The following is a 54,561-nucleotide window of genomic DNA, read 5'->3' on the forward strand; positions in this document are numbered from 1 at the left end:
CGCCGTCGAGGCGCTGCGCGCCGCGTTTCGCGACGTGCTGGCGGGCATGTCGGCCGCGGACCTGGACGCCCGGCGCGAGCGTCAGGTGTTCGTGGTGACCGTCCCTCAACTGTGGACGGCGCACCTGCCCGGGGTCGCCAAGCTCGCAGAGCTGCTGAATCGTTTGGTGGCCAAGCGAATGGGCCGCGCCGAGACCGACGATCGGGTGCGCGCCACCGCGGGCGCGGTGCTCGGCGTGCTGCTGTCGGTGTGGCTGGAGTGGGCCGACGACCCGGGCCTGGACGCCGCGTCCACCCTGGACGCTCGGCTGGCGTTGTTCTAGCCCAGCTCCATCAGCGCCTGAAGCGGCCAGTGGTCCGAGGGCGTCAGGCCGCCGTGGGACCAGGTGTTGACGCCGATCGAGGTCACCGAAACGCCCGGGGTCGTGAGGATCCAGTCGATGCGGTCGCCGAGCCGCGGCTCGGGCTCCCAGGCGTGAAAGGTGGCGTACGGCGGGCTCAGGCGGGTCGCGGCGGCGTCCCAGGCGTCGGCCAGCGGCCCGTCGGCCACGAGTGTCTTGTGGACGGTGGCGTCGGGAGGGACATTGAAGTCCCCCGTGACGATCGCGGGCACGTCGAGGTCGGCGACCACCCGCCGCAACAGGTGCGCGGCCTTGTCCTGGGCGGGCACCGAGACGTGGTCGAGGTGGGTGTTGAGGACGACGAACTCCTTGCCGCTGAGGCGATCGGCGAACCGCGCCCACGTCAGCATCCGTGGGATGTCGTTGCCCCAGGTCGCCGAGCCCATCGCGGTCGGGGTGTCCGACAGCCACAGGTGCGCGTAGTCCAGCGGGGTCAATCGCCGGGCGTCGAACACGATCGCCGTGGACTCGTCGCCCCCGCCCCCCAGGCGCGACAGGTGAATCATGTCGTATCCGTCCATCATGGCCTTGAGGTCCCGGGCCTGATGGAACATGGCCTCCTGGGTGGACAACACGGTGGGCCACTCGCGCACCCACAGCCGCCGGACCAACTCCCGGCGATCCGGCCACCCGTGCGGCGCGGCGTCACGGGGGCCCCGCACGTTGAACGACGCCACATGCAGCGCCCCGCCCACGGCCGGGCCGATCAACGCGGCCGAATCGCCGCGCGGGAATTCCTCGCGCACGATAATCGCTCCCATCACCAGACGCCAAAGGAGGAAATCATGGCCGACACCGACGGAAGCGTCAAGATCAGTCCCGTGCGTTGGGTGGCCGAGCAGGCCCGCCTCTACGAGGAGTCGGGGGGCACCCGGGGCACCGACATGAGGGGCTCGCCGTGCCTGCTGCTGGACTACGTGGGCCGACGCAGCGGAGACTGGCACCGCACCGTGCTGATCTACGGGCACGACGGCGACGACTACCTGATCGTGGCGTCCAACGGGGGCGCCACTGACCATCCACTGTGGTACAAGAATCTGCTGGAGCACCCCCGGGTGCGGCTGCGGGTCGGCACCCGGCGCTTCGAGGCCGAGGCCGAGACCCTGTCGCCCGAGGAAAAGCGGCGGGTGTGGCCGCATCTGCTGGAGATCTACCCGCCGTACCAGGACTATCAGGACCGGACCGATCGCGACATCCCGGTTGTAAGGTTGCGCCCATTGACGTGACCCTCAGGAGCCCCCTCATGACCTCGCTATCCGACATCCGGTCCTGGCTTGACGCCAATCTCGCGCAGCGGCTGGAGAAACACCAGGTACCGGGGGCCAACCTCGCGGTTTATCAAGGGGGCCAGGTCATCGAGGCCGCCGCCGGCCTGCTCAGCCTCGACACCGGCGTCGAGGCCACCACCGACGCCGTCTTCCAGATCGGCTCGATCACCAAGGTGCTCACCACGAGCCTGGTGATGCAGCTGGTCGACTCCGGCGCGGTGGACCTCGACGCCCCGGTGCGGCGCTACCTGCCGGAGTTTCGGGTCGCCGACGCCGACGCCAGCGCCGCCATCACGGTGCGGCAGCTGATGACCCACACCTCCGGCTTCGAGGGCGACCTGTTCATCGAGACCACCAAGGAAGACGACGCCGTGGAGCGCTTCGTCGCCGACGTGCTGCCCACCGTGGCCCAGCCGCTGGCCCCCGGCACGTTGTTCTCGTACAACAACGCCGGCTTCGTGGTGCTGGGCCGCATCGTGGAAGTGTTGCGCGGCAAGCCTTACGTCGCCGTGCTGCGCGAGCGCCTCGCCGACCCGCTGGGGATGAGCTCGCTGTGCGTCACCGCCGACGAGGCGATCCTGCACCGGGCCGCCGTCGGCCACGTCAAGTCCGAGGCGGACGGTCAGTGGCATCCGGTGAAGGTCTGGGGTCTGGCCCACTCCAACACCCCGGCCGGGGCCACCCCCAACCTGCCCGCCGGGCAGCTCATCAACCTGGCCCGCCTCCACCTGTCGGGCGGCCTCGCCCCCGACGGCACCCGGCTGCTGTCGGAGGAATCGGTCGCGGCGATGCGGCAACCCCAGGTGGACATCCCGCGCCGCACCCGCCTGGACTCCCGGATCGGCCTGGCCTGGCATCTGTTCGACACCGCCGACGGCGTGATGGTCTCGCACGACGGCGGCACGCTGGGGCAGATCGCGTTCCTGGGCACCTGGCCCGACCGCGACCTCGCGGTGGCGGTGCTGACCAACGGCGGCAACCCCGCCGCCCTGCTCCGGGACGTGGCGGGCCACATCCTGTCCGAGCTGGGGGGCGCGAGTCTTCCGCCCGAACTCGAACTTCCCGAAACCCCCGCGCCCGTTGACAATCCGGAGCGATACGTGGGCCGCTACACCGGGCGGCTGTCCAAGTTCGAGGTCACCGAGGTCGACGGCGGGCTGTCGCTGACCATCGATTTCGGGGATCTGGCCGCCCAGAGCGGGGCGGAACGCTACCTGACCCGCGACCTGGTGCGCGTCGACGGCGAGATCTTCGCCTGCCCCGGCGACGACGGCGCGATCGCGGCCACGTTCGCCTTCATCGGGTCCGACGACTCCGGCCGTGCCCGATTCCTCCACAACCACCGGGCCAACCCCCGGGTGGAGTGATCACGCCTTGGCGGGCGCGCTCTCCTTCTTCTTGGGGGCGCCGGTCGACGTCGACTCGCTCTTCGACTCGCTCTTGGTCTCGGCCTTCTTCTCGTCCGACTTCTTGGGCGTCGAGTTGTTCTTCGACAGCTCCTTGGAGTTGGACGAGCGGGAGTCGTTGCGGTAGAAACCAGAACCCTTGAACACCACGCCGACCGCGCCGAACTGCTTGCGCAGCGCACCGTCGACGCCGCACGACGGGCAGTCGGTGAGCGCCTTGTCGCTGAAGGACTGGCGCGCCTCGAGGTCGTGACCGCACTTGGTGCAGGTGTACTGGTAGGTGGGCACTTCCTTGCCTCCGTTTGACGCTGTTAGCACTCCCGAGATAGGAGTGCTAATGAATTATGCGTCATTTTGGCGTCCGTGACCACCGCGGGTCACATCCGCGTGGTTAACGGCACAAGCGACACGACGCCGGCGCCGGGGGTGCACACCGCCGTGACCGGACGGTCGTGAGCCGCGGCGGGCACCTCCACCGGCCACTCCCCGTCGAACAGCGGCGCGATCACGGGGGTGGCGGCGCTCACCCGGGCCAGCGCCCGGTCGTAGCTGCCGCCACCGCGCCCCAGCCGGGTGCCGTCGGCGGCCACCGCCAGGGCGGGGACCACCACGACGTCGACCGCGGCGATCGCGGCCAGACCCAGCGAGGGCCCGTCCGGTTCGGACAGTCCGCGGGGGGTGCGGGTCGTGGCGCCGGCGAAGGCGGCCCACTCCAGGTCGTCGTCGGCGCGCAGCACCGGCAGCAGCACCCGCAGTCCGATGGCGCGCAGTGCCTCGGGGAGATGTCCGCCGGGCTCGTCCTTCAGCGGGTAATAGGCTGCCACGGTGATCGCGTCGCGACCCGACAAGTGGGCGAGCAGCGCCGCGTGGACGCGCCGCGTCGCGGACTCGACCTCCACTGGGGACATCTGGCGGCGTTCGCGCAGGATGTCCGCGCGCAGCCGCGCCTTCGACTCCCGTTGCCAGCGGCCGGATTGGTCCATCGTGCCTCCGTCATTCGGTCGGTATTTGGTATCGGACGACCGACTACCGGTGCGGATGTCACTGCGCTGTGTAACGCTCGCAGTACGGAGTCGTACAGAAGGAGGTGTCGGGTGCCCCTGCGTGCGCGCTTGACGGCCGCCTTCCTCATCGTCGTCCTCGGTCCCGTGCTGCTGGGCGCCGTCTTCATCGGCTCCGCGGTCTCCACCGTGGCCTCCGGGCGGGCCGCCGACCGGCTGGACTCCGCCGCCGCCGCGGTGCGCTCCACGGTAGCCGCCGGCTGCGATCGGCTCACCTCCACCGCCGACGCCGTGGCCCTGTTGTACGGCAAGTCCGCGCAGCTCGGCTCGGCGGCGCGCCGGGTGGTCGACGCCGACAAGGCTGCCGCCGTCCGCGTCACCGATCACCATGGAACGGTGCTGGCCGAGGCCGGCGACCGCCCGCCCGCCAAGGACGTCTCGGCGCGCTGCGGCAACGCGGACCCCGCCGACCGCGGGGTGGTGGGCGCGCTGGCGGCCCGGGTCACCGTGCGCGATTCCTCGGGCGCCGAGCGCGGCACCGTCGACGTGTGGACGGCCGTCGACTCCTCCTTCGTCGACCGCCTGGCCCGCGCGGCGGGCCGTGTCGACGTCACAGTGGACGACACCCGCAGGGTGCCGCTGTCCTCCTTCCCCCGGGCGAAGCTGGCCACCGAGTCGCTGGCGGCGGCCCGGGGCAGCCAGCCCGCCGAGACCGCGAGCACCGGGCGCTACGTCCGGGAGCTCGCCGCCGACCGCACCTCGCCGATCCCGCTGGTGCTGGCCACCCAGGCGCCCCGGATGTTCAGCCTGTACGCGATGCTGATCGGCATCGTCGTGGTGGCCGCCGCCCTGGCGGTGGGGGCTGCGGCCTGGCTGGCCCGCTCCACGACCCGTCCGCTGGCCGAACTGGCACGCGGTGCCGACGCGGTGGCGAGCGGCGACCTGGGGGCCCGGGTAGCGGTGCACGGCAACGACGAGCTGGCCGGGGTGGCGCGCACCTTCAACCGGATGGCCCGCGAGACCGAGGGCTACGTGTCCGCGCTGACCGCCAGCCGGGATCAGCTGCGCGGGCAGCTGGCGCTGCTCGGCGAGACCCTGTCGAGCACCCTCGACCTCGACCGGATCCTGGAGGTCATCGTGGACACCGCGATGGCCGTGACCAGCGCCCGGGCCGGGGTCATGGTCCTGGTCGACCCCGACGAGCCCGAAGTCCTGTATGGACGCGCCGGGGACGGGCTGCCCGACGGCCTGCCGGTGTCCGAGATCCGGGTACGGCTCGGCGAGGGGCTGTTGGGCCGGGTGGCCGCCGACGGGCAGCCGCGCTGCGGCCGGGTGGGCTCCGGAGGCGAGGCGATCGCCCCGACCACCGACGAGCCCTCGTGCACCACCTACCTGGCGGTGCCGGTGCGCGCCGTCACCGGCCACCCCGTCGAGGACCCGGACCTGGCGCCCAGCCCCGGCGCGCTGCTGGGCGTGCTGGCGATCTACGACCGGCTGGGCGGCGACGACTTCGACGACACCGACGTGTCCACGCTGCGGACCTTCGCGGGCCAGGCGGCCGTGGCGGTCAGCAACGTGCTGTCCCACCGCGAGGCGCAGCGGCTGTCGCTGACCGACCCGCTCACCGGGCTGTGGAACTACCGCTATCTCCAGGTGTCGCTGGCCCGCGAGGTGGAGCGCGCCGGCCGCTTCCACCGCCAGGCCGCCGTGATCGCCATCGACCTGGACCGCTTCAAGACCGTCAACGACACCTTCGGGCACCCCGCCGGGGACGCGGTGCTGGCCGAGCTGTCCGGGCGGCTCACCAGCGTGATCCGCGAGGTCGACCTGGCCTTCCGCTACGGCGGCGAGGAGTTCGTGGTGCTGCTGCCCGAGGCGGACGTCGACGGCGCCTCCCGGGTGGCCGCGCGCCTGGCCGCGGCGGTGCGCGACGCCCCGATGACGATCCCCGCCTCCGCCTCCGGCGAGGAGACCACGGTGGACGTCACGGTTTCGCTTGGGGTGGCGGTGTTCCCGGAGCACGGCGAGGACGGGGCGGCGGTGCTGTCGGCCGCCGACGAGGCGTTGTACGCGGCCAAGGCGGCCGGCCGCGACACCTGGCGGGTGGCGACAACACATAGCGCCATGCCAACTGACTTACAGGTGTTCCTCACATTCGGACCGCTAGGCTCGCAGCATGCACGCAAGCGATAACTCCGCCACCCCCATCAAGGCCGTCATCCCCGCCGCCGGAATCGCCACCCGCTTCCTCCCCGCCACCAAGGCCGTCCCCAAGGAACTGTTCCCCGTCATCGACAAACCGGTGCTGCAACACATCGTGGAGGAGGCCGTGTCGGCCGGCATCCACGACGTGCTTTTGGTTACCGGGCGCGGAAAGACGTCCATGGTCGACCACTTCGACCGCCGCCCCGATCTCGAGCAGCGCCTCATTGACCGCGGCGACACCGAGCGGCTGTCGGCCATCATGGAACCGTCCGATATGGCCGAGATCTACACCTGCCGCCAGGCCGAGCCGCTGGGCCTCGGCCATGCGGTGTCCTATGCGGAGTCCCACGCCGCCGGCGAGCCCTTCGTCGTGATGCTGGCCGACGAATTCACCGATCCGGGTGACCGGCTGCTGTCGCGGATGATCGAGGCCCAGGCCCGCACCGGCGGCATCGTGCTGGCGCTGCTGGAGGTGCCGCGCGAGCAGGTGAACCGGTACGGGGTGGCCGCCATCGAGGGCGACGTCAACGACGCGCTGGTCAAGGTCACCGGCCTGGTCGAGAAGCCCGAGGTGGACGACGCGCCGAGCAACCTGATTCTCATCGGGCGGTACGTCCTTCCATCGGCTATCTTCGATGCAATTCGGTCGACGAAGCCCGGCCGAGGTGGCGAAATACAGCTGACCGACGCGATGGAGCGGTTGCTGGAGGAGGGTATGCCGGTGCACGGCATCGTGTTCCGCGGCGCCCGGTACGACACCGGCGCGCCCGAGGGCTACCTGCGGACCATGATCGAGCTGGCATGGCAGCGTGATGACCTGGGGCCGTTCAAGGAATGGCTCACCGACTTCGTGGCCCGCGGGCCCGAGGGCTAGGTCTGTGAAACGGGGGAGACGAACCTATGGACCGAAGGGACGAGCCGGTGGCCCTGGCGGGATTCCTGTCGGCGGCGCTGGCACGGGTGCGACCGCTGCCCGTCATCGATCTGGACCTGACCCAGGCGAGCGGCTGCGTCCTGGGCGCGGACGTCACCGCGCCCGGCCCGCTACCGTCCTTTGACCACGCCACCGCCGACGGGTACGCGGTGCGGCTGGAGGACGTGGCCGGGGCCACCGCCGAGCGCCCGATGTCGCTGAAGGTGCTGGGGGACGTGTCGGCGGCGAGCTGGCGCCCGGTGCGGCTGGTGCCCGGGGCCTGTTTCGCGGTCGCGGCCGGGGCGTCGCTGCCGTCGGGCACCGACGCGGTGATTCCCCTGGCGTGGACGGACGAGGGGATGGCGGCCGTCCAGGTAGGACAGGTTCCCAAGCGGGGCCACGGCCTGCGGCGCGCGGGGGAGGAGCGCGCGTCCGGGGCCACATTGGCTCACAACGGACAAACGGTGACGCCGCAGCTGATCGCGCTGCTGGCCGCCGCCGGGGTCAGCGACGTGGTCGTGCGGCCCACCCCGCGGGTGGTGGTGATCGCCACCGGCGACGAGCTGATGGACACCGGGCGGGTCTCGCAGCCGGGCCAGCTGGTGGACGTCAACTCCCCGGCGCTCACGGCCGCGGCCTCCGACGCCGGCGCCCACGCCTTCCGGGTGGGCATCTGCGACGATGAGCCCGAGGCCCTGCGCACCGTCCTGGACGACCAGGCGCTGCGCGCCGACCTCATCATCATCACCGGCGGCACCGGTACCGGGCCCGGCGACATGGTGCGCCGCACCTTCGGGCGCGACCGCACCGTGGAGTTCTCCTCGGTGGCGGTGTACCCGGCCACGACGATGGGCTTCGGCACCGTCGGGCCCGAGGAGGTTCCGATCGCCTGCCTGCCCGGCGATCCCGGCTCCGCCATGATCGCCTTCGAGGCGGTGGCGCGGCCGGTCATCCTGCGGCTGGCCGGGGCCGAGCCGGTGTTTCGCCCCAGCGTCAAGGCGAACCTCATCGAGACGGTGTCGTCCCCGGCGAATCTGCGGGAGTTCCGCCCCGCTCACGTGGCCGAACGCCGCGGGGGTGGGTACACGGTGGCGCCGCTTCCCGGAGGCCCGTACACTCTCTCCGGTCTGGCCGAGGCGACCGGACTGATGGTATTGGGGGAGAAGGTCACCTCCGCGCCAGCAGGAACCACAGTGGATGTATTGCTGTTCGATAGGTTTCGGTGATCATGACGCCCGGCTGGCCCGCCACCCTCACCCACGATCGAGTCACCCTGCGCCCTTACCTGCGCACCGACGCCGCCACCTGGAGCGAGGTGCGCGTCGCCAACGAGGGCTGGCTGGCCCATTGGGAGCCGCTGTCGGCCGTGTCGTGGCGACAGGCCAACTCCCCGGCGGGCTTCAAGGCGCTGCTGCGCGACCTGCGCAAGTCCGCCAAGGTGGGCGTCTCGTGGCCGTTCGCCATCTGCTACGACGGCAAGCTGGTGGGCGGCATGACGGTCGGCAACATCGTGCGGCGCGCCCTGTGCTCGGCGCACGTGGGCTACTGGATCGACGAGCGGGTGGCCGGCCTGGGCATCACCCCCACCGCGCTGGCGCTGGTGTGCGATCACGCCTTCACCGCCGGGGCGCTGCACCGCATCGAGGTGAACATCCAGCCCCACAATGGACCGAGCCGCCGGGTGGTGGAGAAGCTGGGTTTCCGCGAGGAGGCCCAGTACAAGTCCTATTTGTACATAAACGGGGAGTGGCGGGATCACGTGGGATACGCCATGACCGTCGAGGACGTCGCCGTCGGCGGTGTACTGGCCCGCTACCTGGCCAGACGCGCCGAGGCCGCGTGACCGCAATGGACCGTTATTGATCGACTCTGGTCATTTCGTCAACTATCCGACAGTTCGACAGCGTACTCTTTGGTAACTGGGTCAAGCCCGCGACAGTCGCGCGGGTGGGGCGGGACGACCGCGAGGAGGGGCGATGCCGACGTCGGTGCTGTTGGCCATTTTGGCCGGTGCCGGACTGCTCGCACTGGCGCCCGCCCTGGTGAGGCGCTACGACGCCGACGAACGCATCGCCGCCGAGCGCGAACAGTCCCAGGCCCGGGTGCTGGAGCGCAAGGCCCGCCACGGAAGCACCCAGCCGGGATCGATGCCGCTCAACCCGCCGCTCGACAATCACTCCGAAGAGGACGATGAGGACGACGAGTCCCTGCTGAACCTGGAGACCCCGCCCGAACCCGAGCCCGAAACCGATGACCCGGGTCGCACGGGCTGGGAGCGCTCGGGCGCGCGTCGCGCCGCATCGGTACGGTGGAGCCCTACCCCGACGGAATCCCAAGGGCAGGAGGAGCACGTGGCCTCGGCGCGGACGGCGTGGTGGCAGCGGCGCTACCGCCGCGTCCTGTACGTGCTGCTCGCGCTCAACCTGGCGGAGCTGGTCGGCGTCGTCGCGATCGGCCCCGGTTTCTGGGTGGGAGTGGCCGTCTCCGCCGCGTTGCTGGTGGCCTTCCTGCGCTTCCTGCGGCAGCGGGTGGTGCGCCAGACGACCGCGCGCCCGGCCATCACGTCCGGCGACAAGCCCGAGGTGTACGTCCCGGCGCAGGCCGAGGGCGACTTCGACGACGCCCCCGCCGATGACGATGACCCGCCGGACGGCTTCGTCCCGGGCTTCGGCCCCGGCGCCGAGGAGGAGCCCACGGAGCCGGAACCCGCGCCGTCGCGCCGCCGTACCGGTGGAATTCGCGGCCGTTCGTATGAGTCCCCGGCGAATTTGTAGATCGCTTTGCGGCTTTTGACGGCCCATCGGGCTTTTCACGGTTAAGCGCCGACTAAGACGCGTTGGCGTCCGCGCCGAACCGGTCTTAGCCTTGGCCCTCGGTTCTGACCGGCGGGCAGAAGGAATTCCATGGCTGACAAGGGCTCCCGGCGCATGCGCGCCCAAAGATCACCCATCTGGGCGAAGGTCGTGGTGGGTTTCGGCGCGCTGCTCATGGTGGCGGCGCTGGCATCCGGCGGCTACGCGAAGTACATGATCGACAACGTCAACGACTCGGTGCCCACCAAGGACCTGGGGATCAAGGACGATCCGGGCGGGGACATCAAGGGCCCGCTCAACTTCCTGCTGATCGGCTCCGACAAGCGCAAGAGCTGGAGCAGCTCGCAGTCCGACACGATCATGGTCCTGCACGTCAACAGGGACCTCAACAAGGCCACGATCGTGTCGATCCCGCGCGACCTGAAGGTGCACATCCGCAAGTGCGCCGGCGGCAACCCCTGCGACTTCAAGATCAACTCCGCGTTCGCCGCCGGCGGCAAGGACACCAAGGCGGCGGTGCAGAACCTGGCGCGGACCATCAAGGACCTGTCGTCCACCGGCGGCACCACCGGGCAGCCCACCAAGGACGACGGCATCGAGTTCAACGGCGTCGCGATGGTGAACTTCAAGGGCTTCTACAAGGTCGCCAAGATGTTCGGGACCATCAAGCTGTGCCTGCCGTTGAAGATGACGCCCGACCACGGTCACGGCAAGACCTTCCCCAAGGGCTGCAACGATTACAGTTACAAGGACGCCCTGCTCATCGTGCGGGAGCGCCACTCCTACTTCCCCGAGGGCCACCCCGACTTCGACCCCTCCTGGGGCCTGGGCGACTACGGACGCCAGCACATGCAGCAGCAGTTCATCAAGCAGCTGTTCGTGCGCGCCGAGGAGGAGGGTTACGTGTCGAACCCCGCCAAGGTGGGGCCGCTGATCAAGACGCTGGGCAGCAACGTCCTGGTCGACCTGGGACACCGCAGCGTCACCGACTTCGCGTTCGCGCTGCGGCACGTCAAGCCGTCGTCCATGAAGACGCTGCGGCTGCCGTCGACCACAGTGGTGGAATACCCCGGCGGCACCAAGACCGACTTCGAGGAGCTCGCCGACGACCAGGCGAAACAGACCACTGAGGATCTGTTCAAGGCGATCCGCGAGGACAATGTGGATGAATGGATCGCCGACAATCCGAAACTGGTGAACAGGGAAGACAAGTAGGTACGTACCATGGTGTGGGAACACGGTTCCCGACCCGAAGTAACCCACACCATGGCAGATCCCTCCGAGCGCTCGAGGCTCGGCACCACGATCGCCACGATCGTGGTGGCCGTAGGTGTCCCGCCCGGCGTGGTGTCGCTGGCGGGATCCTGGCCCCGGGTCCTGGAGGATCCCGGAGTCAGCCTGCTGTTGTGGCTGCCGGTGTCGGGCGCGCTGTACGCCCTGGGGTACTTCGCGCGCCGGGTGGCCACGTCCCTGATGGACGACTGGGCCGACGACACCGCCGGTTGGCTGCGCCGCTCGCTGGCGGCGCCGGGGCAGCGCCGCCGTTACCTGCGCCAGCTGGCGCACGCGGCCAGCGAATTCGATCTGACCGGAGTGGAGTCCCACGGCATCCTCAGCCCCCTGATGGAGGACGTCTATGTGGACGTCCGCCTCGACGAGGGCTGGGCGGCCAAGAAGGGCGACCGGCTCGAGGCGAGGTGGACCCCGGGAAAGCGGGTCCGCTTCGACGAGTTCCTGACCGCGCCGGGCACCAGCCACGGCGAGTACCGGCTCTTCCTGATCACCGGGCAGCCCGGCGCCGGCAAGACCGCGCTGTTGCGCCACACCACCCTGCGGCGCTGCGACCGGCACGACTCCGCCTCCGGCCAGCTGCCGGTGCTGGTGTACCTGCGCGACCACGCGGAGACGCTGCTGGGCGGCGACCCCGAGGCCGGTGACCTGGTGAACGTCGTCGCCGAGACCTCGGCGATGCACGGCGTCGCGCCGGGCTGGCTGCGCGGCCAGCTGGAGCGCGGGAACTGTCTGGTCATGTTGGACGGACTGGACGAGATCGGCGACATCGAGGAGCGGTCCACGGTCGCCGACTGGATCAACGCGCAGCGCCGCCGCTACCCCAACGTCTTCGTGGTGACGTCCCGTCCGCGCGGCTTCGCCGAGACCAATGTGGAGTCCGAGGGGGTCCCGCTCCACATCCTCGCCTTCACCGTCAAGCAGATCAAGGACTACCTGCGCAACTGGTACGACGCGGTGGAGCACCGCGTCGCCCTGACCCGCGCCCAGCGCGGCGGCGCCCCCGCGCGCCCCGACATGGTCGCCGACGACTTTCGGCAGCGGGTGCGCCGCAAGGCCACGGAGCTGTACGAGCAGTTCCAGCGCGATCCCGTCCTGTTCGACCTGGCCTCGCGCCCGCTGCTTTTGGCCATGATCGCCAACGTCCACCGGTTCCGCGACAAGCTGCCTCGGGCGCGCGCCGAGCTGTATCGCGAGATCTGCGACATGCTGTTGAAGCGTTCGTCGATGGTGGACGGCCACACCAGGCTCACCTTCGAGCAGCGCTCCGAGATCATCCGCAAGCTCGCTCTGTACATGATGGAGCGTCGGTCCAGGACGGTGACCCCCGACGTGGCGCGCACCGTGGTGGCCCAGGCCATGAGCCGCTACCCCCACCCGGTGTCGCCGCGCGCCTTCCTCGACGACGACATGGTCTATTGCGGAATGCTGATCGTCAGCCGCAATCGCTACGAGTTCCCCCACGCCACCATCCAGGAGTTCCTGGCCTCGACCGCCCTGCTGGGCGGGCATCCCGACGGGTTCCTCGCCACCGTCATCAACGATCCATGGTGGAGAGAAACCATCAAGTTGTATTGCGCGCGAACCGATGCCACCGCCGTGGTGCGCGCCTACCTGGACGACGGATCGGACGAGGCCAAGTGGATGGCCTTCGAGTGCGCCAAGCACCCGCACCAGCTGGACCAGGCGATCCGCGCCGAACTGGATCGGATGCGGGAGTCGGGCGACGTGCCCGCGCTGGTGAAGATCAACGACAACCTCCACGAGTCCCTTCAGCTGCGCGAGGACCTGATCGCCTGTGCCCGGCCCGTCAACGAGGTGCTGTACCAGGAGTACGCGCTGTGGGCGGCGGTGCAGCGCGGCGAGCAGCCCGCCCCGGAATACCTGCCCCGCCCGCCGTTCCCGTCCCGCTCGGTGCAGGGCATCTGGGCCACCGACGTGCAGCGCTTCGTGACCTGGGTGAACGACAACATCGGCGACGAGCAGCCGTATCGGCTCCCCGCCCTGGCGGAGTTGGCGGACGACGCGGTGTCCAAGGTGGTGGATCTGTCGCGCTTCGCGGTGTGGGCGGCGGGATCGCCGCACCCGGTGTTGTACCGCCACGGCGGCGTCCGCCACGCCTTCGCCATGGGCCGCGCCGACACCCGACGCCAGGCCCGCCGCGACCGCACCGACACCAGCGCCCGCCTGGTGATCGCCCTGGGGATCCTGCGCGGCCTCACCGACATCGACCACTTCGCCGATCGCTTCGGCCACACCGCCTCCTTCGACCAGGGCATGGAGTTCGCCCGCCGCCTGGACAGCGGCGACGACGCCGACCCCATCCTGGGCGACATCCTCGCGCGGGCGCTGGCGGCGTTCAACCAGTGGCCCCACCGCCCCGAGTTCCCCTCGGTGCACGACCTGAGCCAGCTGCTCAAGCTGGTGCCCAACACCAATCTGATGCGCCAGTTGGTGACCGGAGGGGTGTTTCCCGCGAGCCCGAGTGACAGCGACTTCGTGACCATCCGCGCCCATCTGGTGCTGTTGCAGCCGTGGCTGAGCGCCAACCACGGCCACCACCTGGACAACGCCATCGACGATCTCGACGCCTACCTGGGCGACGCGGTCGCCAAGGACGTCACCAGCACCGCGGGCTACCCCGAGGACGTCCTCGACGCCCTGGAGTCGGCCGAGTTCCGCTTCCGCAAGTACCACGACGCCGAGGACCAGCTGTCCGCCGACGCCGCCGAGATGCTCCAACGCACCCGACGGCTGGTGGAGCCGATCCTCGCCCGCGCCGTCCCCTACGACCCGCACGTGGCGCGCGCCGCCCGGGCGTCCACCATGGCCGCGGCGGTGGTCGCGGGTCGCCTGATCGGGATGGACGACGCCGCCATCGCGCTGAGCCGCGCGTATCGGGCGCTGTCGATTGTGAACTCCCGCCGCGAGCGCGAGGTCGCCCCCAACGAGCTGTTGCTCCTCGTGCGCGCCTAGGGGTCGGTGTCGATCCGCCACGCCAGCTCGGGGTTGGTGGCGCGCAGGTCGTCGGCGGCGCGGGCGTAGAGGTACTCGGTCAGGCGGTCATCGGCCTCCTGGCGCTCGGCGGGCGAGGCGAGGGTGCGGGCGTAGCGCCACAGCAGGTCGCGGTAGCGGTACTCGCCTGGGAGGCGGGAATCCAGCAGCCCCACGTCGACCAGGTCCTCCAGCAGGTCCTCGGCGTCGGCGGCGTCGACGCGCAGGACGGCGGCGGCCGCGTCCAGGTCCCAGTCGCGGAGTTCCCCGACCGCCAACAGGCGGAACCCGCGCGCGGGCTCGGCGGCGAGGCGGCGGTAGCTGGCGGCGAAGCGGGAGACGAGATCGCCGCCTAGGACCTCGAGGCCCTGATCCCCACCGCACAGCGCGTCGGCGAGGTCATCAACAGTCCACTCTGGGCGACTGGTCAAAAGCTCGGCGGCGCCGCGCACCGCCAGCGGCAAACGACCACACCACGCCACGACGCGACTCACGGCCGATACACCGCCACCGTCCCGCGCGTCGGGTTCGGCCGCGCGGTTGGTTCCGCCTGTGGCGGGGTGTGGCTTCTGGTCGTCGGGTTCGGGCGTGGTGGGCGCTTGCGTTTCGGGTTGGGTTTTGTGTGTGGTTCCGCCCGTGGCGGGGTGTGGTTTCTGGTCGTCGGGTTCGCGCGTGGTGGGTGCTTGGGGTTCGGGTTCGGCCTCGTGGTTTGTTTGGCCCGTGAGGGGGAGTTGCACCCGATTGTCGAAGGAGCGCGCGACGCGCGCGAACAGGTCCTCGGCGTCGGGCGGTTCCATGGCGTCCAGCCACAACCGCGGATCGCCAGGCAGAGCGGAAAGGCGGGATCGGGAGGTGACCAGCACCGCGCAGCCCTCCGCGCCAGGCAGCAACGGCCGCACCTGCTTGGCGTCGGCGGCGTCGTCCAGCACGAAGAGGACGCGCCTGTCGGCGAGGGTGGAGCGGTACAGGCCGACCAGGTCGTCAGGGTCGCGCGAGGCGACGTCATCGCCGATTCCCAAGGCGCGCAGGAAGACGGGCAGCACCTCGTCGCTGGCGGCGGGCGCGTCGCTGGAGCCGCGCAGGTCGGCCAGCAGCACGCGGTCGAAGCGATCGGCGACCCGCCGTGCGACGTGGTGGACCAGCGCCGTCTTGCCCGTGCCCGCGATCCCCGACACGACGGCCACGACGGGCCCGTGTTCGGTGGGGCGCAGGGCATCGCACAGTCGATCGACCTCGACGGTGCGCCCCGTGAACTCGCCGACGTCCTCGGGCAGCGACTCCAGCGCTTCGCCCCCATCGGTCTCTTCTGGAGCCTCGGGCGCGGGATTCGGCGCCCCCAGCGAGTCGTCCCCGCGCAGGATCGCGCGATGCAGCTGGCCGATCTCGTTGCCTGGCGCGGTGTCCAGCGCCCGCCGCAGCTCGTCGAATGTGGACAACGCCTCGGCCTGGCGCCCCGCTCGATACAGCGCCAGCATCAGCAGCGCCCGCGCGGACTCCCGTAGCGGGTACCGTTCGCAGATCGCGGTGAGCTCCGCGATGGCCGCGGCAGGGTTGTGCAGGTCGATGTCGAACCGCAGCCGCCGTTCCAGCAGGTCGACGCGCCACTGGCCCAGCCGCGAGCGATGCGCCTCGGCCCACAGCCCGGGCAGGCCCGCCAGCGGCTCGCCCGTCCACCAGCCCAGCGCCCGATCCAGTGCCCGTCGTGCGTCGGCGGGGTCGCAGCGGCTCGCCCGATCCGCCAACCCCCTGGCCTCCACCAGGTCCAGGTCCACATCGCGCAGTCGATACCCCGTCTCGGTGGTGACGATGGCCGAGGCACCCAGCGCCGAGCGCAACCGAGATACGTAGGTGCGCAAGGTGACCAGCGCGCTGTTCGGCGGCCCCGCGCCCCAGACGGCGTCGATCAGGCGACCCGTGGTCACCATCCGACCCTCGGCCATGGCCAGCACGGCGAGCACCACGCGCTGCTGCGGAGAGCCCAGATCCGCGCCGCCGCCGTCGATCTCCACCCGCACGGGCCCGAGCACTCGGCACAGTGGACGATCAGTCATGCGGCCGACCGTCCTCCGTCGAGGAGGTGAGTTCGGAGGCGAGCTGGCGGGACAGCTCGGCGGCGTCGGGGCGGTCGGAGCGGTTCAACAGGTCGACGGCCTCGCTCAGGCAGCGTCGTCCCCGAATCGTCGAGCCGCACCGCCGCAGACAGCGGCCCAGGATCGCCAGGGACCGCGCCTGTTTATCGGCGTCGGCGACCGCGATCGACGCCGCGACCGCCTGTTCGGCGTACACGATCGCCTGGTTGTCGGCCGCGGAGTCGGCGTAGCAGCGGGCCAGGTTGTACAGCGACAACATCTCGATCGGGCGGTCCCTGATGCGGCGCGACAGCTTGTGGGAGGCCCGAAAGGCGGCGCAGGCGTCGCCGAGGCTCCCCGCGCCCCGCAGCGCCAGCCCGCGTTGATACAGCCCCCGCACCAGCGCGCCGTCGTTGTCGAGCGCCCGCAGCTCCTCCACGGCGCGGGCCGATTCGGCGAGGCCCGCGGCGTGGTCCCCCTGGGCCATCAGGGTGAGGGCGCGTTCGGCGCGCGCGGCGGCGGCCCGCCCGGCCAGCTCCGGGGTGCGGCCGAAGTACGCGATGGCCTGGGTCTGGTACGCCAGCGCCTCCTCGCGGTGTTCGCCGCCGGTGTTCAGCAGCGCCGCCCCCAGCAGCATGCACGCCTCGGCGTGCAGGGCCTGGTCGTCGCACTTCAGCGCCAACTCCTTGGCCCGCAGGCCCTCGGGAAGCGCCCGATGTGGACTCCACAGCGCGAGGCAGTCGAAGAGCGCCAGCCGGGCGCGGGCCTCGGCGAACAGGTCGGCGCGGGCGAAGGCGGCGTCGGCCAGCTCGGACGCGGCGTCCACGAAGTTCTGCCGATTCACGCCCGACCACGCCCAATAGGTGATGGCGTACAGCAGCTCGGCGGCCACGCCGAGGTGCGCCGAACCCTCCCGCGCCGCCTGCCGCAACACCCGCAGCACCGCGGAAACGTTGTCGTTCAACCAATCCATCGCCGCCGGTCGATCGGCGACGTCGACGTCGGGCAGCCGGGTGTGCGTCATCTTGTCGAGCCGCGAACGCTCCTCGGGGTGCGCCGTGGCGATCGCGGCGACGGTGTGGGCCAGGTAGTGGCGCACCAGCCGTCTCAGCGCCTCGTGGTGTTCGTCGGTGTCGGCGCGCTGGGAACCGAACAGCCGCACCAGGTCGTGGAAGCGGTAGCGGTCGGGCTCGGGGCGGTCGAGCAGGCCGAGGTCCGCCAGCGACGTCAGGGTCCGCGCTGCCGCGGCGGCCGGGGCGCGCAGCACCGTGGCGGCCTCGGTGACCGTGAATGCGGGCAGCTCGACCGTGGTCAGCAGCCGAAACGCGGTGGCCAGCCCGTCCTCCAGCTGGCTGTAGCTCAGGGCGAAGGCCGCGGCGACGGACTCGTCGCCGGCGCGCAGCTCGGCGAGGCGGCGGTGCTGATCGGCCAGGCGGGCCGCCAGCTCCGCGATCGTCCACTGCGGCCTCGACAGGGCGCGGTGGGCCGCGATCCGCACCGCCAGGGGCAGAAAGCCGCAGGCCGTGACCACCTCGCGGGTCGCGGTGGAGTCGGCGTCGGCCCGCTTCGACCCGACGATGCGGCGAAACAGCGTGTCGGCCTCGGCGGGCGCCAGGACGTCGACGCCGAAGTGCCGCGCGTCGTCCCGTTCGGACAGCCGGGACCGGCTGGTGATCAGCACCGCGCCGTTGCCCGTGGCGGGAATCAGCGGCCGGATCTGATCGGCGTCGTGGACGTTGTCCAGCAACAGGAGCACGCGCTTGTCGTCCATGATCGACGCGAACAGCGCCGCGCGTTCGTCCGCCGCCTCGGGGATCTCGGCCTCGGCGACGCCGAACGCGCGCAGAAAGCGCGCCAGCACGGCGCCGGGGGCGGTGAGGTCGGGCTCCACGCCGCGCAGGTCGGCGAACAGCTGCCCGTCGCCGAAACGGTCCCGCATCCGGTGCGCCACGTGCACCGCCAGCGTCGTCTTGCCCACTCCGCCGATGCCGCTGAGCGCCACGACCGGTTTGCGTCGCTCGCCCATCGCCGCGATCACCTGGGAGGCCAGGCGTTCGCGCCCGGTGAACACGCCGGTGTCGGCGGGCAACTGGGCGGGCGGCGGCGGTGGCATCGGCGCGGCGGGGGTGAGGATGCGCTCGCTCAGCCGCGCCACGGCGGCGCACGGATCGATGCCCAGGGATTCGTTGAGCCGCTCGCGCAGCTCGTCGTACACCTCCAGCGCCTCGGCGTCGCGTCCACAGTCGTGCAACGCGAGCATCAACAGGCGGTGCGGCTCCTCGCGAAACGGGTTGTCGCGGCACAGTTCCGCGAGCCGTTCGACCACCTCGGACGCCGCGCCGAGGCGCAGCTCCACGGCGAAGAGGTTCTCCAAAATGGTCAGCCGCAGGTCGCGGAGCCGGGAGCGCTGGAAGTCGGCGAAGGCGCCGCCGAGGCCGGCCAGCGGCTCGTCCGTCCACAGCCGGCAGGCGGCGTTCAACAGCTCGCGGCGGCGCGCCAGGTTCGTGGTGTCGCGGGCGGCGTCGGCGAGCCGGCGCGCCTCGTGCAGATCGAGATCGTTCACGGCCAGCCCGTAGCCGCCGTCGACGCCGAACACCGCGTCGTCGCCGAGCGCGGCGCGCAGCCGCGAGACGCTGTTGCGCAGCGAGGCGCCCGCCGTGCGCGGGGCGCACGAGCCCCATACCGCCTCGCACAGTTGGGCCACCGTCGCGCTGTTCCCGCTCGCCAGGAGCAGGGCGGCCAGCACCAAGCGCTGCCGGGGCGCGCCGAGCTCGATTTCCGTGCCATCCCGCGACGCACCGACCGCCCCCAGCAACCGGAAGCGAACCGGGGTGGGCATATGGGTCCTCCATCGCGGTGCCGAATCCCGCCGTAGCACCAGGGGTGCTCAGCGAGCCTACCAGGTATTTCGATACCCAAAATCCCGACGATTACAAAACGTCGATCGGCGGCGCATAGCGTCGAGACACGCGATCGCCCCACGTCGGGGCAAGCAGGGGGCGCGACACCGTCCGAGGAATCGGGGCTCAAGGGAAAGAGCCCGGTGTCAGCGCCCCCACCCAGAGCAAATAGACCACAGTAGACAAACGGAAGGGACACTCATGGGTCGCTACGCCGAACTCATGGAGCAAATGAACGTCCGTGTCACCTCGCCGGACGGCAACATCACCGGGACCATGATCGGCCCCTCCGGGGGCACGCTGGCCTTCCGCGAGGGCTCGTACCCGCGCTACTCCGAACGCAGCCTGGAAAAGCAGCTCGCCGCGCTGGCCAAGCTGCTGGTGGTGGGCCGCCGCCGGGCGCAGCGCGAGGCGATCCAGGCGGCCACCGGTTTCGCAGGCAAGGCCGAAAACCCCTCCGACGTCGACAATCCCCAGCGCCGCAAGTACCTGGAGAAGTGGCACCGCCTGAAGGTCGAGGGCATGTCGCCCAGCGAGTCCGTGTACATGTCCGCCACCGGGATGCTCGATTGGAGCGTGGTGATCAAGGACGGGACCCTGCGAAAGCTGGACGAGAACTCCCTGCTGCACCAGGTGCGCGGCGCGGTCATCCAGCTGCTGGAGGCCCAGCGCGACAAGGAAGACGAACTGTTCCAACAGATTTACGAACCCGACAAGAATTGAGAGGTGACCTGCCGTGGGCAAACAACTCGGGGTAAGGCTCTTTGAATTGTGGAAGGCCGGGACGATCGTCATGCCGATGTTCGCCGATGGCTTTTCGGACACGAACCGCAAGGTCAACGAGACCCAGGGTAAGGGCGTGCACGCCTTCACCCAGATCAGCGGCGACCTCAGCCAGGTGTACGACTCGTGGAAGAAGCTGCGCGACGCTTCGCAGAAGTACCTGGCCGACAACGCTTCCCACATGCACAACATGGCCGGTGCCGTCATCGACGTGATGAACGACTACAAGAAGGACGACGCCGAGGCGGCCGCCGAGGTCGACAAGGACATCAAGAACCTGGAGGCCGGCGCCATCGGCAACCCCTCGGATCCCGGCGACGACGTCCCGACCCCGGACGACGTGCCGAAGTACGTCGATCCGGTCACGCCCGGTCCCGACTCGGACAAGCCTGCCTAAGTCCTTCGAAAGGTTCGCAGCATGACTTTCCCCAAGCCCGAAGATCTCGACAAGCCCGAGACCATCATCGATCAAAAGAGCTACCGCCAGGACATGACCGACAAGATCAATCACATCATCGAGCTTGTCAACAAGGTCAATCAGAAGAACGCCGACCGCCAGTCGCACCAAAAGTGAGGTCTGAGAAATGGCTGACGCTACCGACGTACACAGCTTGTTCGATCCGTTCCTGGACATCAATCCGGAGCGCTACGACGAGATAATCCAAGAACTCGACCAGGCGCGGCAGCGCATGATCGCCAAGGACATGACCCAGAGCGGAACGCTGATAACCACAGTGGAGCACTGGGAGGGAGCGGCGGCGGAGAGCTTCAGCTACAACGTCGCCAACCCGCTCGGCGGCGTCATCACGAATCAGACGGACCTGATCAAGGAGCTGATCGTGGCCGCCGCGGCCAACCGGGAGATCGCCACCCGGGCCCAAAAGGACGCCATCGCCATCGTATTGGGCACGGAGGGGATGCTCGATTCGCTGAACGATCCGTGCTGCGACAAGGACACCCTGACGAAGTTGTTGGGAATCTTCGGTGCCCTGGCCGCGGCGATCGCCGGAGTCGGCGCGATCTGCGCCCTGGCGGGAGCGGCGGCGGCCACCACCGCACAGATCGGCGCGGCCTCCTCCAGCCTCGGTCTGATCAGCGCGGTGGGAGGCGGGGCCAACAACTTCATCCCCAGCCAGGAAGCGGCGACCATCAAGGGCAAGACCCCGCAGGAGGTGCTGGACTCCGCCCGCGACGCCATCGACAAGCTGAAGAAGGGGATCGACGACCAGGAGACCCAGCTGAAGAAGACGCTCGACTCCGACCTCGATTGGCTCAAGAACGCGCCGAACCTCACCATCCCCGACATCGACATGACGAAGTGCAACTTCGAGCCGAAGCCCGGAGAGGGCGGCTGAGACTCGTTGGCGCCCGCCGCTGGGGCCGGCGGGCGCCAACGCTCGATGTAGCGAAATCTCTAAATACGTTGTCCCTCAACGACTTCCAAGATTTTCCTCCCACGCCGCCGCGCGCTTTTCTCGCTTACCGTGTCGTAGCCTTTACGATGCTTCGAGTAATGAAGCGCCCCCGGGAATCCCCAGGGCCAATCCAGCGACGATAGGTGGAGGACAGTCGTGCCTGCGACCAGCAGCGTTACCCAGCAAGACCTTCAGCCGCAGAGCCTCACAACGGCGGCGGCCCGGAATCTGGCCACCACCACCAAGACGGCCCCTCAGATGCAGGGGATTTCCGACCGGTGGCTGTTGAAGATTCTGCCGTGGACCCAGACCAACGGCGGCGTGTTCCGCGTGAACCGCCGGCTCACCTACACGGTGGGCGACGGACGGGTGACATTTACCAATGTGGGCGCCGAGGTGCGGGTGGTGCCGCCGGAGCTGCGGGAACTGCCCGCACTACGCTCCTATGAGGACGATGAGGTGCTCGCCGAGCTGGCGGGCCGCTTCATCCAGCAGGAATTCGAACCCGGCGCCGTCATCGTGGAGGCCGGGCAGCCGATGGACGAGGTGTACCTCATCGTCCACGGCAAGGCCAACCGGATCGGGCGGGGACAATACGACAACGCCGCCACGGTGGGCGTTTTGGCCGACGGCCAGTACTTCGGCGAACAGACGCTACTCGGCGGCGACGGCACCTGGCCCGAGACCGTCAAGGCCGCCACCGCGTGCACCGTGATGATGATGCCGCGACAATCCTTTGAGGACCTTGAGGGTCAGGTCGAGGGACTGCGTGACCACATCGACGAGCACCGGGCGGGATCGAGCAAGAAGCAGAACCGCGCGGGCGAGGCCGAGATCGAGCTGGCCTCGGGCCACGACGGGGAACCCGACCTGCCCGGCACCTTCGTCGACTATGAACTGTCCCCTCGGGAGTATGAGCTCAGCGTCGCCCAGACGGTGCTGCGGGTCCACACCCGCGTCGCCGACCTGTACAACGAGCCGATGAACCAGCTGGAACAGCAGCTGCGGCTCACCATCGAGGCGCTGCGCGAGCGGCAGGAACACGAACTCATCAACAACCGCGGCTTCGGTCTGCTGTACAACGCCGACTTCAAGCAGCGCTTCTCCACCCACAGTGGACCGCCCACTCCCGACGACCTCGACGACCTGTTGTCGCGGCGCCGCAACTCGCACTACCTGCTGGCCCACCCGCGCACCATCGCGGCCATCGGGCGCGAGTGCAACAAGCGCGGCCTCTACCCGCAGAGCATCGACCTCAACGGCCACATGGTGCCGACCTGGCGCGGCGTCCCGTTGCTGCCGTGCAACAAGATCCCGATCACCGAGACCAACACCAGCTCGATCCTGTGCATGCGGGTCGGCGAGGAGAAACAGGGAGTCGTCGGTCTCCACCAGACCGGCCTGCCCGACGAGTACGAGCCCGGCCTGTCGGTGCGGTTCATGGGAATCGACTCCAAGGCCATCATGTCCTATCTGGTCAGCGCCTACTACGCGGCGGCCGTTCTGGTCCCCGACGCGCTGGGAATCTTGGAAAATGTGGAGATAGGCCGCCAGGACGATTGAACGCGATCGTGAACGGCTGATTTGCCCGCTGGCGGCGTTGTCGTCGTCGCAAGTGCCATGGCACTAGCTCCTCCTCCGCCTTGCCAGCGAACAAATCTTCTCGTTCACCACCACATTCAACGTTCGCTACGCGAACTATGAGTCCCACTCACAAGCGGCGGCGGGTCTCCCATCGGGCCCGCCGCCTTCTCCCTCCAACCTTCGCCACAGCCAGAGGAAATCCCATGGACACGGTAGACACCGCCGCGACCGCGCGTCAGGCGTCCGACATCCTCGCCGAGGCCCGCCGCACCGTCGAACCCGCGCTGCGCGACGCGGTGGGCTCGCTGCCCGAACCCACGCGGCACATCGCGGGGTACCACTTCGGATGGTGGGACCGCGACGGCGTGACCGCCGCCGAGGACTCGGGCAAGGCCCTGCGACCCGCCCTGGTGCTGTTGTGCGCCAAGGCCGTCGGGGGTTCGGCCTCGGAGGCGCTGCCCGCGGCCGTGGCCGTGGAGCTGGTGCACAACTTCTCCCTCGTCCACGACGACGTGATCGACCGCGACCTGACCCGCCGCCACCGCGCGACCGTGTGGGCGGTGTTCGGCGAGGCCGCGGCGATCCTGGTCGGCGACGCGCTGTCCACGCTGGCGACCGACGTGCTGGCCGCCAGCGGGCACCGCGGGGCGCTGGACGGGGTGCGGATGCTGGGGGCGGCGATCCAGAGCCTCATCGACGGCCAGCACGCCGACCTCGCGTTTTGCGAGCGCGCCGACATCGGCATCGAGGAATGTGGACGGATGGCGGAGGCCAAGACGGGCGCGCTGTTGCGTTGCGCGTGCGCGCTGGGAGCCCGCTTCGGCGGCGGAACGGCGGAGCAGGTCGCCGAGCTGGGGGACTTCGGCGCCGATCTCGGCCTGGCCTTCCAGCACGTCGATGACCTGCTGGGCATCTGGGGCGACCCCGCCGTGACGGGCAAGCCCGTGTACTCGGATCTGCGCAACCGCAAGAAGTCCCTGCCCGTGGTGGCGGCGCTGTCCTCCCACACCCCCGCCACCGCGGCACTGTCCGAACTGTACGCACGCACCGACGCGCTGTCCGACGCCGAGGTCGCCCGCGCCGCGACCCTGATCGACGAGGCGGGCGGCCGCGAGTACAGCCGCGCCCAGTCGGACCTGCTGGTGCGGCGATCGCGGGATCGCCTGCGCCGCTTGGGCCCCGCGGAGTCGGCGCACCGCGAGCTGGAGGCCCTGGCCGACCTGATCACCCGCCGGGACCACTGATGTCGCTCGCCCGCACGGTGCTGCTGGCCTCGCCCCGTTCCTTTTGCGCGGGTGTGGAACGCGCCATCCAGATCGTCGAACTGGCCCTGGAGCAGCGCGGCGCCCCCGTCTACGTCCGCCGCCAGATCGTCCACAACACGCACGTCGTGGCGTCCCTTGAGGAGCGTGGCGCGGTGTTCGTGGATGAGCTGGACGCGGTGCCCGACGGCGCCTGCGTGGTGTTCGCCGCCCACGGCGTGTCGCCCGCGGTGCGGGCCGAGGCACGGCGGCGCCGCGTCGAGGTGATCGACGCGACGTGTCCGCTGGTGGCCAAGGTGCACCAGGAGGCGCGGCGCTTCGCCGAGCGCGGCGATACCGTCGTGCTGATCGGCCACGCGGGTCACGAGGAGGTCGAGGGCACGATGGGGGAGGTGGACGGCATGCGGCTGGTGGAGTCGGTGGACGACGCCCTGGCGCTGACCGTGCCCGATCCGGAGCGGGTGTCCCATTTGACCCAGACGACGCTGGCGGTGGACGAGACCGCCGCGATCCTCGCCGCGCTGCGCGAGCGCTTCCCGAAGCTGCGCGGGCCGTCGTCCGACGACATCTGTTACGCCACCAGCAATCGCCAGGCCGCGCTGGCGCGGGTGGCGGGTCGGGCGGACCTGGTGCTGGTGGTGGGTTCGGCGAATTCGTCCAACTCGCTGCGGCTGGTGGAGGTGGCCGCGCGCGGCGGGGCCGCGGCGCACCTCATCGAGGACGTGGGTGACATCCGCGCCGAGTGGCTGGAGTCGGCGGGCGTGGTGGGCGTCACCGCGGGGGCCTCGGCGCCGCCGCACCTGGTGGACGCGGTGGTGGAGCACCTGCGCGCGGCGGGTCCGTGCGTGGTCGAGGAGGTCGAGACGGTGCGCGAGACGACCACGTTCACGCTGCCTCTGGCGGTGCGGCCCGCGGACTTAGGGCCGCAAGCGATGCGCTAATTCATCACCTGTTGAAAAAACTTTGGCCGAATCCTTGACGGCCCGCGCGGGGGCGTGCTCTAATTAATTCATCAAGAGATGAATTAAGGGAGAGCGATCATGAAGCTCCACACCAACCGCCCGCTCGACACCGACGTCATCATCGCTGGGGCCGGGCCCACGGGTCTGCTGCTGGCGGGCGACCTGGCCGCCGCGGGGATTCGCGTGCGCGTCATCGAAAAGCGCCGCGACGAGTCCAACCTGAGCCGCGCCTTCGCCGTCCACTCCCGCACCCTCGAGGCCCTGGACGCCAGGGGGCTGGCCGACGAACTGATCGCCGACGGCGAGGTCCTGTCGGGCATTCGCCTGCTCGGCTCCCACCAGGTGCGGATGGCCGCCCTCGACACCCGCTTCCCGTTCGTCGTCGCCACGCCGCAGTACCGCACCGAGCGGGTGCTGCGCCACCGCGCCGAGGCCAACGGGGTCGACTTCGCCTACGGATACCGCGTCACGGGCCTGCGCCAGGACGACGGGGGAGTCGACGTGGACATCGCCGACGCCGACGGCGAGGAGCACGCGATCCGTGCCTCCTATGTGGTCGGAACCGACGGCCTGCACAGCGCCGTGCGCCACGCCCTCGGCCTGTCCTTCGACGGGTTCCGCGTCATCAGCTCCATGATGCTGGCCGACGTCAAGCTCACCAGCGTCCCCGATGGCCCGCTCACTATGCACTCCAACAGGCACGGCATGGCACTGGTGGGATCGCTGGGCCGCATCGACGATGACGACCCCGACGAGTATTACCGCGTGATCGCCCGCGCCCACGGCGACACCTCCGACCCCAAGGCACCCGTGGAGCTGCAAGAGATCCGCGAGACCTTCCTGCGCGTCTACGGCGACGACTTCGGCATGCACTCCCCGCGGTGGATCTCCCGCTTCCACTCCGACGAGCGCCAGGCCCCGCACTACCGTGTCGGCCGCGTCTTCCTGGCGGGCGACGCCGCCCACGTCCATTCCCCCGCCGGCGGCCAGGGCATGAACACGGGCCTCCAGGACGCCGCCAACCTGAGCTGGAAGCTCGCCGCCGCCGTCAAGGGCACCGCCCCCGAGGACCTGCTCGACACCTACGAGGCCGAGCGCCACCCCGTCGGCGCGATGGTGCTGCGCTCCAGCCACCGCCTCCTCAAGATCATCCTGCTGCGCAACCCGCTGGCGCTGGCGTTGCGCCCGCTGATCCTGGGAACCGTCCTGCGGATCCCCAAGATCAACCGCAAGATCGCGGGCCAACTCTCGGGCATCGCGATCCGCTACGGCGACAAGGGAAGGGTCGGCCAACGCGCCGCCGACATCCCGCTGCGCGCCACCACCGACGGCCCCTCCCGCCTCTACGAGGCGCTGCGCTCGGGCCACTTCGTCCTGGTCACGGGCCCCCGCGACCCGAAACCCCCCGCCGACCTCGCCCCCCACGTCGACGTGGTCTTCGCCGCCGAACCCACCACCCCCACGCTGGTCCGCCCCGACGGCTACATCGCCTGGACCGCCGACCAGGGCCGCACCCCCAACTGGCCAACCTGGATCACCCCCGCCCACCAACTCACCACCACCTGACAACCCGAAGACGGCAACTCGGCGACCCGAGGCCCGCGTCCAACTCCCTGGGACGCGGGCCACTTCGCCGCACGGAACGGCCCTCCCCGATACCGACTTCGCAGACGTGTTGGCACCAAACGCTCCCCGCGCCCCCCGTTGTCTACGTCGGGTCTCCCGTGTGCGACTCCCTCTCGACGGCAACTGTTCGCGTAGGGATCGTCGCCTGGTGGCAGTGGGTTTCGCTCGCGATACCGACCTCGCGGATGTGTTGGAACCAGGCGCTTCCCGCGCCCCCCGTTGTCTACGTCGGGTCTCCCGTGTGCGACCCCCCTCCACGGCAAACCTTCGCGAGACGCGTCCCCTCGCAGTAGCGCGCCACGCTCGTCGGGGGGCCTCCTCGTGGTCGCGCGCTCCGCTCGGCTCATGGGAACCCACGCCCTGTGGTAGCGGGCCTCGGGGGGGTTGGTTTCGTACGTGCGGGGCTTCACCCCCGTGGCACTGCTCCTACGCTTGAGGCATGTGGGCGTGGATCATGGGCATCGGCATCGCGTTGGCGATCATGGCCGTGCTGTGGGGCGTGCTGATCCTGTTGGCGCGCAGGCTCCCGCCTGGGGTGGCGCGGGATCTCGCCGCGTTCCTGCCCGACTGCGTCACCCTGGTGCGCAGGCTGCGCAGGGATCCTCGGGTGCCGCGCCGCGCCAAGGTCGCCGTGATCATCGCGGGGCTGTGGGTGCTGTCGCCGATCGATCTGATCCCCGAGTTCATCCCCGTCATCGGTCCCCTCGACGACATCGTGGTCGTCGCGCTCGCCCTGCGATACGCGGGGCGCAGCGTCCCGCGCGAGGTGCTGATCGAGGCATGGCCAGGCAATCCCGACCTGCTGCTGCGGCTGATCGGGCGCCGCGAGGTGGACACCAAAGATTAGGGTGGCGGGAATGACCTCAGTGGGATCTCGCGAGCGCCGCGTCGCCGCCATCGCCGACGAACTGCGCGCCGACGCCGCCAACGGACTGTTCTACGACGCCGCGCCCGCCGACGCCGCGCGGTTCACCCGCCTGCGGCGGCTGGCCGCCGAGCTGCTGGCCGAGGTCGACAGCCGCGACGCCGACCAGATCACGTCCGTCTTCGACACCGACCGCGGCCTGCGCACCCCGTGGCTCGGGGTTGCCCTGGTGCTCAACGATCAGCGGCGCGGCATCATGCTGGCCGCCGACGCGGGAGACGGCCGCCCCGGCATCCCGCACGCCTTTGTGGACGAATCCCTCCCGCCCGAGACCGCGGTCCAAAGGCTCGCCGAAACCCTGATCCCCGACGCCCAGGTGCTGCCCGTCCCGCACGGCGTCTGCGACACCATCTCGGCGGGGCTTCCCATGGTGCACACCTATTTCCTCACCTACGTCGTCGACGTGACGTTCGTGGCGCCCGAGGACATCGCCGTCCCGCTCGTCCCTCAGACCGAAGCGGACGAATCCGACGTCGACCCGCTCACCGCCTACCTCATCGCGGGCGCCGACCGCACCGTCATCGACGCGCCCCTGGCACTACCCGCCTCCACACGCGACATCCTTTCCGAGGTGCGCGAACTGGCCATCGAGGGTCGACCCGACACCGACGACCCCTACGACATCGCCCGCTACCAGCGCATCACCGAAACCATGGACGCCCTCCTGGCGGGCGTGCCCAACGAAGCCCCCTACGTCGAACACCACTTCGGGCCCCTCGACGTCCGCACCCCCGTCACCTCGGCCGAGGCCCTGATCACCGACCCCGACGGACGCATACTCCTGTTGCGCCGCCACGACACTGGCGAATGGGCCATGCCAGGCGGCGCCTGCGAGGTGGGGGAGAGCTCGGCGGGTAGCGCCGTCCGCGAGGTCCAGGAGGAGCTGGTTCTCGACATCGAGATCGACGGTCTGGCGGGTGTCTTCGACAACCGCTCCATCAACGCCCCCAAGCCCGGCACCTGGGTCGCGTTCGTCTACATCGCGCACCAATCCAACCCCTCCGACCAGCCCGAGAACACCGCCGAGGCCCTGGAATCCGCCTGGTTCCGTCCCGAGGACATCAAGGCCCTCAACACGTTCAACGGCCACGACGTCAAGATCGAACGCGCCCTGACGATTCTCAACGGCTGAGACCGCCCCCGCGCCGCGTTAACCTTCGGCCTGACCGTGACCGCCGAACCCCAGGGGGCCGAAGTGACCATCGAGTTCCTGATCACCGCGCTGATCGTCGTCATCACCCCGGGAACGGGTGCCCTGTACACGATCTCCACGGGTCTGTCGCGCGGCACCCGCGCCAGCGTCATCGCCGCCGTCGGCTGCACGCTCGGCATCGTCCCGCACCTGGTCGCCGCGGTCACCGGGATGGCGGCGCTGCTCAACGCCAGCGCCGTGGCGTTCCAGACACTTAAATACCTGGGTGTCGTGTACCTGCTCTACATGGCCTGGGCCACGATCCGCGACCGCGACGCCATCGCCGTCCAGGAGGAGACCACCGAGCGTTCGGCGCTGGCGATCATCGCGCGTGGCGTGCTGGTCAACATCCTCAACCCCAAGCTCACCCTGTTCTTCTTCGCGTTCCTGCCGCAGTTCGTCGACACTGGACGATCCACCACCCTGCCCCAGATGCTGGAGCTCAGCGCCGTCTTCATGCTCATGACCTTCGTGGTCTTCGCGGGCTACGGCGCGTTCGCCGCCGCCGTTCGCACCCACGTCATCTCCCGTCCCCGCGTGCTGACGTGGCTGCGGCGCGGCTTCGCCGCCGCCTTCGTCGCCCTGGGCGTCAAGCTCGCGGTCACCTCGCAGAACTAGACCCCAGCAGCCGAGCCGTTTCCCTGTGGCGCCCAACGATGGCGCTCCGATCGGGGGAGGCCCACAGGACTATCTCCATGGACCGCAGGAAAGCCCAGCCGCGGGCTCGCTCGGGCGCGACGCCCAGGCCGTGCGCGGTGCGGGCGACCATCGCGTCGACCTCGGCCACGGTCGATGCCGATTCGGCCTGGACCAGCAGCAGGTATCCCGCGTCGAAGGCCCGCTCTCCCAACAGCGGCTTGGGATCGATGAGCAGCCAGGGTTCGCGCCGCGCCGACACGATGTTGCCGAGGTGGGTGTCGCGGTTGGCGATCCCCTCGGGCCCGTCCGGTGTCGAGAACTCCTCGCAGAGCCTGAGCGCGTGCGCCACCAGCTCCGCATCGTCCACCACGCCGACCAGCCGCGGCAGGTCCTGTCGCCAAGCCGCCACCCGGTCGGCGACCCTGGGTATCGGCGGAAACTCCGCCGGGGCCACCCGCGGAATCCGCCACAATCGACGGTAAAGCGCGCAGGCCAGGTCGATCCGTCGAACGTTGTCGGGACGCCCTTCCGCGTGCGGCGCGTCGAAAGGAGTGTCGTCCTGGCGCACCATCGGCTCACCGGGCGTGGCGTGCTCCAGCAGCATCGCCCCCGACGCGGGGTCGTACGCGTACAACTTCACCGCGCCGTCCCCGCCGTAGTGCCACAGCGCCGTGGGCTCGGCGAGGTTCTCCTCGTCCCGCACGGTCAGTTTCAAGATCGCCGAGCTACCGTCGGCGCGCCGCACGGGTACCACATAGGAGTGTGTTCCGCCGCCAAACGCCTCGCCGGTGATCTCCAATTCCCAAGCGGCGCAACGGTCATCGATCAGCCTTGGCAGGCTATCCATCCACTGTGTTCCTCGCGCCTCGAAGACATCGACGACGATCCTGGCCACGGAGTCGGGAAGCGGTGGGTGCACAGCGCGATTGTGTACCAGCGACCGCGGGCGCGTCCAGCGAGAATCAGATCATGGGCCCGTCGGGCACCCCGGGCACGTGCGGGTGGACCTCCGCGCCGCCGAAGGGCTCGTACGGCTTGGCCACGGGCGGGTTCTTCGGGTCGCCCAGCTCGACCTCCGGCGCGGGAGGCGTCGACGGGTCGAGTTCCCAGTAGTCGCCCGACAGCGGACGCCACGCCTTGAACTGGGCGGCGCTCTGTTGGCCGTTGCCGATGTCGTGGTGGGTCGGCAGCTCGAGCAGGGGTCCCAGCGAACCCTCGTTGTCCGCGCGGTCCTGCAGGATGACCTGGGTCGGCTTGTCGTTGTTGACCTGGTAAGCCTCGAAGGCGGGGTAGTCGCCGATGGTGCCGTCGATCTTGGCGGGCTGGCCCGGCGTGATGGTGACGTCGCCCTTCACGTGGTGCATGTCCCCGTCGATGTTGGGGGCGAAGGGGTTCACGGCGTTGTAGGTGATGTGCACCGCGCCCGTGGTGGACTCCTGGATCTTCACGTCGGGCGTGCCGACCTTCACGTTGCCCGCGCTGTCGACCGACGGGTTCTGGCGCGCCACAACGGTTCCCGTCTCGTAGTCCACGTACAGCGCGACCCGGTTCTCCTCGGGGTTGAAGTTCGGGTTCATGCCGCGGTTGTCGCCCTTGTCGTTGTGCGGCATGTTGAACACCTCGTCGCTGGGGATGTAGAGGCCGATCTTCACCAGGCCCATCCCCGGGTGCGGCGTGATCTTTCCGACCGCGACCACCGCGTTGGTTCCGCCGTTCTTCGGCAGTCGCGACGTCGGGTCCAGCGCCGCGGCCAGCTCCCAGTCCGTCTTGCTCACCGGGGCCCGGCCCAGCGTCGCCTGGAACGCCGCCGTCTGCTGCTGCTTGACGACGGGGTCCTTGGGGCCGATGTCGTCGGCGGCCTTGATGATCTTCGTCTGGTCCAGCGGCTTGTCCGCCGTGTTGGCCGCGGTGAATCCGCTGTCGAGCTGATTCCCCTCGCTCACCGCGTCGGCCATCAATGTGTTCGCCTGATTGGCGAGTTTGATGTTCTTGGCGTGATTCGCCTTTCCCTGCGCGGTGGCCTTGTCGTACGGTCCCCACAGGTCCTCGCGCCATTTATAGTCCACTATGCCTTTGGATGCGTCGAACTTCGCTCCCGGAATCGACTGGGCGATCGTCTGTCCCCGCTTCGCCTTTCCCTGCGCCGTGGTCAGGCCCTCGGCCAGGCGCGTGGTGTTGTTGGCGATCGTATTGGCGTGATCCCGAATCCCCTCGAGTTTCTTGCCGTGCTGACCGAGGTCCGTTCCCGCGGCCTGCCCGTCCGCGCCGTTCCACACCCCGGGGATCCGCGCCCGCAGGCCGTCCAGCTGCGCCCCGTGCGAGTCGGCGCTCTTGGATATCCCCTTGATCGCCTTTCCCTTGGCATGCAGGGCGCCGACATTCATTTTGACCAACTGTCCAAAGTCCATACTGTCTTTCCGTTTCGCCTGAAGCCATTGGAGATCATGGGGAGTTCGCCTCGAAACACATTGTGACACCGAAAGACCCGGGCGACAAAGCGCGAGAAGGGCGCATGAATGCCATCGTGAATTGCTCCAAAAGTCCACTTTGTGTGGAGGACCGACTAAGCACGAATCGACGCCCAAACACGAAATGCCGGACAGCGCCCGTAACGCGAAACGGGATTCGATAGTTTTCTCTAGGAGGACGCGCCCGCGCGCGTTCGCGGAACCACAGATCCGAATCTGGAGCCCGAGCCATGACCGCACCACGCGCCACCCAGGCACGCCGATGATGATCGCCGCCACCATCCTGTCCCTCGTCCTCATCGTCTTCTTCGGCATGCTCGGCGGCGCCAAGGTCATCCAGGTCCCCGCCATGGTCGAACGCGTCACCCACCTGGGCTACACGGTCCAGACCTGCCGCAAGATCGGCGGCCTGGAGCTGGCCGCCGCCGTCGGCCTGCTGGTCGGCTTCTTCTGGTGGCCGATCACCGTGGCCGCCGTGCTCGGCCTGGTCTGCCTGATGGTCGGCGCCATCGCGGCCCACTTCCGCGCCGGGGAGGGCTGGAAGGCCACCCTGCCCGCCGTGTGGCTGGGCGCCATCGCCCTGGCCGCCGGCGTCCTCACCGTCCTCGCCATGGCCGTGTGGCCTACGGGCTGATCGCCAGGAACACGAAGGCCGCCAACAGGCTCAGGTGAATCCCGGCGTGCAGCAGGTTCGCCCGGCCCGGTACCGCCGTGAGGATGCCGACGACCACCGTCAGCGCCAACAGCACCATGTGGGTGGCCCCCAGCCCCAGGATCAGCGGGCCGCTCATCCAGATCGAGGCCACGGCGATGGCCGGGATGGTGAGGCCGATGCTGGCCATCGCCGAGCCGTAGGCCAGGTTCAGGCTGGTCTGGGTCCGGCCGCGGCGGGCGGCACGGGCCGCGGCCAGGGTCTCGGGCGCCAGCACCAGCATGGCGATCACGACGCCCACCACCGACTGGGGCAGCCCCGCGGCGCGCACGCCCGATTCCACGGTGGACGACACCGCCTTGGCGTCGCCGACGACCGCGACCAGCGCGACCATCAGCAGCACCAGGCTCGTCACGAACTGTCTGGTCGCCGGACGGACGTGCCCCTCGTCGGGGGCGATCACCTCCCCGGCGGCGTCCACGGGCAGAAAGCTGTCGCGTTCCCGCCTGGTCTGGACGGTGACGAAGATTCCGTACAGCACCAGCGACGCCACGGCCGCGAACGCCAGCTGCCCGGCCGTGAACTGGGGGCCCGGGCGGGTGGTGGTGAACGTCGGCAGCACCAGGCTCAGCGTGGCCAGGGTCGCGACGGCCGCCAGGGCGGAGCCGGTGCCCTCGGCGTTGTAGACGGCGGTGCGGCCCCGCGCCCCGCCCACCAAAAGGGACACCCCGACGATGCCGTTACAGGTGATCATGACCGCCGCGAAGACCGTGTCCCGTGCCAGGGACGAGGCCGCGTCGGGATTGCCGCTGGCCATCAGCGTCAGAATCAGCGCCACCTCGATGATGGTGACCGACACCGCCAGCACCAGCGAGCCCAGCGGCTCGCCGACCCGATGCGCCACCACCTCGGCGTGGTGCACCGCCGCCAGCACCGCACCGCCCAGCAACACCGCGATCGCGATCACCAGCAGCGTGCTGGGTTTGCGGGACAGGCTCAGACCGAACGCGGCCAGGGCCAGCAGCGGTGCCCACGTCGTCCAGCGGTCCCTCGTCCATCGCAACACCCCGGCCATGCCGCAAAGACTGCCAGATGGGAGGGGCCGCATCGCGGATGTGACGGCGCTTGACAGCGTGCGGCACCATGGCGGCACGACGCCCGTCCGGCCGGGCGGGCCAGACGAGAAGTCCTGTTCCCTGGGGTGCTGTTTCCGTGAACCGGTGCGTTTCGGCTGGGCGGGCGTTGCTAACTTTTTCCTTACCCGGCGACTCAGGGAGTGTCACCGGGGAGCCGGGGAGCCTTTCAAGGGGTTGGGCTCCCCGGCCTCACGCTATTTCCGCTTCTTCCGCTTCGGCGCGCGCCAGCGGGCGATCACGGTCTCGGCCCCCACCACCTTCTCGCCGGGCACCACGAGGGCGTCGGCGGAGTCGGCGGGCAGGTAGACGTCGGTGCGCGAGCCGAAGCGGATCAGTCCGTAGCGCTCGCCCTTGGCCAACAGCGCCCCCGGCTGGGTGCGGTTGACGATGCGGCGGGCCACCAGGCCGGTGCGCTGGGCGACGGCGACGCGGCCGCGCGCGGTGTCCAGGACGGTGTAGCAGGCCACGTTGTGCTCGGCGTCGGGCTTCATCGCGGGGGCGTAGCCGCCCTCCTCGCGGAAGATGTCGACCACCTTGCCCGCCACCGGCGCCCGGTTGACGTGAACGTCCAGGATCGACAGGAACACCGCGATCCGCAGCCACTCGCCGCCATTGTCCGATGTGGAGGTGCCGAAACGGTCGTCGGTGACGCGTTCCACCGACAGCACCGTGCCGTCCCCGGCCGACACGACCGCGTCCGGGTCGTCGTCGGTGTGGCGCTGCGGGTCGCGGAAGAATGCCGCCGCCGGGACCGCCGCCAGGGCGGGCACCAGCCACAGCTTCGACTTCGGGCGCACCTTCTTGGTCAGCCCCGCCACGCCCAGCAGGATCGCGCCGGCGGCCAGCCCGTTGGAGTCGATGTTCATCCGCGACGTCAGCGGCACGCTGCTGGGGCGGAAGGTCGGCGCGATCCGCTCGGCGGTGTCGGGGGTCGCGGCCGAGAAGCGCAGCCGGTGGATGCGCAGCGGCGGGCGGTTGCGCAGCACCAGGTCGCTGCCGATCCCGAACTCCTCGTTGAGCTCGGCGAGGTCGTCGGTGGCGTGCGAGGTGAGCGGGGCGCTCAGGGTCAGCACGCCGCCGGCGGCGGTCAGCTCCCGCAGCGTGTCGGAGGTCTTGGCGAAGTCACCCGCCTCGTCGCGGACCGGCTCGGCCAGCATCACGACATCGGCGGGGGCGGCGTCGGACGGCGAGGCCACCAGCGACACCCGCTCCACCACCCAGGAACCCTGGTCGGCGAGGTACGACTCCATCGCCGGCCGGTCGGTGTCGGAGTTGAGCACCACGGTGAGCTTGTCGCCGGGCAGCAACGCGTCGATCGCCGCGGCCAATACCGGGTGGCCGGGACCGGCACCCAGGATCAGGCCGGTCTTGGGACCCGCGTGGCGAATGAACTCATCGGCGATGACCCGCGCGGCACGGCGGCTCACGCTCGGCGAAAAAGGCATGGAGCAATGGTAAGACGACTCAGACATGCGGATACATGCCGGTGCGTCTCTCACCCCACTGACCTCAAGAGTTTCAAGGTTATGAATGCGATGCGGGGCGTGTTCGCCGGTGCTAATCTCAAGACCGGCGCCAAGATCCACAACTGAAAAGACCGGGGGAATGTTGGCTCAACGCCGACAGCATTCCGTCGCGATGTTCATCGGGAGTGGTCACGAGTACGACGGTGGGGCGGCGCGCCGCAGACGCACCACCGACCGCAGGCCACCGATCCGATACCCCGTCGTGACACCTGTGTCCGCCGCATGGGACCGGTCAAGCGACGAACCGAGGTACCGCGCGCTTTGCACCTCGGTTCGTCGTCTATCCGCGATCGGACGACAAGAGTGGGGCGATCCCGTCACCGGGACCGCCCCACTTCGCTTGCCACGTACTAAGACTCGCCGTTGGACTCCCCGTCGCCGCCCGAGGCGTCGGCGGTGAGCTCGACTGGCGGGACGTCGGGGACCGTGACCGGCGTCTTCTCCGAACCCTCGAACGTGAGGTGAGCGTTCTCGAAGTCGACCGGGTCGCCCTCGCAGTCGATCGTCACGATCTGACCCGGGTTCAGCTCGTCGAACAGGATCTTCTCCGACAGCGTGTCCTCGATCTCGCGCTGGATGGTGCGGCGCAGCGGCCGGGCACCCAGCACCGGGTCGTATCCCTTGTGGCCCAGGAATTCCTTGGCCGCCTGGGTGATCTCCAGACCCATGTCGCGGTTGCGCAGCTGCTCCTCGATCCGCTTGATCATCAGGTCGACGATCTTGATGATCTCGTTCTCCGACAGCTTCGGGAACACGATCGTGTCGTCGATGCGGTTGAGGAACTCCGGACGGAAGTGCTGCTTCAACTCGTCGTTGACCTTCAGCTTCATCCGCTCGTAGTCGTCGGCGCCGTCGCTGTCGGCCTGGAAGCCCATGGACACCGCCTTGGCGACGTCCTTGGTTCCCAGGTTGGTGGTGAGGATCAGCACCGTGTTCTTGAAGTCCACGATGCGGCCCTGGCCGTCGGTGAGGCGGCCGTCCTCCAGGATCTGCAACAGGGTGTTGAAGACCTCGGAGTGCGCCTTCTCGATCTCGTCGAACAGCACCACCGAGAACGGCTTGCGGCGCACCTTCTCGGTGAGCTGGCCGCCCTCGTCGTAGCCGACGTATCCGGGGGGCGCACCCACCAGACGCGACACCGTGTACCGGTCGTGGAACTCGCTCATGTCCAGCTGGATCAGCGCGTCCTCGGAACCGAACAGGAACTCCGCCAGCGCCTTGGACAGCTCGGACTTACCCACGCCGGACGGGCCGGCGAAGATGAACGAGCCGGACGGGCGCTTCGGGTCCTTCAGGCCGGCGCGGGTGCGACGGATCGCCTGCGACACCGCCTTGACCGCGTCCTGCTGGCCGATGATGCGCTTGTGGAGCTCCTCCTCCATGCGCAGCAGCCGGGAGGTCTCCTCCTCGGTGAGCTTGTACACCGGGATGCCGGTCCAGTTGGCCAGCACCTCGGCGATCATCTCGTCGTCCACCTCGGTGACGGTGTCGAGGTCGCCGGCCTTCCACTCCTGCTCGCGGTGGTCGCGCTGGTCCTGCAGCTGCTTCTCGTTGTCGCGCAGCTGCGCGGCCCGCTCGAAGTCCTGCGCATCGATCGCGGATTCCTTGTCCTTGCGGGCCTGGGCGATCCGGTCGTCGAACTCGCGCAGGTCCGGCGGGGCCGTCATGCGGCGGATCCGCATCCGGGCGCCGGCCTCGTCGATCAGGTCGATCGCCTTGTCCGGCAGGAACCGGTCGGAGATATAGCGGTCGGCCAGCGTGGCCGCCGCCACCAGGGCGCCGTCGGTGATGGACACCCGGTGGTGCGCCTCGTACCGGTCGCGCAGCCCCTTGAGGATCTCGATGGTGTGCGCCAGGGACGGCTCCGGAAGCTGAATGGGCTGGAAGCGGCGCTCCAGCGCGGCGTCCTTCTCCAGGTACTTCCGGTACTCGTCCAAAGTGGTCGCACCGATGGTCTGCAGCTCGCCGCGCGCCAGCATCGGCTTGAGAATGCTGGCCGCGTCGATGGCGCCCTCGGCGGCACCCGCACCCACCAGGGTGTGGATCTCGTCGATGAACAGGATGATGTCGCCGCGGGTGCCGATCTCCTTGAGCACCTTCTTGAGGCGCTCCTCGAAGTCACCGCGGTACCGGGAACCGGCGACCAGCGCACCCAGGTCGAGGGTGTACAGGTGCTTGTCCTTCAGGGTCTCGGGCACCGCGCCCTTGACGATGGCCTGCGCCAGGCCCTCCACCGCGGCGGTCTTGCCCACGCCGGGCTCGCCGATCAGGACCGGATTGTTCTTGGTACGCCGCGACAGCACCTGCATGACCCGCTCGATCTCGGTCTCGCGACCGATCACCGGGTCCAGCTTGCCGTCCCTCGCCGCCTGGGTGAGGTTTCGTCCAAATTGGTCGAGCACCGGGGACGTCGACTGCGACTGCTCGCCGCTGCCGCCCGCGCCCGCGGCGGCGCCGGCGGGCTCCTTGCCCTGGTAACCCGACAGCAACTGCAACACCTGCTGGCGCACCCGGTTGAGGTCCGCGCCCAGTTTGATGAGGACCTGGGCGGCGACGCCCTCGCCCTCGCGGATCAAACCCAGCAGGATGTGCTCCGTGCCGATGTAGTTGTGGCCCAGCTGCAAAGCCTCCCTGAGGCTCAGCTCCAGCACCTTCTTGGCGCGCGGGGTGAAGGGGATGTGGCCGCTGGGCGCCTGCTGGCCCTGGCCGATGATCTCCTCCACCTGTTGGCGCACGCCCTCCAGCGAGATGCCAAGGCTCTCAAGGGCCTTGGCGGCCACGCCCTCGCCTTCGTGAATCAGCCCGAGCAGGATGTGCTCCGTACCGATGTAGTTGTGGTTGAGCATCCGGGCCTCTTCTTGGGCCAGGACGACAACTCGCCTCGCGCGGTCGGTAAACCGTTCAAACATGTGCTCGTGCTCCTTGCGTCCGCCCCGCTTCCGGGCTGGTCTGACCAGTTGTCAACTTACGTCCTCTTGACGGCTGGCCGACGATTTCGCCGACAGGACTGATTCCTTAATCAATGAGTCCACCCTATCGCTGATGTCCTACCCCAACGGCCACCCGTCCACCGCCATTCCCCACGGTCACCGGCGTACGCCGACAGCGAACATCCGCGGACCGTGACAGGCCCATGACAACGGCCCGTGTGCACGTTGTCACGTGAACACGGGCCGTCGCTCGCCTGCGGGTCAGTCGTTCATGAACCGTTGGCCCCGGCACCGGCGTGGTATTCGTCGATGATGTGCTGGGGAATCCGGCCGCGATCGGAGACCTTCTTTCCTTCGCGGGCGGCCCATTCACGAATGGCCTTGTTTTGTTCGCGGTCAATCGGCGCCCGCATGCGGGGCGCCGTGCTGGTCGCACCGGGCTTGTTTCCGGTGCTGTAGCGACCGATTTTGCGCGCCACAGTCACGTAATCGGTCAGTGCCTCACGAAGTGTTCCGGCGTGTTCGTGGGACAGGTCAATCTCATATGCGAATCCATCGAGTCCGAACTTGACGGTCTCTTCGGCTGTGCCGCCGTCAAGATCGTCCACGAGGATTACCTGTACACGTTGAGCCACCGCTAGACCTCCGGTTTGGTAATGATTGCCATTCGGTTGACCACTTTAACCCAAGGGAAATTCTAAATGTGGGCCGCGGTCCCACATTTAAGACTCGCCTTTCAATGTGGGTACCACGGCGGACATTTTCGATGGGTTATAGGCGCCGTAGGGCTTTACTCCGGCTTTACGAGCGGGAACAGGATGGTTTCCCGGATACCCAGGCCGGTCAGGGCCACAAGCAGCCGGTCGATACCCATGCCCATTCCGCCGGTCGGTGGCATTCCGTATTCCATTGCGCGCAGAAAATCCTCGTCCAGCCGCATGGCCTCATCCTCCCCGCGGGCGGCCTGGCGTGCCTGTTCAGCGAATCGTTCGCGCTGAACGACCGGGTCGATCAGCTCCGAATATCCGGTACCGAGCTCCACTCCGCGGACGTACAGATCCCATTTTTCGGTCAGGCCGGGCGTTTCGCGATGCGCCGCGGTCAATGGCGAGGTCTCTTCCGGGAAATCCATGACAAAGGTGGGCTGGACGAGCGAATCGACCACCAGGTGCTCGAAAAGCTCCTCGACGAGTTTCCCGGGACCCCACGCGGGGTTGACTTCCAGGCCCGTTTTATCCGCAAAAGTCGTCAGGGTCTCGAAGGGTGTTTCGACGGTCACTTCTTCGCCCAGGGCGCCGGAAAGCGAGCCATACAAGGTGATCTCGCTCCACTCGCCTCCCAATTCCACCTCGGTGCCGTCGGCGTGAGTCACCAGTGTGGAACCGAAAACACGCCGTGCGCTTCCCTGCACGAGTTCCTGAGTAAGTCGTCCAATCGACCGATAGTCCCCGTATGCCTCGTACGCCTCGAGCATCGTGAATTCGGGGGAATGTGAGGAATCGGCGCCCTCATTACGAAAGTTGCGATTGATTTCGAATACCCGATCGATGCCGCCCACCAGGCAGCGCTTGAGATACAACTCCAGCGCGATGCGCAGATAGAGGTCCATGTCCATCGCGTTGGACCGGGTGGTGAAGGGCCGGGCGTTGGCGCCGGAGGCGATCACCTGGAGGATCGGCGTCTCCACCTCCATGAAGTCGCGCTCGTGCAGCATGTCGCGCACCGCGCGCACCACGTTGGCGCGATTGCGGGCGTTGGCGCGCGCCTCGGGGCGCACGATCAAATCCACGTAGCGCTGCCGTACCCGGGTCTCCTCGCTGAGCGGCTTGTGCGCCACCGGAAGCGGGCGCAGCGCCTTGGACGCCATCGTCCAGGAGTCGGCCATCACCGACAGCTCGCCGCGCTTGGAGGTGATGACCTCGCCGGTGGCGCCCACGAGGTCGCCGATGTCGACCAGCCGCTTCCAGTCGGCCAGCGATTCCGCGCCGATCTTGCCGGCCGACAGCATGAGCTGCAGCTGGGTGCCGTCGCCCTCGCGGATGGTGGCGAAGCACAGCTTGCCCGCGGTGCGGTTGAAGATGACCCGGCCGGTCACCGACACCTCTTCGCCGGTGTTGGTCTCGGCGGGCAGGTCGGCGTGTTTGGCGCGCACCGCGGCCAGGGAGGTGGTGCGCTTGACACCCAGCGGGTAGGGCTTGGCGCCCTTGTCGAGCATGTCGGCGCGCTTGGCGTGGCGCACCTTCATCTGCTCGGGAAGGTCGTCGTCGTCCGGGATGCTGGGATTGTCGTTCACGGATACACCGCTTTCTGTGCTCATGGATTTCACGGCCCGCGTGTCTTTTGGGGCCGTGCACAAGCCTAAACGGCGGCGTAGCCGCGGTGCTATGCGGTTTTGGCCGCGAGGTGGCTGCGGAACACGTACGTGCAGTACGGCATCGTGAAGGTCTCGCGCCCGGCCAGCTGCGGGTGGGTGTTGAGCAACCCGGTGATCCCGTCGAGGACCTCGCGCTGCCGTTCGGGCGTGGCGGTGATGTAGTACGACCGCGACTGCACCAGGCGCACCAGGCCGGGGCCGTCCATCGGTTTTTCGTGGCGCACGACGTTCAGCTCGGAACCGTTGAAGTGGGGAGCGAAGGGCTCCTGCTCGGCGCGCAGCCGGGACGCCAGGATCTCGGCGTCCGAGGCGCTGGCGATCTCCGACATCCGCTTGACCCAGTCGCGCGACTCGTCGCGAACATTCCAGATCGGACAGAAGACGCCGCCCGGGCGCAGGACGCGGGCGATCTCCGGCAGTGCCTTGGCGGGATCGAACCAGTGGTACGCCTGCCCGGCCGTGACGGCGTCGGCGCAGCCGTCGGGCAGCGGGATCTCCTCGGCGCTGCCCACCTGGGAGCCGACCAGGCCCGTGGTGGTGTCCCGCAGCTTGTCGAGCATCTTGGCGTCGGGCTCGATCGAGGTGACGCGGTGCCCGGCGGCCACCAGGCCGCGGGTCAGCAGCCCGGTCCCGGCGCCGAGGTCGACCACATCCAGCGGGGAATCGCCGAAGGCCCAGCTCAGGGCCTCGGCGGGATAGGTCGGACGGACCGCGTCATACAGGTCGGCGGCCTGCCCGAACGAAAGAGCGTGGGTTTGTGGGGTGGGGGAGGAGGAAGCGGGAGTCACCTACTCAACTTATCGGCCGCCGGGCGCGATGTCATGCGTCCCAGGGGCACGAGATTCCTCACAGTGGTTGTTCGATTACCGAGATCACCCGACGTGCCGCGCACATGCCCAGTTGAAAGCGGGTTTGTACATCAAAAAAGTCCATGAGGGACCTAATTCGTCGTTGGACCGTGCGGCGCGACATCCCCAGGCGTCGCCCGATCGCCTGGTCGGAAAGCCCGCCCGCCAGAAGGCGGAGCAGTTCGTGCTGGTCAAGCGGGAGTTCCGGGGGTGCGGCAGCGGCCGGCGTGATGGCTTCGGTTGTGATTGGCATGCCTGTGCTCACCTCTCGCGTATTGGTGGTTCACCTGTATTCACGCGAAAGAGCTGGTACAAGTTGCGCGCCTCACCCAAATGAAAATGCCGGGTATCCGACCACTCGGTCAGGGTTGCCGAACGTGTCGGCTGAGGTACGCAGGTCGAGTTCGGTCGCGGCGTAGCCGTGATGCGCCGTCCACGCGACCGTGCCGCGCAGCGCGAACACGCCGCAGGCGTCGGAGGTCTTGATGCGGCGCGGCTCGGCGCCCAGCACCGCGTCGGCGGTGGCCCGGTCGAGCTCGCGGGCGGTGGCCTCGTCGTGGTAGTGCGACAGGTCGGTGCTGCACAACAGGACGGTGTCGGCGTCCACGAGGCGGTCGATGGCGGTGGCGATGTCGGCGATGGTCGACTTGCCGACCACGATCGGGGTGACCTCGGCGCCGGGGGCGCACACCTGGAGGAAGGGCAGCTGCACCTCCAGGGAGTGCTCGCGCTGGTGCGGTACCTCGTCCAGCGGCACGTCCTCGGGTCGCGGGGTGGCGACGGTGCCCAGCGGCGTCTCCCAGCCTTCGGCGGGGGAGCCCGCCATGCCTTGCAACGGAACGAAATGCGACGGCCCGATCAGGACGATGCGGCCGATCCGGTCGGCGTGGGCCCGCAGCCGCGCGTAGACGTGGGCGGCGACCGGCCCGGAGAAGCGGTACCCGGCGTGCGGGACAACGTACGCGCGGGCCAGCGCGTCGCCGGTCGGCACGTCGACGTCGTCCAGCAGGGACTCGATGTCCCGGCGCAGCGACTCGCCGGATTCGGGATAGAAACGTCCGGCCACCACAGCGGGTCGGATGTCACTCATGGGCGGTCCTTCGATCGTGCGGGCCGGGCCGACCGGTGGGCATGCCCAGGCGCACCGGACGACGTTTGGCGCCCCAGGTACCGGCCGGGCCACTGTATACACCGGGTACCCGGGCGCCGCAGTGTTCACAGTACCCGGTGTCGCTCAACGCGTACTCCTTCAGCACGTACCAGTCGCGCACCACCACGGGCTCGCCGCAGGCGCCGCAGCGCGTGGTGCCGCCGTCGGAGTCGTGGACGTTTCCGGTATAGACGTATTTGAGTCCGTGATCGATCGCGATGGCGCGGGCCCGGCTCAGGGTCGCCGGAGGGGTCGGCGGCACGTCGCGCATCTTGAAGTCGGGGTGGAAGGCCGTGAAGTGCAGCGGCACGTCGGGCCCCAGGTGCTCGGCGATCCACGCGCTCTGCTCGGCGATCTCGGCGTCGGCGTCGTTGTGCCCCGGGATCAACAGCGTGGTGATCTCGAGCCACACGTCGGTCTCGTGGTGAAGGTACTCAAGGGTTTCCAGGATCGAGCCCAGCTTGGCGAACGCCACCTTCTGGTAGAAGGATTCGGTGAAGCCCTTCAGGTCGATGTTGGCGGCGTCCATGTGGGAGTAGAAGTCCGCGCGGGGCTCGGCGTTGATGTAGCCCGCCGACACCGCGATCGTCTTGATGCCGCGCTGCGCGCACGCGTCGGCCACGTCCATGGCGTACTCGATGAAGATCGTGGGGTCGTTGTACGTGAACGCCACCGACGAACACCCCAGCTGCTCGGCCGCCCTGGCCAGCGCGTCGGGGGCCGCCGAGCCCGACAGAGTGTCGATCTCGCGGGACTTCGAGATGTCCCAGTTCTGGCAGAAGCGGCAGGCCAGGTTGCACCCCGCGGTGCCGAAGGACAGCACGGGCGTGCCGGGCAGGAAATGGTTGAGCGGCTTCTTCTCCACCGGGTCGACGCAGAAGCCCGAGGACCGGCCGTAGGACGCCAGCACGATCTGGTCGTCGATCCTGCCGCGCACGAAGCACAGCCCGCGCTGGCCCTCGCGCAGCTTGCAGGCGCGCGGGCACACGTCGCACTGGACGCGCCCGTCGTCCAGCGCGTGCCAGTACCGGGTGCCGACGGTGAACGGATCGGCCATGCTCAGGGCGTCGGCGGCCGGCGTGACGGTGGACATCCAACACCTCCTTATATCGAGGGTAGGCCCGTCGCGGTCGATGTGACCATCGGGCGATGACAGGATGACGGCTGTGTGGTCGCGGGACGAGCGTAGGTGGGTTCCGTTCGGTGCGGTCCCGCGGCGATGGTGGGCCGAGGCGGCGCTGGCGGCGGGCTTCGCCGCGGTGACGGTGTTGTTGCTGTGGCCGTCGTGGCTGGTCGACGTCGACGTCGCCGTGCGCGACTTCTGCCTGGGGCACCACGCGACGCCGCTGTTCTGGACGGCGCGGGTGCTGACGTTCGCCGGGCAGGGGCTGCCGCTGTCGCTGATCTGTCTCGGCCTGGCGGCGTGGCTGTCGCGGCGGCACCGCACGATCCGCCCGCTGTTGCCCGTGGCGGCGGCGTACGTCGTGCTGGCGCTGGTGCTGGGCGTGAAGGACTGGATGGATCGGGTGCCGCCGCGCTTCCCGACCGGGCACGCGCCCTATGTGGACGCCGCGGGGTCGGTGCTGTTCTCGGGCCAGGGCGCGTCGTCGTATCCGTCGGGACACGGCGCCAACACCGCCGTGTGGTACGGCCTCATCGTGCTGCTGTGCGGCGCCGCGCTGTCGGCGACCTGGCGCCGCGTCCTGCTCGTCGCGCCGCCGCTGGTGTCGCTGTCCGCGCAGCTGTATCTCGGCTACCACTGGCTGTCGGACTCGGTGGCGGGCTACCTGTTGGGCTGGTTGATCATCCGGGCCGTGCGGCGGGTTCCGTGGGACCGTGTGGGTCTCAGTGCGCGGTTCGGGCGCGGCGGCGGGCGTCGCGGGCGCGGCGCAGTCGATTGATCAGCGTCGGCTCGACCGCCAGCGCGTCGGGGTTGTCCAGCAGCTCCGACAGCAGCTGGTAGTACCGCGTGACGGATACGTCCAGCTCGTCCTTGATGGCCCGCTGCTTGGCGCCGGCGCCGCGCCACCAGCGCCGCTCGATGTCGAGCACGGCGCGCTGGGTGCGGGTGAGTCGGTCGGGGGGCGAATCCATGGGGGTCCTTTTAGGATTTATCGGGGGCGACCAGGGGGATGAGGTCGGCGACCGAGTCGAAGATGTGGTGGGGCTGGAAGGGGAAGCGGTCGATCTGCTCGCGCTCGGTGACGCCGGTCAGCACCAGGAAGGTCTCCAGGCCCGCCTCGACCCCCGCCACCACGTCGGTGTCCATCCGGTCGCCGATCATCGCGGTGGTCTCGGAGTGCCCGCCCGCCTTGTTGAGGGCGCTGCGCATCATCAGCGGGTTCGGCTTGCCCACGAAGTACGGGTCCACCTGTGTTGCCTTGGTGATCAGCGCGGCGACCGCGCCCGTGGCGGGCAACACGCCCTCGGGGGACGGGCCCGTCGGGTCGGGGTTGGTCGCGATGAACCGGGCCCCCGCCTCCACCAGGCGAATCGCCGTGGTGATGGCACCGACCGAATAGGACCGCGTCTCGCCCAGCACCACGTAATCGGGGTCGATGTCGGTCAGCACGTAGTCGATCTCGTGCAGCGCCGTGGTCAGACCCGCCTCGCCGATGACGTACGCGCTGCCGCCCGGGCGCTGCGTCTTGAGGAAGTCCGCCGTGGCCAGCGCCGAGGTGTAGATCGACTCGGCGGGCACGTGCAGACCCGCCGCCCGCAAACGGAAATGCAGGTCGCGCGGCGTGTAGATCGAGTTGTTCGTCAGCACCAGGAAGCGCTTCCCCGACGCGGCCAGGGCCTCGATGAAGTCACCCGCCCCGGGCACCGGCACTCCCTCGTGGACCAGCACTCCGTCCATGTCCGACAGCCAGCAGTCGATGGGCCCACGATCAATCATTTCGCCAGTCTGCCACCTGGGCCCGACGGATTGGGAGGCGTTTAAGGTGTACGGCGTGGATATAGCCGTGGTCGTGATTCTGGTCGCCGCATGCGGGGCGCTGGCGGGCGGCCTGGGCTACTGGGCGGTGCGGATCGGGAGGAATCGATGACCGAGCAGACAGGCGGCGACGCGACACCGGACTTCGCCACGACCTTCGAGCCGATCGGCGAATACCCCTTTGAGGACACTCACAACCTGCGGGTCGGCCCCGACCTGCACCCCGACCTGCTGCCGCTCCTGCCGTACATCGGGGTGTGGCGGGGCCGCGGCCAGGGCGGCTACCCGACGATGGACGACTTCGCCTACGGCCAGGAGGTGCGCATCTCGCACGACGGCCGCCCCTTCCTGTACTACGAGTCGCGCAGCTGGCTGCTGGACGGCGACGACAAGCCGATCCGCCGCGCCGCCCGCGAGGTCGGCTGGTGGCGGGTGACCAAACAGGAGGGTAAGCGCGACGAGGTCGAGCTGGAGCTGTCCCACCCCACCGGGGTCATGGAGCTGTACTACGGCCACGTCGACGGCACCACGGTCGAGATCGCCACGGACGCGGTGATCCGCAGCCCGCACGCCAAGGAGGTCACGGGCGGCAAGCGCCTGTACGGGATCGTCGACGGCGCCCTGATGTACGCCGCCGAACTCGCCGCGATGGGCCAGCCCCTCACCCCGCACCTGTCCGCCCGACTGGCCCGCATCGAGGGCTGACCCCACGGGACCCCGCGGACCGAGCTTCGCGAATGCGGGGGTCCGGGGGCGGCAGCCCCCGGCGGGGAGCACGGGGCGGAGCCCCGTGGCGGCGAGCGAAGCGAGCCAAAGAAGACTAAATCGACTGGGTCTTCCGAAGGAAGACAGACTGATCCCCGATTTAGAAGAGGCGGGCCGCGGTGGGTGTGAACCGCGGCCCGCCTCTTATCTGGGTTGGGCGGGAGAAAGCTTGTCGGCATGTCCAACGACTGCTGCGACAAGGGGTTACGGCGTCTTTTTAAACTGTCCTATTTATGCCAGTTTGCGATTTTCCGGGGATTGTGTATGGCTTTTCGATGAAATGTGGCTTGATGGGGGTTTCGGGCTCGATCCATGAATCGCCGCCGGTGCCCTGCGGATTCGCCCTCCAGCGGCGGCCCACCCGGTGTACGCCGATCGGGTGCACCGTGACTCCCTCGCCGTCGATGCGCAACCGCAGGAAGCACTTGTAGTCGTCGATGGACTGGCCGGCGAACAGTTCGTTGTCGTTGACGCCGAAGCGCCCGGCGATCACCAGGTAGGCCGACACGACGACGCTGGCGAGGATTCCCGAGATCGGCACATAGGCCACATAGGACGCCCAGCCCGAGAATCCGAACTCCGCGTACGTGAACGCGCCCAGCGTCGTGAGACCCAGATGCACCGCCGCGTGCCCGCCGGCCGCCAGCCAGTACTTCAGCGTCCGCGAACCCGCCGAGGGATAGGCGAAGGCGATGGTGATGCCGAGGGTGACCGCGGCCGCCGCGACCGCGGTGCCCGTCGAGTTGAGGAAGCTGACCAGCCCGAACAGGTGGATGATGCCCAGCAGCACCAGGAAGCTCGGGTTGCGCAGCGGCATCCGCCAGAAGATCTTCATCGCCTGGCGCCACGACTGCCGACGGTCGGGATAGCACACGCCCCTGGTGTAGGTGCGCGGCTCGGAACCGTGCCGCTGCATGGATTCCGGCGGCGGCGCGGTGATCCGCGACGGCAGGGTGTGGGTGCCCGACATGTAGGCCCCGCCGCCGCCCGCGGTCACCAGGTGCCGGTCCCCGCCGCCCTCCACCTCGCGGTAGTGGCTGTAGTGGTGGCGGTCGCCGGTGAGGATCAGCGGCACCTCGCCGCCCTTGGGTTCGATGACGGTGCGGATGAAGTAGTCGTAGCGGTCGAAGGCGCGCGGGTCGGCCTTGGTGAGCGTCCAGGTGGGGCGCGGAACGCACAGGATCACCTGGTCGCCGGGTTCCATGTCCTGCAAGGCTTCGGTGAAGTACTGCAGCTGCGGCTGGTCGAAGTACGCGTCGAACTGCGCGTCGATTCCCAACAGCCACCAGCGATGCGGAAGCCGCGCCGCCCAGTAGCTGCGCTTCTGGTACGTGGAGCGGCCGCCGATGTCGCGCCCGGCGGCGAACACCCGCAGGAACGCGGTGAGGCCGTCGAACCAGTCGTGGTTGCCGGGGATCGCGTACAGCGCGCCGTCGCCCTCGGGCAGCGCGGCCTGGAAGGGGCCCTTGAACTTGTTCTCGTAGTCGCGCCAGTTCGCGGCCGGGTAGACCTCGTCGCCGCCCATCACGGTGATGGAGCCGCGCGGCAGGGACCCGCCGAGATCCAGCTCGGGCTGGCTGGCCAGATAGGCGATGGTGTAGGTGGAGTCGAAGCCGTCACCGGAGTCGGCGATGAAGTCCAGCCAGACTTCGTCCCCAAGGGAGTGATCGAATCGGCCCTGTTCGGAGATGGCCTGCACCTCGCGCCGGTCGAGGTAGGCGTTGAGTACCTGAGCCAGGATCATGCGCCCGGCGGTGCCGGCGAGCACGCGGGTGGACAGCCACCGCACGGCCGTTTGGGGTTGGAAACGCAATTCCTTGGAACTCAAGCTGGAGGGGCGCTCGTTCATGTATCAACTGTGCCCGATTGATCACGCTTCGACAAATTCGGGACCTCCGGGGCGAGCACTTTGTACTGACCTATGTAGACGATATTCACTATTTATCTTCTTTTAAGCCTTGGGAACGAAACATCTTAGACGCCTTTGCGCTACTTCACAGAAACCATTGGAAGCATCCCCTCAACGGTCCCCAACAGTTAGGAATGGCAATGCTTCGCAAACGCACCCTGCGGCGGTTCGCGATACCCGCCGCGATCGCGACCGGGGCGGTCACCGTCGCCGGAGGTGTCGGCATCGTGCTGGCGGCCACCGCGGGCTTGCCGGACAAGAGCGCCGACCAGGTGCTGTCCGACCTCAAGTCCTCGCATGTGGACGGGTTTTCCGGAAACGTCACGCAGACATCCGATCTGGGCCTTCCCGCCACCGACAAGAGCAAGACCACCTCGGCGCTGTCGTCCGGCACCCACAAGCTGTCGGTCGCCTACACCGCCGAGGGCAACCGGGCCCGCGTGGCGTACCAGGGAGACGTCGCCGAGACCGACTACACCCGCGACGGCACGGACCTGTACCGCTGGGACAGCGCCTCGGGCGAGGTCCGCCACCGCACCCTGTCCGGTCCCTGGGCCGACACCCCGATGCTGCCGGTGAGCGGCTGGAACCCGCAGGGCAGCGCCGAAAAGGCCGCGGCCTCCGCGTCGGGAACCGACCTGTCCCTTGAGGACCAGGTGACCGTGGCCGGGCGCGACGCGTACATGCTGGTGATGAAGCCGAAGGACTCCTCCTCGCTCATCGACCAAGTGAAGGTCGCCGTGGACGGCGAGAACGGCATGGCGCTGTCCACCGAGGTGTACCCCAAGGGCTCCGATTCCCCGGCATTCTCGGCGTCCTTCACCGAGGTCAGCTTCGACGCCCCCAGCGCGAACACCTACAAGTTCCACGCGCCCAAGGGCTCCAAGGTGACCGAGGACGGCAGGCTGGGTGACGCGCTGGCGGCCGAGACCTCCGCGGGCGACGTCATCGGCGGCGGCTGGGGCTCGATCTCCCACATCGCGACCACCGAGGCCGAGATCAAGAAGACCCTGGTGGACGAGGGGGCCAGCCCCGAGGCCGTGCAGGGCTGGATCGACGACGCCAAGCCGGTCGACGGCGGCAAGCTGCTGGAGACCAAGGTGGCCAACGCCTACCTGACCGACGGCGGCGAGCTCTACGTCGGCGCGGTCGACTCCGACGCGCTGATCGCGGCGGCAAAGGGCTGATGAGTCCACACGAGACGGCGAGGGGGCCGGGGCACGACCCCCTCGCCGTGCGTACCGCCGGTCTGGCCAAGCAGTACGCCGGCGGACGCTTCGCCGTACGGGACCTCGACCTGGGGGTCCCGTACGGCGCCGTATACGGGTTCCTGGGACCCAACGGCGCGGGCAAGACCACCAGCATCCGGATGCTGCTCGGGCTCATCGAACCCACCGAAGGCCACTGTGAACTGTTGGGTGTGGAGATGCCGCGCGGGGCGCTGCGCGTGCTGCCCCGGGTGGGCACGATGGTCGAGGGCCCGGCCTTCCACCCGCACCTGTCGGGACGGGACAACCTGCGGCGCCTCGACTGCGCCGACCGCACCGCCGATCCCCGCACCACCACCCGCCGGATCGCCGACGCGCTGGACCGCGTCGGCCTGGGATCCGCGGCCCGCGCCCGCTTCGGCACCTATTCGCTGGGAATGAAGCAGCGCCTGGCGATCGCGGCGGCCCTGCTGCGCCCCCGCGACCTGTTGATCCTGGACGAGCCCACCAACGGCCTGGACCCGCAGGGCACCCGGCAGGTGCGCGAGCTGATCGCCGAGCTGGCGGGCGAGGGCATGACCATCCTGCTGTCGACGCATCTGCTGTCCGAGGTGGAGCAGATCTGTTCGCACGTCGGGATCCTTTACCGGGGAAGCATCGTGGCACAGGGCAAGATGGACGAACTGTGCTCCACGGCCGCGGCGCGGCTGCGGGTGGAGACCGACGACCCTTCCGCCGTCGCCGCCGAACTGGTCCGGCTCGGGCTGGGCGACGTCGCCGTCGACGGCGAGACGGTGCACGCCGACATCGGCGAGTCCGAGCCCGCGAAGATCAACGCATCCCTGGTGCACCAGGGCATCGGCGTGCGCGGCTTCGGCGTCCGTGCGCCCACATTGGAGGACGTGTTCATCTCGCTGACCGGGGAGGGCTTCGATGTCGGCTGACACACTCCGGGCCCCGGTCGCCGACCGGCTCAGCCTGCGACTGCTGCGCGGCGAGCTGCGGTTCATCGCCACCCGCCGCCGCAACCAGATCGCCCTGGCGGTGCTGTGCGGCGTCCCGGTCGTCCTGGCCCTGGTGCTCAAGCTGTCGGGCGCCGCCGAACACACCGCCTCGGCCCCGCCCATGGTCGCGATGATGTTCGGCAACGGCATGCTCGTGGTGCTGGCAGCCTTCAGCGTCGAATCGCTGATCTTCCTGCCGCTGGCGGTCGCCGTGCTGTCGGCCGACGCCGTGTCGGGCGAGGCGGCCGCGGGAACGCTGCGCTACCTACTCACCGTCCCCATCGGACGAACTCGGCTGCTGTGCGTCAAGTTCGCCGCCAACGCCATCGCCGTCGTCGCGGCGGTCGCGGCCGTGGCCCTGTGCGGGGCGATCGCGGGCATCGCCGCCTTCGGCGCCGGCGACCTGGTCACCCTGTCCGGCTCCACCATTCCGTTCGGAGACTCGCTGGGGCGGGTCGCGCTGGTGTGCCTGTACGTCATGGCGATGATGATCGCCTTCAGCACCGTGACCCTGTTCGCCGCCACCTGCACCGACCATCCCGCCACCGCCATCGTCGGCAGCCTGCTGTACGTCCTGTGTGACCAGTTGCTGGTGAGCGTGCCCGAGCTCGACTGGCTGGACCCGTACCTACTCACCGGGTACTGGCGCGACTGGGGCGATCTGGTGCGCGAACCCGTCCAGACCGGCAACCTCACGATCGGCCTCGTGGTGGCCGGGGTGTACGCCGCAGTCTTCGCCTCCGCCGCCTGGGCGCGATTCACCACAAGGGACATCACGTGTTAGGGCGCTTCGGGCATGGTGCGATTACTCACCTTCGCGTCATTCGGCGTCAAGATCATTCGGCCGGTACAGTTGCGTCATGGAGTTGCTGGTCAACCCCGAAACCTGGCTGTCGTTTCTCACCCTGCTGCTTTTGGAGCTGATCCTCGGCGTCGACAACGTCGTGTTCATCTCCATCCTCACCGGGCGGCTTCCCGAGGAGCAGCGCCCACGCGGGCGCTTCTGGGGCCTGTTCCTCGCGCTCATCACCCGCCTCGCCCTGCTGGCCACCCTGTCGTGGCTCGTGGGCGCCACCAAGCCGCTGTTCGCCGTGCTCGAGCACCCGGTGTCGGTGCGCGACATCATCCTGTTCGCCGGCGGGCTCTTCCTGCTCGTCAAGGCCGTCCACGAGATCCACGGCCGGTTCGAGGGCGCCGACGAGGAGCAGGCGCCGAAGCGCTCGGGCCGCGCGGCGTTCACGTCCATCATCATTCAGATCGCGCTTTTGGACATCGTGTTCTCGCTGGACTCGGTGATCACCGCGGTCGGCATGGCCAACGAGCTGGCCGTCATGGTGGCGGCGGTGATCGTGGCGATCGCGCTGACCATGGTGTTCGCCGGGGCCATCTCGGGGTTCATCGACCGGCACCCCACCATCAAGATGCTGGCACTGTCCTTTTTGGTGCTGATTGGCGCCAGCCTGATCGCCGACGGCCTGGGGTTCCACATCCCCAAGGGTTACGTGTACGGGCCGATCGCCTTCTCGCTTCTGGTGGAGATGCTCAACATCCGCGCCAAGAAGGCCGTCGACAAGAAATAGCCGGCGCCTCGCGCGTCGCCGGTGGAGTCCCGCCCGTCGGTGGGATGATGTGTGGGTCCCGGAATATCCCAATTACCCACATACAGAGTGATATGTCGAATTTCTTTGATCCTTCGGGGGCCGAGTTCTCGGTCTCCATGCGCGGCTACGACCGGGGCCAGGTTGACACCTTCGCCCGCCGGATCTCGGTGGCCGTGAAGAACGCCGAGCAGACCCGCGCCGAGGCCGAGTCTAAACTGGCGGACGTGCGGTCCACGTTGCGGCACAACGAGAACCGCGTCAACGCCCTGGAGCGACGGCTGGCCGACACCGCGGCCCAGATCGCGGAGAACGAGCGGCCCACCCTGGCCGGACTCGGTGCCCGCGTGGAGAAGGAGCTGCGCGCGTCCGAGCGCGAGGCCGACGAACAGCGCGACGCGGCCAAGCGCGAGGCCACGGCCATCCGCTCCACCGCCCAGGCCGAGGCGGACGCCACCGTCTCCTCGGCGCGCGTCGAGTCCGACGCCATGACGGCCACCGCCAAGCGCGAGGCCGGCGAGCTGGCCGCCGTCGTCCAGTCCGAGGCGGTCGAGGTGCGCGAATCCGCCCGCCGCGACTGCGAGCTGCTGCGCGCCGACACCCAGCGCGACGTCGACCAGAAGCGCAACCAGATCCACCAGGAGGTCACGGAGATCAAGGCCCGCACCGAGCGGGACATCGCGGTCAACCGCGCCACAATGGACCGAGAGGTGACCCAGCTGCGCGCCGCGGCCGCCCGCGAGGCCGACGAGCAGCGGGCGGCGGCCGCCACGCTGCTGGCCGAGGCCGCCGAATCCCGGCAGACCCGTCTGCAGGAGCTCGCCCTGGCCCAGGCCGAGCGCCGCGAGCAGGTGGAGCGCGAGCACTCGCAGCGGCACGCCGACGCGGTCGCCCAGGCCCAGCGCATCGTCACCGAGGCCGAGGAACGCTGGGCGCTGGCCGATCAGCGCAGCCGCGAGACCAAGCAGAAGGCCGAGGACCGCGAGGCCGAGGCCGACCGGCGCGGCATGGAGATCGCCGCCCAGGCCGAGGCGATGGTCGCCTCGATCCTGGCCGAGGCGCGCACCGAGGCCGAGCGGATCCGCACCGAGGCGGCCACCGCGGCCGCGGAGATGGTGCAGCCGCTGCGCGACGAGGTGGCGGAGCTGCGCCGCAGGGAGAGCTCCGTGAGCTCCAACCTGGACGATCTGCGCCGTCAGCTCGGCAACGTCGCGGGGTCGGGAACCGATTGGGAGAAGGCCAATCTGTCGACCGGCGACGACCTTCCGCTCAACCCGCCGCGCCCGGCCTACGCGGTGGAGACGCCCACCCAGCAGATCCCGGCGATCAGCTGATGTGACCGAACCGCGCCGCCGCGTCCCGCCGTGGGCGCGGCGGCGCGTCGTCTCAGGAGCGCCCCATGCCGCCCCGCAGCAGGGCCTGCCCGATCTGGACGGTGCGGCGGGTCTGGAAGCGCATGGCGGTCAACTGGATCTCGCCGGGCAGCGGCTGATCGGGGGCGCCGCCGACGTGAGTCGTCCCGTATGGATTTCCCGACTGGAACTGGATCGGGTCGGCGTAGCCGGGTGGGACGATGACGCAGCCCCAGTGATAGAACGTGTTGTTGAGGGCCACCAATGTGGTCTCCTGCCCACCGTGGGCGGTGGCGCTGGCGCCGAACGACGACACCACCTTGTTGACGAGCCTTCCCTGCTGCCACAGGGGTCCCGAGGTGTCGATGAACTGCTTGAGCTGCGCGGTGGGAAGCCCGTAGCGGGTGGGCGTGCCGAACAGCACGACGTCCGCCCATTCCAGATCATCCAAAGTGGCTTCTTCGATGTCCTGTGTGGTGTCGACGTGCGCCTGCCACGCCTCATTGGACGCGATGGCCTCCGGCGGCGCCAGCTCCCGCACCTTGCGCAGCCGCACCTCCGCACCGTCTATCGTGCCCGCCTCATCGGCGGCGGTGGTAGCCAGAGAGTGCACCGTGCCGGTGGCGGAGTAGTAGATGATCGCGACCTGGACCGGCGTGGGCATGTCGATCTCCCCCTGACGATGTGACGACTGTCTCGGCCGCGATCCTACGGTGTTCATCGGGTGTGTGACCGCGAAATGCCAGGTCGCGAGCCCTTGTCAGCGCGGGTGCGCGTGACGTATGGTCACTCGCGTAACCACCCACCCACGGGAGCCCGGAGCACCGGGCTGAGAGGGAAGCCAGCGCTTCCGACCGTTGAACCTGATCCGGATCATGCCGGCGCAGGGAGAAGGAGACATGGTTGAACGGCGTTCCGTATCCGTCCCCTTGGGACGATTGCACTGCATCACCGACACCCGGCCCGGCGCCGACCCGATCGCCGTCGCCCGAGCCGTGCTGGCGGCCGGCGCCCCGGTGCTCCAGGTCCGCGTCGCCGACTCCTACACCGACCGCG

50 protein-coding genes and 1 riboswitch are annotated in these 54,561 nt (G+C 69.1%); of the genes, 30 read left to right on the plus strand and 20 right to left on the minus strand.

Annotated elements, in window-relative coordinates; genetic code table 11:
* The coding region (locus VE172_RS20015) for an acyl-CoA-like ligand-binding transcription factor (protein ID WP_324803742.1) at nucleotides 1-322 on the plus strand (322 nt) is incomplete at its 5' end.
* On the opposite strand, the gene VE172_RS20020 is transcribed toward VE172_RS20015, so the two are convergent.
* Complete coding sequence (locus VE172_RS20020) at nucleotides 319-1,161, minus strand: endonuclease/exonuclease/phosphatase family protein (RefSeq protein ID WP_324803743.1); 843 nt, start codon at nucleotides 1,159-1,161, stop codon at nucleotides 319-321. The genes VE172_RS20015 and VE172_RS20020 overlap by 4 nt on opposite strands.
* A 21-nt stretch (nucleotides 1,162-1,182) precedes the next feature.
* Here VE172_RS20020 and VE172_RS20025 point away from each other — a divergent pair, with 21 nt between their 5' ends.
* Nucleotides 1,183-1,626 carry a nitroreductase family deazaflavin-dependent oxidoreductase gene (locus VE172_RS20025; protein ID WP_414715130.1) on the plus strand — a complete coding sequence of 148 codons (444 nt, stop codon included), beginning with the start codon at nucleotides 1,183-1,185 and terminating at the stop codon, nucleotides 1,624-1,626.
* Nucleotides 1,627-1,643: 17 nt separating this feature from the next.
* Entirely contained in the window at nucleotides 1,644-3,035 is a 1,392-nt protein-coding gene (locus VE172_RS20030; protein ID WP_324803745.1) for a serine hydrolase domain-containing protein, read from the plus strand.
* Here the strand turns inward: VE172_RS20030 and VE172_RS20035 are convergent, their stop codons facing one another.
* Both VE172_RS20035 and VE172_RS20040 read right to left on the minus strand, forming a co-directional pair.
* On the minus strand, nucleotides 3,036-3,362 hold the full coding sequence (locus tag VE172_RS20035) for an FmdB family zinc ribbon protein (protein ID WP_324803746.1): 327 nt from the start codon (nucleotides 3,360-3,362) through the stop codon (nucleotides 3,036-3,038).
* Nucleotides 3,363-3,451: 89 nt separating this feature from the next.
* The gene (locus tag VE172_RS20040) at nucleotides 3,452-4,057 is read right to left on the minus strand and encodes a 5-formyltetrahydrofolate cyclo-ligase (RefSeq protein ID WP_324803747.1); all 606 of its coding nucleotides are present in this window, start codon (nucleotides 4,055-4,057) and stop codon (nucleotides 3,452-3,454) included.
* 111 nt (nucleotides 4,058-4,168) lie between these two features.
* Between VE172_RS20040 and VE172_RS20045 the strand changes: the two genes are divergently transcribed.
* The 7 genes from VE172_RS20045 (at nucleotide 4,169) to VE172_RS20075 (ending at nucleotide 14,272) form a co-directional block, all read left to right on the plus strand.
* Nucleotides 4,169-6,268, plus strand: a complete 2,100-nt coding sequence (locus VE172_RS20045) for a diguanylate cyclase (protein WP_324803748.1) — start codon at nucleotides 4,169-4,171, stop codon at nucleotides 6,266-6,268.
* Complete coding sequence (locus tag VE172_RS20050) at nucleotides 6,252-7,154, plus strand: UTP--glucose-1-phosphate uridylyltransferase (RefSeq protein WP_324803749.1); 903 nt, start codon at nucleotides 6,252-6,254, stop codon at nucleotides 7,152-7,154. The genes VE172_RS20045 and VE172_RS20050 overlap by 17 nt, the downstream gene beginning before the upstream one ends.
* Nucleotides 7,155-7,180: 26 nt before the next feature.
* Nucleotides 7,181-8,419, plus strand: a complete 1,239-nt coding sequence (locus tag VE172_RS20055) for a molybdopterin molybdotransferase MoeA (RefSeq protein ID WP_324803750.1) — start codon at nucleotides 7,181-7,183, stop codon at nucleotides 8,417-8,419.
* 2 nt (nucleotides 8,420-8,421) lie between these two features.
* A complete protein-coding gene (locus VE172_RS20060) occupies nucleotides 8,422-9,036 on the plus strand; it encodes a GNAT family N-acetyltransferase (RefSeq protein WP_324803751.1) in 615 nt (204 codons plus the stop codon).
* Between the two features lie 133 nt (nucleotides 9,037-9,169).
* Nucleotides 9,170-9,967 (plus strand): divisome protein SepX/GlpR, encoded by a 798-nt coding sequence (sepX, locus tag VE172_RS20065; RefSeq protein WP_324803752.1) that lies wholly within the window; start codon nucleotides 9,170-9,172, stop codon nucleotides 9,965-9,967.
* Between the two features lie 129 nt (nucleotides 9,968-10,096).
* Nucleotides 10,097-11,221: an LCP family protein gene (locus VE172_RS20070; RefSeq protein WP_324803753.1), complete on the plus strand. Its 1,125-nt coding sequence runs from the start codon at nucleotides 10,097-10,099 to the stop codon at nucleotides 11,219-11,221.
* A gap of 51 nt (nucleotides 11,222-11,272) precedes the next feature.
* Nucleotides 11,273-14,272 (plus strand): NACHT domain-containing protein, encoded by a 3,000-nt coding sequence (locus VE172_RS20075; protein ID WP_324803754.1) that lies wholly within the window; start codon nucleotides 11,273-11,275, stop codon nucleotides 14,270-14,272.
* On the opposite strand, the gene VE172_RS20080 is transcribed toward VE172_RS20075, so the two are convergent.
* Nucleotides 14,269-16,341, minus strand: a complete 2,073-nt coding sequence (locus VE172_RS20080) for an AfsR/SARP family transcriptional regulator (protein WP_324803755.1) — start codon at nucleotides 16,339-16,341, stop codon at nucleotides 14,269-14,271. The genes VE172_RS20075 and VE172_RS20080 overlap by 4 nt on opposite strands.
* Nucleotides 16,334-19,198, minus strand: coding sequence for an AfsR/SARP family transcriptional regulator (locus tag VE172_RS20085; protein ID WP_324803756.1), 2,865 nt, complete (start codon nucleotides 19,196-19,198; stop codon nucleotides 16,334-16,336). Before VE172_RS20085 ends, VE172_RS20080 begins: the two co-directional genes overlap by 8 nt.
* A gap of 292 nt (nucleotides 19,199-19,490) precedes the next feature.
* Between VE172_RS20085 and VE172_RS20090 the strand changes: the two genes are divergently transcribed.
* From VE172_RS20090 to VE172_RS20140, 11 genes are all read left to right on the plus strand, one after another.
* On the plus strand, nucleotides 19,491-19,982 hold the full coding sequence (locus VE172_RS20090; protein ID WP_324803757.1) for a hypothetical protein: 492 nt from the start codon (nucleotides 19,491-19,493) through the stop codon (nucleotides 19,980-19,982).
* Nucleotides 19,983-19,995: 13 nt separating this feature from the next.
* Nucleotides 19,996-20,439 (plus strand): hypothetical protein, encoded by a 444-nt coding sequence (locus VE172_RS20095; protein WP_324803758.1) that lies wholly within the window; start codon nucleotides 19,996-19,998, stop codon nucleotides 20,437-20,439.
* Between the two features lie 21 nt (nucleotides 20,440-20,460).
* Nucleotides 20,461-20,616, plus strand: a complete 156-nt coding sequence (locus VE172_RS20100) for a hypothetical protein (protein WP_324803759.1) — start codon at nucleotides 20,461-20,463, stop codon at nucleotides 20,614-20,616.
* A gap of 10 nt (nucleotides 20,617-20,626) precedes the next feature.
* Nucleotides 20,627-21,397 carry a hypothetical protein gene (locus tag VE172_RS20105; protein ID WP_324803760.1) on the plus strand — a complete coding sequence of 257 codons (771 nt, stop codon included), beginning with the start codon at nucleotides 20,627-20,629 and terminating at the stop codon, nucleotides 21,395-21,397.
* 216 nt (nucleotides 21,398-21,613) lie between these two features.
* Entirely contained in the window at nucleotides 21,614-23,020 is a 1,407-nt protein-coding gene (locus VE172_RS20110) for a family 2B encapsulin nanocompartment shell protein (protein ID WP_324803761.1), read from the plus strand.
* Nucleotides 23,021-23,244: 224 nt separating this feature from the next.
* The gene (locus VE172_RS20115) at nucleotides 23,245-24,285 is read left to right on the plus strand and encodes a family 2 encapsulin nanocompartment cargo protein polyprenyl transferase (RefSeq protein ID WP_324803762.1); all 1,041 of its coding nucleotides are present in this window, start codon (nucleotides 23,245-23,247) and stop codon (nucleotides 24,283-24,285) included.
* Complete coding sequence (ispH, locus tag VE172_RS20120; protein ID WP_324803763.1) at nucleotides 24,285-25,244, plus strand: 4-hydroxy-3-methylbut-2-enyl diphosphate reductase; 960 nt, start codon at nucleotides 24,285-24,287, stop codon at nucleotides 25,242-25,244. Before VE172_RS20115 ends, ispH begins: the two co-directional genes overlap by 1 nt.
* A gap of 99 nt (nucleotides 25,245-25,343) precedes the next feature.
* Nucleotides 25,344-26,831 (plus strand): FAD-dependent monooxygenase, encoded by a 1,488-nt coding sequence (locus VE172_RS20125; RefSeq protein WP_324803764.1) that lies wholly within the window; start codon nucleotides 25,344-25,346, stop codon nucleotides 26,829-26,831.
* A 499-nt stretch (nucleotides 26,832-27,330) separates the two neighbouring features.
* The gene (locus VE172_RS20130) at nucleotides 27,331-27,738 is read left to right on the plus strand and encodes a YkvA family protein (RefSeq protein ID WP_324803765.1); all 408 of its coding nucleotides are present in this window, start codon (nucleotides 27,331-27,333) and stop codon (nucleotides 27,736-27,738) included.
* Between the two features lie 10 nt (nucleotides 27,739-27,748).
* On the plus strand, nucleotides 27,749-28,948 hold the full coding sequence (locus tag VE172_RS20135; RefSeq protein ID WP_324803766.1) for an NUDIX hydrolase N-terminal domain-containing protein: 1,200 nt from the start codon (nucleotides 27,749-27,751) through the stop codon (nucleotides 28,946-28,948).
* Nucleotides 28,949-29,011: 63 nt separating this feature from the next.
* A complete protein-coding gene (locus VE172_RS20140; protein ID WP_349258472.1) occupies nucleotides 29,012-29,626 on the plus strand; it encodes a LysE family translocator in 615 nt (204 codons plus the stop codon).
* Here VE172_RS20140 and VE172_RS20145 read toward each other — a convergent pair.
* Together VE172_RS20145 and VE172_RS20150 are read right to left on the minus strand one after the other, a co-directional pair.
* Entirely contained in the window at nucleotides 29,610-30,494 is an 885-nt protein-coding gene (locus VE172_RS20145; RefSeq protein WP_324803768.1) for an aminoglycoside phosphotransferase family protein, read from the minus strand. The two genes, VE172_RS20140 and VE172_RS20145, sit on opposite strands and share 17 nt — an antisense overlap.
* 115 nt (nucleotides 30,495-30,609) lie before the next feature.
* Nucleotides 30,610-32,031, minus strand: coding sequence for a hypothetical protein (locus VE172_RS20150; RefSeq protein WP_324803769.1), 1,422 nt, complete (start codon nucleotides 32,029-32,031; stop codon nucleotides 30,610-30,612).
* Between the two features lie 346 nt (nucleotides 32,032-32,377).
* Here VE172_RS20150 and VE172_RS20155 point away from each other — a divergent pair, with 346 nt between their 5' ends.
* Entirely contained in the window at nucleotides 32,378-32,749 is a 372-nt protein-coding gene (locus VE172_RS20155; RefSeq protein ID WP_324803770.1) for a DoxX family protein, read from the plus strand.
* Here VE172_RS20155 and VE172_RS20160 read toward each other — a convergent pair.
* The 9 genes from VE172_RS20160 to amrS all read right to left on the minus strand — a co-directional run bounded on the left by VE172_RS20160 (nucleotide 32,739) and on the right by amrS (nucleotide 43,788).
* Complete coding sequence (locus VE172_RS20160; RefSeq protein WP_324803771.1) at nucleotides 32,739-33,842, minus strand: calcium:cation antiporter; 1,104 nt, start codon at nucleotides 33,840-33,842, stop codon at nucleotides 32,739-32,741. The genes VE172_RS20155 and VE172_RS20160 overlap by 11 nt on opposite strands.
* A gap of 255 nt (nucleotides 33,843-34,097) precedes the next feature.
* A complete protein-coding gene (locus tag VE172_RS20165) occupies nucleotides 34,098-35,348 on the minus strand; it encodes a phosphatidylserine decarboxylase (RefSeq protein ID WP_324803773.1) in 1,251 nt (416 codons plus the stop codon).
* 431 nt (nucleotides 35,349-35,779) lie between these two features.
* Complete coding sequence (locus VE172_RS20170; RefSeq protein WP_324803774.1) at nucleotides 35,780-38,338, minus strand: ATP-dependent Clp protease ATP-binding subunit; 2,559 nt, start codon at nucleotides 38,336-38,338, stop codon at nucleotides 35,780-35,782.
* A gap of 290 nt (nucleotides 38,339-38,628) precedes the next feature.
* Nucleotides 38,629-38,994, minus strand: coding sequence for a histone-like nucleoid-structuring protein Lsr2 (locus tag VE172_RS20175; protein ID WP_324803775.1), 366 nt, complete (start codon nucleotides 38,992-38,994; stop codon nucleotides 38,629-38,631).
* A 155-nt stretch (nucleotides 38,995-39,149) separates the two neighbouring features.
* Nucleotides 39,150-40,604, minus strand: a complete 1,455-nt coding sequence (gene lysS, locus VE172_RS20180; RefSeq protein ID WP_414715131.1) for a lysine--tRNA ligase — start codon at nucleotides 40,602-40,604, stop codon at nucleotides 39,150-39,152.
* A gap of 137 nt (nucleotides 40,605-40,741) precedes the next feature.
* Entirely contained in the window at nucleotides 40,742-41,521 is a 780-nt protein-coding gene (locus VE172_RS20185) for a class I SAM-dependent methyltransferase (protein WP_324803777.1), read from the minus strand.
* 58 nt (nucleotides 41,522-41,579) lie between these two features.
* Complete coding sequence (locus VE172_RS20190) at nucleotides 41,580-41,834, minus strand: helix-turn-helix domain-containing protein (protein ID WP_324803778.1); 255 nt, start codon at nucleotides 41,832-41,834, stop codon at nucleotides 41,580-41,582.
* Nucleotides 41,835-41,906: 72 nt separating this feature from the next.
* Nucleotides 41,907-42,671: an AmmeMemoRadiSam system protein B gene (gene amrB, locus VE172_RS20195; protein WP_324803779.1), complete on the minus strand. Its 765-nt coding sequence runs from the start codon at nucleotides 42,669-42,671 to the stop codon at nucleotides 41,907-41,909.
* Nucleotides 42,664-43,788 carry an AmmeMemoRadiSam system radical SAM enzyme gene (gene amrS, locus VE172_RS20200; protein WP_349258474.1) on the minus strand — a complete coding sequence of 375 codons (1,125 nt, stop codon included), beginning with the start codon at nucleotides 43,786-43,788 and terminating at the stop codon, nucleotides 42,664-42,666. Before amrS ends, amrB begins: the two co-directional genes overlap by 8 nt.
* A 100-nt stretch (nucleotides 43,789-43,888) precedes the next feature.
* Between amrS and VE172_RS20205 the strand changes: the two genes are divergently transcribed.
* A complete protein-coding gene (locus tag VE172_RS20205) occupies nucleotides 43,889-44,632 on the plus strand; it encodes a phosphatase PAP2 family protein (protein ID WP_324803781.1) in 744 nt (247 codons plus the stop codon).
* On the opposite strand, the gene VE172_RS20210 is transcribed toward VE172_RS20205, so the two are convergent.
* Together VE172_RS20210 and VE172_RS20215 are read right to left on the minus strand one after the other, a co-directional pair.
* Entirely contained in the window at nucleotides 44,577-44,825 is a 249-nt protein-coding gene (locus VE172_RS20210) for a DUF3263 domain-containing protein (protein ID WP_324803782.1), read from the minus strand. The two genes, VE172_RS20205 and VE172_RS20210, sit on opposite strands and share 56 nt — an antisense overlap.
* A gap of 10 nt (nucleotides 44,826-44,835) precedes the next feature.
* The gene (locus VE172_RS20215; RefSeq protein ID WP_324803783.1) at nucleotides 44,836-45,630 is read right to left on the minus strand and encodes an HAD-IIA family hydrolase; all 795 of its coding nucleotides are present in this window, start codon (nucleotides 45,628-45,630) and stop codon (nucleotides 44,836-44,838) included.
* 55 nt (nucleotides 45,631-45,685) lie between these two features.
* On the opposite strand from VE172_RS20215, the gene mtfM reads away from it, so the two are divergent.
* Complete coding sequence (gene mtfM / locus VE172_RS20220; RefSeq protein WP_324803784.1) at nucleotides 45,686-45,781, plus strand: small membrane protein MtfM; 96 nt, start codon at nucleotides 45,686-45,688, stop codon at nucleotides 45,779-45,781.
* A complete protein-coding gene (locus tag VE172_RS20225) occupies nucleotides 45,778-46,374 on the plus strand; it encodes a heme-binding beta-barrel domain-containing protein (protein WP_324803785.1) in 597 nt (198 codons plus the stop codon). The genes mtfM and VE172_RS20225 overlap by 4 nt, the downstream gene beginning before the upstream one ends.
* Before the next feature lie 277 nt (nucleotides 46,375-46,651).
* On the opposite strand, the gene VE172_RS20230 is transcribed toward VE172_RS20225, so the two are convergent.
* The gene (locus VE172_RS20230; protein WP_324803786.1) at nucleotides 46,652-48,283 is read right to left on the minus strand and encodes a hypothetical protein; all 1,632 of its coding nucleotides are present in this window, start codon (nucleotides 48,281-48,283) and stop codon (nucleotides 46,652-46,654) included.
* 200 nt (nucleotides 48,284-48,483) lie between these two features.
* On the opposite strand from VE172_RS20230, the gene VE172_RS20235 reads away from it, so the two are divergent.
* The 5 genes from VE172_RS20235 (at nucleotide 48,484) to VE172_RS20255 (ending at nucleotide 53,487) form a co-directional block, all read left to right on the plus strand.
* Nucleotides 48,484-49,530: a LolA family protein gene (locus VE172_RS20235; protein ID WP_324803787.1), complete on the plus strand. Its 1,047-nt coding sequence runs from the start codon at nucleotides 48,484-48,486 to the stop codon at nucleotides 49,528-49,530.
* Nucleotides 49,531-49,577: 47 nt separating this feature from the next.
* Entirely contained in the window at nucleotides 49,578-50,495 is a 918-nt protein-coding gene (locus VE172_RS20240; protein ID WP_324803789.1) for an ABC transporter ATP-binding protein, read from the plus strand.
* Nucleotides 50,485-51,339, plus strand: a complete 855-nt coding sequence (locus VE172_RS20245; RefSeq protein WP_324803790.1) for an ABC transporter permease subunit — start codon at nucleotides 50,485-50,487, stop codon at nucleotides 51,337-51,339. Before VE172_RS20240 ends, VE172_RS20245 begins: the two co-directional genes overlap by 11 nt.
* Nucleotides 51,340-51,415: 76 nt before the next feature.
* Entirely contained in the window at nucleotides 51,416-52,135 is a 720-nt protein-coding gene (locus VE172_RS20250; RefSeq protein WP_324803791.1) for a TerC family protein, read from the plus strand.
* Nucleotides 52,136-52,227: 92 nt separating this feature from the next.
* Nucleotides 52,228-53,487, plus strand: coding sequence for a coiled-coil domain-containing protein (locus VE172_RS20255; protein WP_324803792.1), 1,260 nt, complete (start codon nucleotides 52,228-52,230; stop codon nucleotides 53,485-53,487).
* 52 nt (nucleotides 53,488-53,539) lie between these two features.
* Here VE172_RS20255 and wrbA read toward each other — a convergent pair whose 3' ends face one another.
* Nucleotides 53,540-54,169, minus strand: coding sequence for an NAD(P)H:quinone oxidoreductase (gene wrbA, locus VE172_RS20260; RefSeq protein WP_324803794.1), 630 nt, complete (start codon nucleotides 54,167-54,169; stop codon nucleotides 53,540-53,542).
* A 134-nt stretch (nucleotides 54,170-54,303) separates the two neighbouring features.
* A riboswitch (TPP riboswitch) is annotated at nucleotides 54,304-54,414 on the plus strand.
* The last annotated feature ends 147 nt before the right edge of the window (nucleotides 54,415-54,561 follow it).

The sequence above is a fragment of the Stackebrandtia sp. genome, from assembly GCF_035643755.1.
Taxonomy (GTDB): Bacteria; Actinomycetota; Actinomycetes; order Mycobacteriales; family Micromonosporaceae; genus Stackebrandtia.

What these genes read in the sequence shown, in the direction of transcription:
- VE172_RS20020 (WP_324803743.1), bottom strand. Translation starts at nt 1,161, where the DNA reads ATGGGAGCGATTATCGTGCGCGAGGAATTCCCGCGCGGCGATTCGGCC.
- VE172_RS20030 (WP_324803745.1), top strand. Translation starts at nt 1,644, where the DNA reads ATGACCTCGCTATCCGACATCCGGTCCTGGCTTGACGCCAATCTCGCG.
- VE172_RS20040 (WP_324803747.1), bottom strand. Translation starts at nt 4,057, where the DNA reads ATGGACCAATCCGGCCGCTGGCAACGGGAGTCGAAGGCGCGGCTGCGC.
- VE172_RS20050 (WP_324803749.1), top strand. Translation starts at nt 6,252, where the DNA reads ATGCACGCAAGCGATAACTCCGCCACCCCCATCAAGGCCGTCATCCCC.
- VE172_RS20055 (WP_324803750.1), top strand. Translation starts at nt 7,181, where the DNA reads ATGGACCGAAGGGACGAGCCGGTGGCCCTGGCGGGATTCCTGTCGGCG.
- VE172_RS20060 (WP_324803751.1), top strand. Translation starts at nt 8,422, where the DNA reads ATGACGCCCGGCTGGCCCGCCACCCTCACCCACGATCGAGTCACCCTG.
- sepX (WP_324803752.1), top strand. Translation starts at nt 9,170, where the DNA reads ATGCCGACGTCGGTGCTGTTGGCCATTTTGGCCGGTGCCGGACTGCTC.
- VE172_RS20070 (WP_324803753.1), top strand. Translation starts at nt 10,097, where the DNA reads ATGGCTGACAAGGGCTCCCGGCGCATGCGCGCCCAAAGATCACCCATC.
- VE172_RS20075 (WP_324803754.1), top strand. Translation starts at nt 11,273, where the DNA reads ATGGCAGATCCCTCCGAGCGCTCGAGGCTCGGCACCACGATCGCCACG.
- VE172_RS20080 (WP_324803755.1), bottom strand. Translation starts at nt 16,341, where the DNA reads ATGACTGATCGTCCACTGTGCCGAGTGCTCGGGCCCGTGCGGGTGGAG.
- VE172_RS20085 (WP_324803756.1), bottom strand. Translation starts at nt 19,198, where the DNA reads ATGCCCACCCCGGTTCGCTTCCGGTTGCTGGGGGCGGTCGGTGCGTCG.
- VE172_RS20090 (WP_324803757.1), top strand. Translation starts at nt 19,491, where the DNA reads ATGAACGTCCGTGTCACCTCGCCGGACGGCAACATCACCGGGACCATG.
- VE172_RS20100 (WP_324803759.1), top strand. Translation starts at nt 20,461, where the DNA reads ATGACTTTCCCCAAGCCCGAAGATCTCGACAAGCCCGAGACCATCATC.
- VE172_RS20105 (WP_324803760.1), top strand. Translation starts at nt 20,627, where the DNA reads ATGGCTGACGCTACCGACGTACACAGCTTGTTCGATCCGTTCCTGGAC.
- VE172_RS20115 (WP_324803762.1), top strand. Translation starts at nt 23,245, where the DNA reads ATGGACACGGTAGACACCGCCGCGACCGCGCGTCAGGCGTCCGACATC.
- ispH (WP_324803763.1), top strand. Translation starts at nt 24,285, where the DNA reads ATGTCGCTCGCCCGCACGGTGCTGCTGGCCTCGCCCCGTTCCTTTTGC.
- VE172_RS20125 (WP_324803764.1), top strand. Translation starts at nt 25,344, where the DNA reads ATGAAGCTCCACACCAACCGCCCGCTCGACACCGACGTCATCATCGCT.
- VE172_RS20130 (WP_324803765.1), top strand. Translation starts at nt 27,331, where the DNA reads ATGTGGGCGTGGATCATGGGCATCGGCATCGCGTTGGCGATCATGGCC.
- VE172_RS20135 (WP_324803766.1), top strand. Translation starts at nt 27,749, where the DNA reads ATGACCTCAGTGGGATCTCGCGAGCGCCGCGTCGCCGCCATCGCCGAC.
- VE172_RS20145 (WP_324803768.1), bottom strand. Translation starts at nt 30,494, where the DNA reads ATGGATAGCCTGCCAAGGCTGATCGATGACCGTTGCGCCGCTTGGGAA.
- VE172_RS20150 (WP_324803769.1), bottom strand. Translation starts at nt 32,031, where the DNA reads ATGAATGTCGGCGCCCTGCATGCCAAGGGAAAGGCGATCAAGGGGATA.
- VE172_RS20155 (WP_324803770.1), top strand. Translation starts at nt 32,378, where the DNA reads ATGATGATCGCCGCCACCATCCTGTCCCTCGTCCTCATCGTCTTCTTC.
- VE172_RS20160 (WP_324803771.1), bottom strand. Translation starts at nt 33,842, where the DNA reads ATGGCCGGGGTGTTGCGATGGACGAGGGACCGCTGGACGACGTGGGCA.
- VE172_RS20165 (WP_324803773.1), bottom strand. Translation starts at nt 35,348, where the DNA reads ATGCCTTTTTCGCCGAGCGTGAGCCGCCGTGCCGCGCGGGTCATCGCC.
- VE172_RS20170 (WP_324803774.1), bottom strand. Translation starts at nt 38,338, where the DNA reads ATGTTTGAACGGTTTACCGACCGCGCGAGGCGAGTTGTCGTCCTGGCC.
- lysS (WP_414715131.1), bottom strand. Translation starts at nt 40,604, where the DNA reads ATGAAGGTGCGCCACGCCAAGCGCGCCGACATGCTCGACAAGGGCGCC.
- VE172_RS20190 (WP_324803778.1), bottom strand. Translation starts at nt 41,834, where the DNA reads ATGCCAATCACAACCGAAGCCATCACGCCGGCCGCTGCCGCACCCCCG.
- amrB (WP_324803779.1), bottom strand. Translation starts at nt 42,671, where the DNA reads ATGAGTGACATCCGACCCGCTGTGGTGGCCGGACGTTTCTATCCCGAA.
- amrS (WP_349258474.1), bottom strand. Translation starts at nt 43,788, where the DNA reads ATGGCCGATCCGTTCACCGTCGGCACCCGGTACTGGCACGCGCTGGAC.
- VE172_RS20205 (WP_324803781.1), top strand. Translation starts at nt 43,889, where the DNA reads ATGACGGCTGTGTGGTCGCGGGACGAGCGTAGGTGGGTTCCGTTCGGT.
- VE172_RS20210 (WP_324803782.1), bottom strand. Translation starts at nt 44,825, where the DNA reads ATGGATTCGCCCCCCGACCGACTCACCCGCACCCAGCGCGCCGTGCTC.
- VE172_RS20215 (WP_324803783.1), bottom strand. Translation starts at nt 45,630, where the DNA reads ATGATTGATCGTGGGCCCATCGACTGCTGGCTGTCGGACATGGACGGA.
- VE172_RS20225 (WP_324803785.1), top strand. Translation starts at nt 45,778, where the DNA reads ATGACCGAGCAGACAGGCGGCGACGCGACACCGGACTTCGCCACGACC.
- VE172_RS20230 (WP_324803786.1), bottom strand. Translation starts at nt 48,283, where the DNA reads ATGAACGAGCGCCCCTCCAGCTTGAGTTCCAAGGAATTGCGTTTCCAA.
- VE172_RS20235 (WP_324803787.1), top strand. Translation starts at nt 48,484, where the DNA reads ATGCTTCGCAAACGCACCCTGCGGCGGTTCGCGATACCCGCCGCGATC.
- VE172_RS20245 (WP_324803790.1), top strand. Translation starts at nt 50,485, where the DNA reads ATGTCGGCTGACACACTCCGGGCCCCGGTCGCCGACCGGCTCAGCCTG.
- VE172_RS20250 (WP_324803791.1), top strand. Translation starts at nt 51,416, where the DNA reads ATGGAGTTGCTGGTCAACCCCGAAACCTGGCTGTCGTTTCTCACCCTG.
- VE172_RS20255 (WP_324803792.1), top strand. Translation starts at nt 52,228, where the DNA reads ATGTCGAATTTCTTTGATCCTTCGGGGGCCGAGTTCTCGGTCTCCATG.
- wrbA (WP_324803794.1), bottom strand. Translation starts at nt 54,169, where the DNA reads ATGCCCACGCCGGTCCAGGTCGCGATCATCTACTACTCCGCCACCGGC.